We start from the raw sequence: 57,671 nt of genomic DNA, 5'->3' as shown, positions 1-57,671 counted from the left end.
AAGGGCTACTTCCACCATACCATAAAAACCCAGTCTTTTCAGGGCTGCCCGCATTTTGCCGGGGGTTACCGCAGGGCCAAACTGGCCGATGAAAGCAGGCGCTATAATGGCAAAAACCGGCACCTTGCGGTCTTTCAAAAGTTTTATCAGCGGCACAAATTCCTTCTTATCCACCAGCGAGTAATGTTTGCATACCTCCACACACCTGCCGCACCCAGTGCAGTTGTTGGGGGTGATAACCACATTTCCCTCCATATCGCGCACAATGGCACCAAAAAGACATGCTGCTTCACAGTTATCATCGCCCGCATCACAATGACCACTGCAATCCCGAATTTTAAACACCACTGTATTGGGGTCGCCACCCCCCGCAGCATAAAGCAGATACTGGTCTGTAATACTGTCGCCGTCTCGAATTTTGGCCATTTCGTTATCCATATCACCGCGGTAGGCTGATTTAACCAGTTTTTTAAAAATTTCCTCGTACTTTGATTCAGGCATTCGGCTCACCTTTTATAATATTGGTCAATATATGTAATATTGCCGTTTTCTGATTAATTATGAGTCGAAACCTGTAAAAATAATGCAGTTTTTCCATCTAATAACGAGTTATACCGGCATTGCAAGACAATAGATGGCTTATAAATATAAAAGAGACAAAGTTAAAATATTTACCACCGGCGGCAAAAAAATAAACTACCCCAGCACGGGTAGTTTTGGCCTGACTTCGCTAATTCAATAAAAGCGGTATAACTTTTATATCGGTTTTACACTCCGGACAGGTAACCCGGCAATGTTTCGGTAATTTATCAAAGGTCACTTCTTTACCGCAAAAGGTACATTTTACTGCCGGTTTCCCGTCACTGTTTCTATATTCCCGGGCTTTATCATCCAAACTGCAAGACGAACAACTTCCGCAACCTGACATACATTCTCTCCCCCCGATATTTTTTTATAGTGTGACCGCACTCTCACCGGCTACATAACCTGAGGGCCAGGCCCACTGCAGGTTGTAACCACCGTAGTCCCCATCGATATCGAGCACCTCCCCGGCGAAAAAAAGCCCGGGCACCAGCTTTGAAGCCATATTTTCTGGTCCACGTCCCGGACAGCTACTCCTTCGGTGGTTACCTGTGCCTGCTGCCAGGTATTGGTGCCGGTAACTACAAAGCGCCAATCCTTTAATATATCTATTATAGCATTTCTCTCCGCCGTGGTAACCTGTCCCGCCGGTTTGTGAATATCTGCAATCCCGGCCTCTTTAACAGCGGTACAGCGCTGAGGGCAAGTATGGGAGGACCGGAAATACCGTAATCAGTAAACAGTATCTCCACTTTGATTTTTTCCCGCCATTATTAACCTTCATAAATTAAGACCCCTATCACCTTTTGTCAAACAGTACCCGCAGCTTACCATAATTTATTAAACTAAATCCAGTCAAATCCTTCTAACAAAATATTGACCGGCCCGTCCGAATTTTATGGCAGCATGCAGACAAAACTATGGTTATGTACCTATTGCAAATAAATTTTTACAACGTTATTATTATATAAATGAGTAAAATATAACTCTTCGAGTCGGGATATCCTGCAGACTTTATGTTATGGATGCCTGACCGGTAGGGTGGACCGGGAAACCGGACCGCCTCCCATTGCGGAAAGAAGAGAACCGCTAGGTTATAACCCTGCATGCTCCTTCTTGGCAATGCAGGGCTTTTTATTTTTTCCAGGATCATAAGACAAGGAAGGGGGGAAAATAAAGCTTAGCGGTTTTATTCCCAGTAGTTATATTGAAAAAAATAAACAAGGAAAAGGGAGGAATAATTAATGCAAAGAAAAAGCCCGCTTATTGTGATGATCTTAGTGCTGGCGCTGTTGACGGCGCTGGTGGGCTGCGCTCAGAATGCAAATGACAACCAGCAGCAGGAGCAACAATCGGCCCAACCGGATAATAAAAATATTATCCTGGCCACCACCACCAGCACCCAGGATAGCGGTTTGCTGGATGTGTTGGTACCCCAATTCCAGGAACAAACCGGCTACACTGTTAAAACAGTGCCCGTAGGGACCGGGCAGGCATTGGAAATGGGCAAAATGGGCAACGCCGATGTGCTGTTGGTACATGCTCCTGACGCCGAAAAGCCGCTGGTGGAAGACCAGACGGTCATTAACTACCAGCTGGTTATGCATAATGATTTCGTGCTGCTGGGCCCCCCCGGGGACCCGGCCCAGGTGAAAGGTACCACCGATATTCTGGAGGCATTCAGAAAGATAGCGGATAATGGCGCATTGTTTATTTCCCGGGGCGATGACTCGGGTACTGATAAAATGGAAAAAAGCCTGTGGAAAGACGCCGGAATTGACCCTGCAGGACAAGCATGGTATCAGGAAACCGGTCAGGGCATGGGTGCCAGCATAACCGTAGCCAACGAAAAACAGGCCTACATACTCAGTGACCGCGGTACCTTCCTGGCCCAATCAAAAAACATCGATCTGGAGATTGTTTCCGAAGGTGACGAAGCGTTGAAAAACATTTACCACGTCATGCAGGTGAACCCGGAAAAATTCGACCGGATTAATGCCGAAGGGGCCAAAGCCTTTGTGGAGTTTATGATCGATAAAGATACCCAGGAAACAATCAAGGAATTCGGTGTGGATAAATACGGCAGTCCGCTGTTCTTCCCTGACAGGCTGGACGGTTAAAAAAATTGTACCGCTCAAGGATAAACAACAGACCCTCTATCGCCTGACCAAAAAGGTGCAAGCCAGTCAATTCAGCTGACTGCACCTTTTCATTTTTCAATTTTATCTCGTCATAGCAACACTTAATAAAAAAGCCGTTACTTACCGCTTAACATATTTTTGGCAATAACCACCCGCTGAATCTGGTTGGTACCTTCATAAATTTGGGTGATTTTGGCGTCGCGCATCATCCGCTCCAAGGGGTACTCCTTCATATAGCCATAACCGCCCAGCACCTGCAGCGCGTCAACCGTAACCTGCATGGCTGTATCCGAGGCAAACAGCTTGCACATGGAGGAAAACAGGCTGATATCGGTGGTCGAAGTATTATTCTCCGCAGCATGTTCAATTAAGAAAGCAGCTTTATAAACCAGCTGCCGGGCCGCTTCCACCCGGGTGGCCATATCCGCCAGCATAAATTGCAGCCCCTGGAAAGTAGCTATGGGCTTGCCGAATTGAACCCGCTCTTTGGCGTAATTAACGGCATAATCCAGAGCTCCCTGGGCAATACCAACAGCCTGGGCACCGATAACGGGACGGGTACGGTCAAGGGTCATCATGGCAATTTTAAACCCGTCACCCTCTTTACCCATCAAATTTTCCACCGGAACAGGACAATTATCAAAAATAACCTCCGTGGTTTCAGAGCCCCTAATGCCCATTTTATGTTCCTTTTTGCCAATAATTATACCAGGGTAATTTTTCTCCACAATAAACGCGCTTAAACCTTTTAATCCAGCCTTGGGATCTACGGTGGCGAAAACAGTGAATACATCGGCAATACTACCGTTGGTGATAAAGCACTTTTGCCCCGAAAGCAAATACTTATCCCCTTCCCGCACAGCCCTTGTCTTCACAGCGCCCGCGTCAGAGCCCGCGTTAGGTTCGGTAAGGGCAAAGGCACAGATTTGGTCACCGTCGGCAATGCCCGGCAGGTATTTTTCCTTTTGAGCCTCGGAACCACCCACCAGTATGGGCATCATGCCCAATTCCTGGGCTGCCACTATCAGTGACACAGCGGCCGACGCTTTGGCGATCTCCTCCACAATCAAGCATACCGAAGGCAGTCCGGCCCCGGTGCCGCCATATTCCTCGGGTATCCCGGCCCCCAGCAACCCCTGTTCTGCGATCAGCTCCTTTAAATCCCACGGGTATTCGTCCTTTTCATCAATTTCCGCCGCCCGGGGGGCCACCTTGTCTTCAGCCAACCGTTTCACTATTTGGCGTAGCATTTCCTGTTCTTCCGTCAGTTGATACGACATACTAAACCTCCTCTTTTTACATAATTTCACATGCTGTAGGTAAAGACAGATAAGATTGGTTCTGGTAAGCAGTTGCCGCACATATACATTTTATCTCCTCTTGGTTTATTAATATTGGACACCCGGTGATCAATTCCTTTATACATGTTAGAAATTTATTATATTTTTGAATATTATAAATAAGGGTTGCTAAATTGCAATTATTGACTATAATTGTGCAGCACAGGAAATACTACAGGGAAATGAAATGAATGAGATAGCCCACCATCAACAAAAGGAGTGGTAAAATTTATGGATCCGGATAAAGCATATGTCAACAAATTAGAGGGCGAAATAAAGGAACGCCGGGCTGAAATCGATGAATTAAAGGCCAATATCCAGCAGGCGCAAGCCGAAGCACAGTTACAGTATGATGATGGAATTGAACAGGCCCGGGAAAACATCTCCGAATTTAAAGAAGCTTCGGGGGATGCCTGGAGCGATATTAAAAACGGCGTAATGGACGCTTGGAGCGAATTAGCCAATGCTGCCAACAAAGCAGCTTCAAAATTCAAACAAAAGTAATTAACAAGCCTCCTTCTTAAAGCAGCGTCAAAAGAGCGCTGCTTTACTCTTTAAACTATTCATGCCTGTTCTCCGGAGGGCAGCACAGTAGCAGCAACGGGATTATTCCCGCGCGTTGCGCAGCCGCCTGACATACAGCCTGCCCTCCCGGGATATCCGGTAATAGGTGTGGTTCATATGCTTCGTCCAACTCTTTTCACGGTGATAGTTTTCCAACATCTTCCCTTCAACCCTTTCCAACAGGCCCTTTTCCAGCAGCTTTTCCAAACGGCGGCGGGACTCTGCAACATCCAGTCCTATATTTATGCCCAATCTCCAAGCATACTCCGCCCCTGCATAATCAATAAACTTCAGTATGGCCAGGTCAGTCTCGTCTTCCTGTTCAACCTCCAAATAACCATTATCCATCAACCAGCGGTAAAGCTGTCCTGCTTTATCGTTAAGCATACTATTGTACTCATCATATAACAACCACAGCTCTTGCTCCTCTGCGGACAAGTTTTTACCGGACCATGTTTGACCTGTTTGATCCTTCCCGAGACCCAGCATAACCTCAAGATCAGCAACATCCCGTACAATTTTTTTTAATTCACTTGCCGTAAGGCATATGCTATTCAGCTCATGCAGCCTCTTGGCCAACCCGGGCAGTTTTTCAGGGTCGGTGCTGACTTCGGGCTGGGCCAGCAGAACCGCCAAGTTTTCATACTCTTCCTCAACTTGCCCGAGCAGCTTCCAGATATCCTCATCACTTAAATATTTAGCGTTAAAAACCGACACTTTTGACATCACCACCGGCATTTAAGTTATCACACCGCAAGCAAGCATTAAAAATTACCTGCTTGTGAGAATGTGTTCAACTTAAGGCTCAGGTATGATTACCAGCTGTTTTCTATCTCGTCCAGTATATCACATACATTTTTATCCCTATTCAATATATCCAGGACAGCCTGCCAGAAATATTCCTCACAATCATCCCGCCGCCATTCATAGTCGGCCCCCCCGGATAAACCGCATTCAACCAACGCATCCTCACCGGGTATAAAAACGATATCTGGCAACCCTTGACCGGGTTTTTCCGGTTGGATAGCCATAATAATAAATATGGCACCGTCAATATACAACTCAACCCAATACTGCCCTGCACCCTGCTTCATAAAAACATCATAATCATCAAGCACCAACAACCCCCAAATAACCGTAGCGGCCCGCAGGCTGTAAGCCGCCATATCAAAAGGGTGGTCCCATTTTTTTCGCAGCGCATCATTAACTGCAGAGGTAATATCCAATACTTGCTTAACCTGGTCTAATTGACAAAACACATTCAACTCTCCCTTTGCTTAATTTTAGTTAGTTAACCTTGGAAATTAATTCAATAAAAGCTGTTACCAGATTGGGGTCAAATTGTATACCGGCACAGCTGTTCAGTTCCGCCAGTGCCTCTTCTCTGCTAAAGGTCCGGCGATAAGGTCGGTCGCTGGTCATGGCATCATAAGCATCCGCTATGGCCAGAATACGACAGGCCAGCGGGATTTCTTCACCTTTGAGCCCCCGGGGATAGCCCCCGCCATTCCACCACTCATGGTGCTTTAAAATCAATTCGGCAATGGGCTCCAAATCCGGTACCGATAAAGCAATGCGATGGCCGATTTCACAATGCCGCTGCATTTGGGCAACCTCCTCGCCGGTTAAAGGGCCGGGCTTAAATAATATACCATCCGGAACCCCTACTTTACCTATGTCATGAAACCTGGCCAGCAAGCATAATTTCTCAACGTCATCTTCCGGCAGACCAATGTGCTCAGCCATATCCACCACCAAATCCCGCAATCGATCAATATGCCCCTCATTTATATGATCTCTAGCCTCCAGCGCTTTCATCATTGTGCGCACAATGGCATTGCGAGCACTTTGTTTGTTATTCAGTTTTTCCCTGTACATGTTATCATCCGCTTCTTTGTATATGTCCCGCAAACCGGTATTCTTATCATTTACCGCAAAGCCAACGGACAAACTCAAGGGCAAATCGGGGTCAACCGCATTATGATTGTTTATAGCCTTGTGAATTCTACGGCAGATATCTTTCACAACCCTTTTATCACTGTTGGTCAGCAGAACTGCAAACTCATCGCCTCCCACCCTGGCAACAATATCACCCTGGCGCAACGAACCCTTAAGTATTTTGGCGGTCAGCTGCAGCAATCTATCGCCGGTATCGTGCCCCAGGGTATCGTTAATCAATTTGAGCCCGTCCACATCGCAGATTATTAACCCCAGCGATTCCCGACCGCTTTCCAACCGGCGCATTTCCATATCAAAATAAGCCCTGTTATACAGACCGGTCAGGGAGTCGTGCCAGCTGCAGTATTTTAATTGTTCCTCCAGCTCCTTACGAACGGTAACATCCCGGGCAATTCCCTCTATGGCCACAAGATTGTTATGCTCATCATAAATAGGCACGGTGCTTTGTTCAACCCAGATTAACCGGCCATCCCTGTGTAACCATCGCATGGTCAATGGTTTTTTTAAGTCAAATTCAAGGGGTTTACCCGAAACCAGGTTATCTAAAATATAATGTTCCTGTGGGTGTATCAGTTTATATATTTCACCGGGATGGGCATAAAACTCCTCGGGAGCATAGCCGGCTAAAGAATAAAGCGCCGGGCTGATATAATCAAAGGCAAATTCAGGTACTAACCGCAGCCTGAACACGATATCCCTGGCGTTTTCGGCCAGCAGCCTGAAGCGTTCCTCGCTATCCTGCAGGTCTTTTTGGGATTGTTCCAGTGCTGCCAGCATACCATTAATATCATCAGCCAGGGTTTTACATTCATCATTGCCCCCCATGACTATGCGGGATGAAAAGTCCCCGCTGGCACCGATGGCGGATACGCTGCCACTGAGGTACGCCAACCTGCTTAATAACATCTTTTCCAGTATAATCAATACCGCAACGCCAAAGGTGAAGCCGGCAATCAAAAAGATTGACAGTATATATACCATGGCGGTTTGCCCCTGCATGTAAACCATCCTGGCCGCTTCCGCTTGCAAAATAACCCCGGGTTCACCATATATATCCCTAATCATCACATAGCCCGTTATGGTATGGTCGTTTAACGGCTTAACATAACAGGTCTCTTCAGAGGATGCATATTGCAATTTGTCGGCTACATCATCCTGGATTCGTTTGCTGTTAAAGCTATAAATGTCAATAGGCAGGTTAGTTACCCTGGATAGCTGCCCAATAACCCTCTGCTCAAGGAAACGCCCCATAATTATATACCCGCGGGCATCCCCTTGATTGTCAACGTGAAATACAGGGCATGAAGCAATCAACACAGGGCCTTCGGACAACACAAGAATTCCCGACTTGCATTCCTTATCTGTTTGTCGCTCCAGAATACCCCCGGCTAGAATATGACGGCGCATCTCCCCGGAAAGAGGAGTGGCCTTACTATTTGTGCGATTATAACCCCGTCCCATGATAATCTGCCCGGAATCGTCCACAAAGGCCATAAAGTCGATTCCCAGGGTTTGCAAAGTTTCATCAATTAAACCCGGTTCAAAATATTTTTCTCCCGAATTTCCTGTTAAAGTAGACGTGTACTCGTAACTGGCCCAATCATGGTTCATCCGCTCCAGATTGTCTATCTCAACATGCAGCGCCTTCAAAGCGCGCTCAACATTCTGTCGCATAAGCAACTCTTCCAACTGGGCAAAACCGCCCAGCAATATTTCTTTATTAACAAGATAAAGCAGTAATAACATACATAAAATGACCAGGCCAATAATTAGTGTAACTTTTGTACGGACTTTCATTAGATATATCCTCCGGCAACGTCGTTTATCTCAAATATAAAACACTACTAAACAACGGCAATTGTGAAAAGAAAATAACAATTTGTCTTAAATTGTCCAGGGAAACATGCAAACAAAATAAGCTGCCCACCCTTCACCGGACAGCTTAGTTTTTAAAATACGACACTGGTCTATTTAATTCCTTTGTAACCAGCAAATTTACTAACATAGCTGCTGGAATAATCCGCGCTAGATATCTAGATGTACTTATAATCTTTACATTAGCTGGCTTGCGGTGTTCACACAGGTGCCGGGTGCTCCCAAGTCCGGAAGATTAAAACATTTAACCTTTTATGCATGCCTTTCCAGGACACAAAGGCCAGGCAAGAATTACTTCAGACTTTCAACACCCGGCTCCATAGCATACTTTTCAAATAAACTCTAAAACTCAGCATTTTTCGGCGTTCTGGGAAAGGATATTACATCCCGAATATTACTCATCCCCGTCAAATACATAATCAGCCTCTCAAAGCCCAGCCCGTAACCGGCGTGCTTGGTACCGCCATATTTTCTAATATCCAGGTACCACCAGTAATCCCTGGTGTTAAGCCCCAATTCCGCCATCCTTCGTTCCAAATAGTCAAGTCTTTCCTCACGCTGGCTGCCGCCAATGATTTCCCCCACCCCGGGCACCAGCAAATCCATCGCCGCCACTGTCTTTTGATCATTATTCATGCGCATGTAAAAGGCCTTGATTTGTTTGGGATAATCCGTAACAAAAACCGGCTTTTGAAAATGTTTTTCCGCCAAGTAGCGCTCATGCTCGGTTTGCAGGTCATAGCCCCACTCCACGGGGTATTCAAATTTTTCCTGGGCGTTTTTTAAAATATCAATGGCCTCGGTATAGGTAACATGCCCAAAATCAGATTTCAAAACGTTTTCCAAACGGGCCAACAGCGATTTATCTATGAATTTATTAAAAAAGTTCATTTCTTCGAGGGCGTTTTGCAACACATAATCTATCACATATTTCATCATGGCCTCGGCCAGGTTCATATTATCCTTTAAATCCGCAAAGGCGATTTCAGGCTCAATCATCCAAAATTCCGCGGCATGCCTGGGGGTGTTGGAGTTTTCCGCCCGAAAAGTGGGCCCGAAGGTGTATACTTTGCTGAAGGCCAGGCAATATGTTTCCACTTCCAGTTGACCGCTTACCGTCAAGTTGGTTTCCCGGCCAAAGAAATCGCTGGTAAAATCCACCCGGCCGGCTTCATTCCGGGGGGGTTGGTTAAAATCCAGTGTGGTAACTCTGAACATTTCCCCGGCCCCTTCGGCATCACTGCCTGTAATGATAGGGGTATGTACATAAACGAAACCCCGCTCCTGAAAGAATTTATGTATAGCGTAGGCAGCCAGCGACCTGACCCTGAATACAGCGGAAAATGTGTTGGTTCGGGGCCGCAGGTGGGCTATGGTGCGCAGGAACTCGAAGCTGTGCCTTTTCTTCTGCAGCGGGTAGTCCGGTGCACAAGCACCCACTATTTCTATATTCTCTGCCTTTAACTCAAAGGGTTGCTTGGCCCCGGGGGATTCCACCAACTCGCCTTCCACAGTGATGGCCGAGCCCGTGACCAGTTTGGCCACTTCCTTGAAATTGCCCAGGCTTTCCTCAAACACCACCTGGAGATTGGCAAAAAAACTACCGTCATTAAGTTCAATAAAGCCGAAGGCCTTGGAGACCCGTACCGTCCTGACCCAGCCGTTTACCCTTACCCGTTTGGTCAAATATTTATCAGTCCTTTGGTAAAGGTCCTTTATCGAAACTGTTTGCATTTATTAACCCTCCCAGCAATTGGTTTATTATATATGCTGACATAGTTATGCAATTTTATTATTCCCCTGTCACTAAGTTACTACAATATTAATACATTAAACTTCAACAAAAAAGAAACCGTTCATACAACATTACATGAACGGTTCGGGGTTATGCCACCCTGCCTTTAATGGTTGTCCCGGCCCGTTTTTTGCCGGTTACCCATATCCGTTAATCCTTCGGCAAACTCGTAAAAGGAAATAAACCCGGGATCGGCATTATCTCTGCGTATGGGTACGGTCAAATTGTTCAAGCCCTTATCCTTGTTTTTGATTCTTTTCAAAGAGCTCACCTCCCATAATAGCAATGCCGTAAAACAGAATAATTTACCCCAGGCGAGTGTTGACATAATGGGCGATAAATTACATTTTAACCTTCGGCTATAATACCTTTGCCCCGGTATACAACATGTTCCAAAAACATAACTGCCAAAACGCCCATCGCAAAGCCATTACCGATAACCGGCCTGAGGGAACCGGGCATTGTCTTGAGCACCTCCGCCGGGAAAAAGGCCACCACAACCCCCAGCAGCACCGGCAATCCGATAATAAGCCCGCTTTCAAAATCAAAATGACCTGCACCAAAGGCCATCAGCAAGCCGGCCGATATTTGCGAGCACATGACATACATTAGTGCCGTGCCAATGATTACGGTAGGTATGCTCTCCATAAACCCAATGACCAGGGGCATAAAGGACAGCAATAATAATCCCAGCGCGGCGGGTATTAAAGTAAACCTGGAAGCACATCCCGTAGAGGCAATCACCCCGGGGCTTAAAGAAAAGTTAACCGGACCGATAACGCCCAGTGCCCCCGAAAGCACATTGGCCAGACCGGTGAAGGTAATCCCCCTGGTGATGCGCTTGGACATATTACCGGGCTTTAACATCTCACCCACCGATTGTATGGAACCCAAATCATTAATGGATAAGGCTAGAAAACAAACCAGGAAAGAAAATAATAAACCGGGTTCCAGTGAAAATTTAAAGGCCATGCCTTCAAAAAAGGTGGCCAGGGGTTTATAGTTGCCCGGGTGGTCAAGAGCAGGCGTGGGGCTCATAACCAGGTAGGCCAGTGTTCCCAATAACATGGCCCAGATGATCAAAGTTGATTTCCAAATACCGGTTAATAATTTATTCGCGGCAAACATCAAAAGAATCAGGCCGAAGGCAAATAATATGTTAAATAAAGCAGATGATTGTTCACCGGAGGGAGATACTATTAAATTCATAATCGTTGGCGTAAGGGTGAAGGCAATTAACAAAAGAATTGTGGCTACCACCCGGGTGGTAAAAAATTTTGTCACTTTGGAAAAAAGACCGGTGATGCTTAATAATGTAAGTATTATACCCCCAATCAAGATGGAGGAATATATCGCATGCATACTGCTGCCCTGGCCGGCCAGCACACCAATGAGCAGTACCGCCGCCGGACCGGTTACCAGCGGCAGGCGGTGCCCCCATAGCAACTGGCAAAACATAACCAGACCGGTAATGAAGAATAGTTTTTGTACATATATTACCTGGTCCCCGGGATGATCAAAGTGCAGCACCGCCACCACCGGGCCGATAATAATAATGGTGGGAACGGAAATAGCCAGCCACTGCAAGCTGAAAAGAATCAGCTCAGCCCAGGGAGGAACTTCGTCCAAACCATATTTTAATTTCAATTTACTCAAAAAGGAACACCTGTCTTTCCAGAAATTTTATTGCCAATAGCATTAGCTTAATAGTATACCCTTTTACCAAAAGTGCAAAGCATTAGAGCAAAAAAGCCCGGCCTCTTAAACAAGAAAAGGGTGGGCTTTCGAATAGAGGAAGCGGAAAGAAGCGCAAAAGCTTAAATAATCCCATTTGGTGCCTTAGGCAATAATATTGTAATGATAGCCAGAATAATTATCAAAAAATAAAAACCTCTCATATCACAACTACCCTTTCCCCAAAATTAATTATGCCTTGCCTAAAAAACGGCAGGCCCCTCTGCCAATCATTGTAAACTATAATTATTAAATTATTGTTAGCAAAAAATAAAAATTTTTTTAAAAACCGCCGGTAGCGCCGGACGAGGCATTAAAATAACCAGTATGCAAAGGGCAATTATGAAATATACGGGCTTCTCAAGGACACTGGACATGAAAAAGAGCCCTGTTTATAATTGGCATAACAAACTATGGAAGGATGATTTATATGCCCAATACCGGCTCTTTCCAGTTACCCCAGGAATTTTTAATTGTCGGCGCGGCTGTTCAAACAGGACTATTTGAAGAGTTAAAAAACACCCCCTGTACCCTGGAGGAATTAGCCACCAAAACTCAAACTGACCAAAGGGCTTTGTGGGTTGTTGTGGAAGCTTTAATAGCTCTAAAGTATTTGGAATACGAGGGTGAACGGGTCAAGCTCTCCCAGGAAGCGGATAACATTTTTTATAATCCTGACCATGAGCAGTATACCGGTTTTTCATTTATGCACGCCTATAATTTAATCAAATCCTGGATACAGCTACCCGCAGTTATCAAAACCGGTAAGCCCGCTGCCAGGGGTGACAACCCCGAACACACCAAGCACTTTATTAAAGCCATGAGCCATGTGGCCCAAAAATCGTCCGGGCCAATTGTTGATTATTGCTTAAAAGGGCTACCCGAAAAGCCCAAAATTCTGGATGTTGGCGGGGGACCGCTAACTTATGCCAAAGCTTTTGCCGCCAAAGGAGCCCGGGTAACTGTCCTGGATCTGCCCGACGTTATCGAAATGATGCGACCGGAACTGGATAAAAACCTGCCCATAGATATGGTGGAAGGCGATTTTACCCGGGGCTTGCCACCCGGTCCCTATGATCTTGTTTACCTGGGCAATGTATGCCATATTTACGGTGAACAGGAAAACCGGAAATTATTTTTGGATGCGGCGCGTGAATTAAAAACGGCGGGGCATATCATCATTAATGACATGATCCGGGGCACGGGGGTTATGCCGGCGGTATTTGGGGTAAATATGCTGATTAATACGGTTAACGGCGGCACGTGGACCTATGAACAGTATAAAACCTGGCTGGCGGATGCCGGTTGCACCACCGCCCCCTGGGAAGAAGTCGGGGGAAGGCAGCTTATCAAGGCAACCAAACAATAGAAAGCATGGAAGCACAGGGAAGCACTGGGACAGTTCCCGTGCTTCCCTTAATGTTAAATCTCCCGCTTATCAACGACCCGCTTGGCCTTACCCTCACTGCGGGGGATGGTCCGGGGCTCCACCAGTTTGATGCGCGATGAAATACCCAGCACGCTGTTAATGCGGGAACGCAGTCTGCGTTCTAGATCCTCCAGCAAACGCACCTTATCATTGAACATCTCGGAGGACAACTCCACCCAAATCTCCAGGTCATCCATGGTGCCTTTGCGATCCACCACCAGCAGGTAATGGGGCTGGGTTTCCCCGAACTCCAGCAGTATACTCTCAATTTGGGATGGGAATACATTAACCCCCCTGACGATCAACATGTCATCGCTGCGACCGGTGACCCGTTGCATCCGCACGTGGGTACGCCCGCAAGAGCAAGGTTCCGGGTTCAGGACAGTTATATCCCTGGTTCTGTAACGTATCACCGGGAAGGCTTCCTTGGTCAAAGATGTGATCACCAGCTCACCCGGTTCACCGTAAGGAACCGGTTCCCCCGTATCGGGGTCAATCACTTCAGCGATGAAGTGATCCTCAAAGATGTGCATGCCCTGTTTGGCCTGGCATTCCATGGCCACCCCGGGGCCCATCACCTCACTCAGCCCGTAAATATCCAGCGCTACAATATCCAACTTCTCTTCCAGCTGCTGTCTCATGCGCTCCGACCAGGGCTCGGCCCCAAAAACCCCCGCCCTTAAAGGCAGTTTGGTGAAATCAATCCCCTGGTTTGCGCCTTCTTCAGCAAGGTATAAGGCATAGGAAGGGGTACAGGCCAAAATGGTGGTGCCGAAATCCTGCATCAACATGAGCTGCCTGCTGGTGTTCCCGCCCGAAGCAGGCACCACCGTGGCCCCCAATCGTTCGGCACCATAATGGGCGCCCAACCCCCCGGTGAAAAGGCCGTACCCGTAGCCGACCTGTACAACGTCATTTTTGCCGCCCCCGGCCATAGCCAGCGCCCTGGCCATTAGATTGGCCCAGGTATCGATGTCGTTTTGGGTGTAACCCACTACGATTGGTTTGCCCGTTGTGCCGGATGATGCGTGCAACCGCACCACTTTATCCTGCGGTACGGCAAACAAGCCAAAGGGGTAGTTGTCCCGCAAATCGGTCTTCACGGTGAAAGGCAGCCTGCGCAAGTCATCCAGGGTACGCAAATCACCGGGAGTCACGTTATTTTTTTTAAAGGTCTGGCGGTAGAACGGAACGCTATGATAGGTTCTCTCCACCGAAGCCTGCAGCCTTTTCAGTTGCAACCGGGCCAATTCATCACGGGACATGGTTTCGTATTCGGGATTCCAGTACATGTTCACCTATCTCCTCTTTTAAGATTTGTTTTTGCCAGTCAACCAAATATTTTTAACTCCCCAACTTGCCTAAGCCATGGCGGGTTCCACCCTGTTCCGGCCAAGGTAAGCTTGCTGTACCCGGAAGTCGGACATTATTTCCCGGGAACTACCGCTTAAGGTAACCCGCCCCCGCTCCATAACCAGCACGTGATCAGCTATTCTCAATGCGTGCTGCGTATTCTGTTCCACCAGAACAATGGTAACGCCGGCATTTTTAAGCTTTTTCAGGGACGACATTATTTCACGCACCACCAGGGGTGCCAGGCCGGTGGAGGGTTCATCCAACAGCAGCAGCTTGGGGCGGGCCATCAGCCCTCTGCCGATGGCCAGCATTTGTTGTAATCCCCCGCTCAATCCCCCGGCCAAATCCCGCTCCCTGCCCTTGAGGGCGGGGAAAAGCTCCAGAACATCTTCCATGTCGGCAATAATTTCTTTCCTGTCACTGCGGTAACGGTGGTATGCGCCCAGCAGCAAATTATCCTGCACACTGAGGGAATGGAAAATTTCCCTCCGTTCGGGCACCAGGCTGATACCCTGCTTGACAATATATTCAGGTGGTTTTCCAGCAATGGATTTTCCTTTGAGTATTATATCTCCCCCGGCAGGCCTGTGCAAACCCGCCAGCGTTTCCAGCAGGGTGCTCTTGCCGGCTCCGTTGGCACCTACAATGGCCAGCAGCACCCCTTTTTGCACCTTCAGGGACAGGCCCCGAAGTGCTTGCACGTAACCATAATATACATCCAGCCTGTTAATTTCAAGCAATTCGCTCAACCTCCCCGAGATAAGCTTTGATCACTTCCGGGTTGGTTTGGATTTCCCGGGGCGTCCCTTCCGCAATTACCTCGCCGAAATTCAGTACTAAAACACCATCGGCCACATCCATAACAGTATCCATGTCGTGCTCGATAAGCATCATGGTTAAACCTTTGTTTCTCAGCTTCTTTAAATAACCGGCCAGCACTTTGGTTTCCGCGCTGTTCAGCCCGGCTGCGGGTTCATCCAGCAGTACCAGGCGGGGACCGGAGGCCAGCGCCCTGGCTATCTCCAAAAGCCTTTGCTGTCCGAAGGGCAGCGCTGCCGCCGGCAAATCGGCAGCATCCGCCAGCCCCACTTCATCCAGCAGTTCCATGGCTTCATTTTTTATTCTGCGCTCTTCGCTGCTTTTGCCGGGCCGGCAAAAAATAGACTTGGCAAAGCCCGTTCTGCCCTTTAAATAAGCACCGGTAACCACATTTTCCAGCACGGTCATGGCACCGAACAACTGTAAATTTTGAAATGTACGTGTAATGCCCGCGGCCGCTATTTGGTGAGGTTTTAGTCCAACCAGTTGTTTGCCCTCCAGGCTGATGACACCCTGATCAGGTTGCAGCGTACCGGTGATCAAATTGAAGATGGTGGTTTTACCTGCACCGTTGGGGCCAATCAAGGCAAAGATACTCCCGCTGCTTATACTAAACCCCACATTCCTGGCCGCGGTAATGCCGCCAAATGATTTGGTCAGCCCGCTTACCTCTAAAAACACCGTACTTACCCCCCCTGGCTTTCTAATAACCTTGTATCTGCACCCTTACCGGGTAGTCTTTTTGCGGGTGTCCCAAGCAGTTTACCCAGGGCACCAAGCCCGCCGGGCTGAAGAACCATCAATATAACCAGTATCAACCCGAAAAATATAATCTGGTATTCACCACCCGCCCCGGGTATCACCAGCGGCACCGCCCAGCGCAGTACCTCACCCAGTGCGACCACCAGGGCGGCTCCCAGCAGAGGCCCCGTGAGGGTGCCCAGGCCACCCACCACAGCCATCAGCACAAACTGCACCGAAGCATGGAAGCTAAAGGGGGACGGGCTGATAAAAGTGATATAAAATGCGTATAATCCACCGGCCAGGCCGGCCAGCAGGGCACTGAAAACAAAGGATTGCAATTTGAGCCCCACCGTATCTATACCGGCGTTTTCCGCGGCATATTCACTTTCACTGATGGCCCGCAGCGCCCTGCCCACCCGGGAGCGAACCAAATTATTCATGCCCGCCAAAAGCAGAAACAACAAGATCCAGACCAGATAGAAGAACTTGACATCACTGTCAAAGACTAAACCGCCGACGGACAGGTAGGGAATCCCGGAAAGCCCTGAAGGGCCCCCGGTCATTTCCCCGCCTTCGGTAAAGGCAATGTGCACCAGTATGCCAAAGCCCAGGGTGGCCAGGGCAAGGTAAAGCTCCTGTAACTTTAGCGTGGGCCTGCCAATTACGGCGGCAACCATGCCGGGCAGCAGCACCGCAGCTCCCAGCGCCGGAATTGTGGGCCAGCTATAATGTGTCGTCAGTATGGCCACCGCATAAGCCCCCAGTCCGAAAAAAGCGGCGTGGCCGAAGGATACCTGACCGGCATAACCCATTAAAATACCCAACCCCTGCACTAAAATAGCGTAAAGACCAATAACGATAAGGGTGCTAATGATATAATTACTCTTGACAATAAGGGGTATGGCTAAAAAACCCAGTGCCGCGGCCAACCAGAAATATTTTTTATTTTTTCCCCACATAATCAATTCACCTCTTTGGCCTTAGCAGCCAGTGGCTATCAAACCCGCCAGTGCTATTCTTTGATATAAAACTCTACATTTTACGCATAAATTTTTAACTTTATACCTTGCGCTGCCCGATAGCACCAATGAGCCCCCCGGGTCTCATCAAAAGGACGGCCAGCAAAATAATTATGGCAATGGCATCCTTGGACCCCGAGGAAATCAACCCGGCGCTATAGGACTCTAAAATACCCAGCAGCAGCCCCCCCAACACAGCGCCACCGACATTGCCCAAACCGCCGATAACCGCGGCCACAAAGCCTTTCACCCCGAGCATAAAACCCATATCATAGGTGGTCATGGTGATGGGGGCAATGAAAATCCCCGCTGCCGCCCCCAGCGCCCCGCTGGTGATGAAGGCCAGAAGAGATACGGTGTTGGGGTTTATACCCACCAACCTGGCCGCTGTCCGGTTGACCATGGATGCTTTTACTGCTTTCCCCCAATAAGTATGCTCGAAAAAGAAGTACAAAACCGCCAGAGTCACCGCAACCAGCCCAAAAACCCATAAACTCTGGGGAGTTACGGCGGCCCCCCTGATAAACAGGGGGCCGCCCCCGGAAAAGGCGGGCAGTGAATATGTTTCAGTGCCCCAAACCAGCAACGCCAGACCCCGCAGGGATATTGCCAGGCCAATGGTGATAATGATCAGGGTAAGCCCCGAGGCCTGGCGGGCAGTGTGAATGGCCGTTCTTTCCAGCAACCCTCCCAGCATTGCCACCAAAAAAACCGCTAGGATAAAGGCCGCTGCCATAGGCAACCCGGCTGCATATATACTGATGGCCAGTAAGGCCCCGATGGCCACAAATTCACCCTGGGCCAGGTTTAAAACGCCGGTAAGGTTAAAGGTGGTTACCAGTGCCAGAGCAATTAGAGCATAGATACTACCCAGCGTGAGCCCGGCAAACAAAAGCTGCAGGAGTTGATCTGACATGTGCATGTTAACACCTCGTTAAATTAGTTGGTTAATCCAGGAGCTTCCACTTGCCATTCTCAATGCGCACCATGACCATTGATTCTTTATCCAGGCCGTTGTGGTCCCGGGGCGACATGTTAAATACACCGGATACTCCCACAAATTCCCGGGTGTTTTCAAGCTCATCCCGGATGGCGCCGCGATCGGGTCCGGCCTTTTCAATGGCCTTTACCACCAGGTGAAAGGCGTCCCAGGCGTATCCCCCGAAGGAATCCGGCAGCATATTGTACTTTTTGGTATAGTCATCGATATAACTTTGCAGCACCTTTTTCTGGGGATCGTCGTCCGGGATTTGTTCCACCACCGTCAACTTGCCGATGGGTAAAATTACGCCGTCCGCAGCACCCTGGGCCAGGTCAATAAACTTTTGGTTGCCCACACCGTGGCTGTGGATAAGCAGGGCTGCAATGCCCAAATCCCGGTAGTTTTTAGTTAATATAGAAGCTGAGGGCGGGATGGCCCAAACCACCGTAGCCTGTGCCGGGCTCGATTTCACCCTGGTTAACTGCGCGGTCATATCTTTATCACTGGCCTCAAATTTTTCCTCAACCACTACTTCGACGTTATTTTCCCGGGCTGCGGTCAGGAACGCTTTTTTACCACCATCGCCATAAGCGTTATTCATATACAGAAAGGCTACTTTGGTTAAACCGTTTTCCTTCAAGTAACTAATTATATTACTGACCGTTACTATATCGCTCTGGGCGGTTTTAAACACCCAGTGCCTCTCTTCCACCGGTTCCACTATACTGCTGGCCGCCGCCATTGATATCATAGGCACCTTTTCCTTTTGGAGGGTGTTGATCATGGCCATGGACGGCCCGCTGGAAGCACAGCCCAGCACGGCTAAAACGTCCTGCTCAATTAAAGTTTTTGCGGCCAGAACAGCCTCGGTTTCATCACTTTTATTATCCAAAATGGTCAACTCCACAGGGTGACCGTTAATACCACCGCCGGCGTTTAAATTTTCAACCAGCATTTGTAAAGTATCCCGTTCGGGTACTCCCAGGGACGAAGAATTGCCGCTAATGTCTATAACTGCCCCTATTTTGTATGACTCTTCACCACTGACATTTTGCTTATCTTTTTCACCACCGGCTGCACACCCACTGACCAATATAATCAAAGCTAAAACAGCAACCAACATAATGTTTGAGCTTTTGAATTTTAATAAGTTTTTCAATCTGGTTCCCTCCTTGAAAGTTTAAACGGGCGGGTATTCCCCCCGCTAAAAGTCTCCAATCCTTTGCACCTCATTCAGGGCTCAAGGATATCACCCCCGGGTTTAATTGTTTTTATATGATTCGAATATAAAAAGGCCACAGCTTCCGTAGGGACGAAAGCTGTGGCCTTCCGCGGTACCACCCCGATTGGTTATTAAAAATAACCCGCTCCAAGAGTACGGGAATAACCCTCCCTGCCTGCTGCGGGGGTGTATAAAATAAAAAAACTTTTCATCCTCATAAGGGACGAAAAGTAGTTTCGCGGTACCACCCTTGTTGGTCCATAAAGACCCACTCGTTTGCAGGGTACGGGAAATATTCCTTATACCCCCTTCCTTTTAACGGTGGAAGTTTCCGTCCGGACCTACTTGCAAGTGGTTTCAGCCCGGCAGTTCGGGGGAGAACTTCAACGAATCATACTTTAGAAGCGCTCGCAGTCCATGACGCTTCCTCCCTGAAAAGCTGTGTTCCGCCTACTTTTCCCCTTCATTACCTTTAACATCAGTAATTTGTAATGATTTTACCACATCCCTGCACAATGTCAACAGTTTTTTTCAAATCATTAAATTGAAATTTCATTCTCTACTGGTGCCGCACTGGCAATTAGATAGCAAATAAAATATGGGAAGCAAGAGATCCGTCCCCTTGCTCCCTTTGCAATGTTATTACTTAGTCTCCAGTTTTTTCTTTTCCTCATCGACAAGTATACGCCTCAAGAGTTTACCCACGGCGGACTTGGGCAATTCTTGCTTGAACTCAACCATCTTGGGCACTTTATAAGGGGCCAGTCTTTCCTTACAAAAGGCAATCATCTCTTCTTCGGTGGCAGTTTGTCCTTCTTTTAGGACGATAAAAGCTTTCACCGTTTCACCCCGGTATTCATGGGGAACACCGGCCACGATCGCTTCCAGGACTTTCGGATGCTGGAAGAGTACCTCTTCCACTTCCCGCGGGTAAATGTTATAGCCACCGGCAATAATCAAATCCTTTTTCCTGTCCACAATATAAATGTACCCGTCCTCATCCATCCTGGCCATGTCACCGGTATACAGCCATCCGTTCCTCAGTGTCTTTTCAGTTTCTTCAGGCCGGTTCCAGTATCCCTTCATTACCTGCGGGCCTTTGATGATCAGTTCACCCACCTCGCCTATGGGCATTGGTTTGGTACCTGTTTCAATGTCCACTATCACCGCCTGGGTGCCGGGGTAAGGAATACCGATGCTGCCCGGTTTATCCTCGCCAAAAATGGGACTACTTACTGCAACCGGTGAAGCTTCGGAAAGCCCGTATCCCTCATTTATAATTGACTTTGTCCCTTTTAATATGTTCTTCATGCGTTTTAATATTTCCAAAGGAAGCGGGCCTGCCCCGGTTTTGTAAATCCAAACCTTGTCGTAGTCTTTAAAATCCTTGAGGTCGGGACTGTTTAGCAAAGCAACTATCATGGTGGGCACCGCCGGGAAGAATGACGGTTCATACTCGCTGATGGCTTGGGCTACCTCGGTGGGCACAAACCTGGGCAGTAGAATCATAGTGGTACCCGCCTCAATAGCAAGGTTCATACAGGAGGTCATACCAAAAACATGGAAAAACGGCAATACGCTTAAAATGCGGTCTTTTACACCTTCACCGACAAAAAATTGATCTACCTGACGGGGGTTTGCATAAAGGTTAAAATGGGTTAACATGGCTGCTTTGGGCACACCGGTGGTCCCGCCTGTATATTGGAGTACAGCCACATCTTCAACCGGATCTATTTCCACTTCGGGAGGGGCCGGGCGATCCTGGGCATAAAGATCCGGGAACCAAATTGCATCACCCGGCAATGTTTCCGGCTTACCAGTAAAGCCGGTTAAGAAAATTTTATCCAAGCCGGTGTTTTCTTTGACACTCTTGACCCGCAGATACAGGTCAGCCAGAGTAATAATCATAGTTGAACCCGAATCGTTTACCTGGTGCTCAATTTCCCTTTCCACGTACATGGGGTTGGTGTTCACCACTATGCCGCCCAGGCTCAGGATAGCGTAATAAGCAATAACAAAATCCGGACAGTTGGGCAGCATCAGCGCCACTCTGTCTCCTTTACGCAAACCGGTTTCATATAAAAAAGAAGCTGCCCTTTTTACACAACCGGCTAATTGTCTATAGGTAATCTTGCGCCCGTAAAAAATTACAGCAACATTATCAGGGTATTTTTTAGCCGAATCAAAAAGCAAGCTGTGCAGCGTTCTGGGTTCTATACTTATCTCCCAGGGCACTCCTCCGTTCTTATAAACATTTAAGTATGGTTCCGGGAAATTCATCCTAACGCCCCCTCTAATATTTTTAAATTTAAATACATTGATACTTTTTAAAATTTTGCAAATTTAGTGCCATTGATAAATACTGTCATTATCTATGATATTGTTTTAATTTGTTTCATATATAAACAAGCAACGTTTCAGTTATAAACGCATATCTGACACTACAAAGCAAACGAAAAGCACGAGTACAGTCTCCGGAGGAAATCCCCCAAATCCTTTATAAAGAAAAGAGAAGCAAGGAAACCATCCCCTTGCTTCCCTAAAAGGGTATACCGTGCTTCAGATACCGCCACAGCAGTACCAGAACCAGAGTGGCGGCCCGCCTGGCCACTTCATCACGCCCGCCGCTCCATATTACTTTTCTTTGCATCAGCCGGCCATTACAATCTGCGGCTAGATATAAACTGTATTCACGGGCTGCACAATCTTCCCCCACGGGTCTATGCACCGCTACGGCAGCCCCAATATCAGTACCGAACTGTTTTCTTACAGCTTGGGCCATGTACCCGGCCCTTTCCTTGGCAGCGGCAGGTATATCCCCCGGTCGCAGGCAGGATATTTCCTGTAGCAAGCGGTATTCCCTGGCCACCAGCCCGGCAGCGAAGGTATGCTCAGCACCGCTGGCGGAGGATAATTGATAAGCTAACTGCCCGCCGGTAAAGTTTTCCGCCACCGCAATGGTTTTGCCCTGCTCGTGCAATAACCGGGTGACCGCTCCGGGCAAGGTATCATCATCAATACCGAATATATAGGAACCTAACCGTTCCCTGACCCTGTATTCCATGGCATCAATCATTTGCTCCGCCAGAGCTGCTTGCCGCGCCTTGGCAGTGATACGCAAATGTATTTCGGAAAATTTGGCAGTGGGCGCTACAGTGGGGTTGCTACTCTTTAATAAATCGCCCAACTTTTCATCCAGCAATGACTCTCCTATGCCGCAAAACTTAAGCACCCTTGATTTAATCACCCCCACCTGGCCCGCAAGCCGGGTTTTCAGATAAGGCATAACTTGTTCCCTGACCATCATGTTAAATTCCGGGGGAGGACCCGGAACCAGTATATAAGTCTTACCGGCGTGTTCCAATATGACGCCCGGAGCAGTGCCGATGGGGTTATCAACGGGCCGCGCCCCTGCGGGCACCAGTGCCTGTTTAAGATTATTTGAACCAATAGGCAGGCCACGCCGGTCAAAGAAACGCCTGACCACCTCCAAAGCCCGCTCGTCCTGCACAAGTTCAAGCTGCAGCGCCTCGGCCAGGGCCTCGCGGCTGATATCATCTTCAGTGGGACCCAGCCCACCGCCTACGATTATTAAATCCGCCCGCCCGGCCGCCTGCTTAATGGCCGCGGCACAGCGCTGCAGGTTATCACCCACGGTAACCTGGTAATACAAATCTATACCCAGCGCGGACAATTCCTGTTCAATCACCTGCGCGTTTGTGTTAAGGATCTGACCCAGCAGCAATTCCGTACCGGTAAAAATAATTTCACAGATCATCTTGCCCGCCCCCCGTATAACTATCCTATTAAACTTTAATTATATTACACCGGCAAGAGAATGTAACGCTTTTATCCCAGAAGCACAGGGAAGCACTGTGGCGGTTCTCCCGCTTTACCAGCGCTTTCAGTGCATCGAAAGCCCTTTCCGCCACCAGGGCGGCGGATTTCACCGCTAAAGCCGCCGGTTCGGGTAGCCCCGTGCCGCACCACCAGCCGCCCGGTTTTTTCACCGGCTCCAAAACAGCAGCTTCATTTATTGTTTAGCCCTGGCTTTTTGCGGTTGGTTATAACCGCGCTCGCCAAAGGGCTGCAGCTTTTCTATCCATTTTTCTTCCAGCTTTTCCAACTCCTCCGCTTTGTCGAAATAACCGTCCTCTTTTTCCTCCAATACCTCCAGCACCTCAAATACAAAGGCATCTTCACCATACCGGTTCCATTCCTCTTGCAACTGCCGGTTATTATGGCTGCCCTCCCTCAACATAAAACGCCTTCCGTTAATGGTTTTTAAATTGGGGGTCGCAGTCACAAACACTTTTTGATTCCTGGTGTTTCTAATCTGGTAAACCCCGCCCTCGGTTTTCATTTCCTTATATTGCAGTTTCAATTCTTTTTTGCGGTCCATATCTTTTTCCCCCATTTCACTAGCCTCCCCTTTCAGCCAGTACCGGCTGCCGTCGGGCTCTCGATCCATGAATCCATACTCAATTAAGTACCTTCGCAAAGTAACAAAATCATCATGGACAGTTTCCAGTATTTCATTAACATCCTTTTCCGTATATATTTTTCCAGCTTCAAACCTTTTGGCAATTTCCCTCAATACCACAAGTCTACTTTTCTCTTTCATTTTTAAAGTTTTTAACGGGCCGTCCACACCCGCAGGGAAATACTTATTAAGTATTTGCTCCCTGTCATCCAGGGGGATATTATAACGGCCAGCCATTTTTGAACCCGTGCTATGTGGCGGTAAAAAACCAGGCGCGCGCTTGGTTTTTTCCTTCAGGAGTTCCATCAGCACCAGAAATATTTTTGCCTGGCGTTCCTTCTCCTTTAACGCGAAACGGTGATTCCGGATGGTGGAAGCACTGCCAATGCCCAGTTCCCTTTGTACCTCCCCATCACTTTTGCCCCGGTAGAAAAGCTGCAGAAGATTTTTCTGATGTTCCGTAAGACCTGTAAACCGTTTATCCAGCTGAACCAAATACTCAAATACCGACCGGTGTTCATTTTCAATGTGCACATACATAAACCGTTCGGCTTCATAAAGAACACCTTCCCAGGGATAGATGACCCCCTTTTCAATTTTTTGACCACAAAGCAGGCATGCATAGTCATCCCTTAATTCAATGTATCCTTTTTTCAACTCTTCAATAGAAGCACTCCAGCACAAATCTGAAACATTCACTTATAAACACATCCTCAATGAGATTGCTATTATACAAACATATTATATTATTGTCTATATTTAGTCAAGACGGAGCCCGGTCAACACCGGCCGCAAGCAAAAAAGCCAGCACTTCCGGCTGCCGAAGTGCTGGCTTAATCGATCTTGGTTTCCTTTGTGAATTTAAAACTTTAACTCTAATGCACTATTGGCTCCCCGTAATCATCATCCATAATATCGATAAGGTTTTTTTCCTTGCGATCCATTTCCGACAAACGGGCATCCAAACCCTTGCGCTTTTTGGGCGCCGGCCGGCCCGGTGCTATCTCCCCCGGGCGACCATATTTTCTTTGTAGTTCCTCCAATTCACGGGGCGAAAGGTGGTAGCTGATGGTATCAAATTGTTTTTGTTTGCCGGGCTTTGCATAAACCATCTTTTATTCACCTCGCATAAAATTTATTGAGTCTATTAAAGGGCAAAACATATTAAAAACCCGCCTTGTTAGTTTTGCGTAAATTTAAAGCTATAACCGCGTCAATTAATGGCATAAAATTAACTACTCCATCTTCTTTAAAAAGATTTTTTTTAATAGTATGATTAAGCTATAAATAAGTAAGGAGGGTAATTATGCAGAGCAAAATCGCCAAAGCAATAGAATTGAAGTACTACCCGATAGCCGTACTGCATACCAACGAAAAACCGGAAGGGGCGCTTCAGTTCAAGGAAAAGGGATGGGGTTGCGTTGCAGCCATGCTTAACGGCGCAGCGAAGGGCAAAACAGTGGTGTTTGACCGGAAAACCTTCGGCTGCTTGGGAGGCGGAGTCGGACTGGGATTTGGCAACCAGTACGAACACTTCCCCGGAGGTATTGAAAGTTTTCTTTCCACCGGCAACAAGGAGTTCTGCAATACCGAAATGGGCAAGAATATCGTCAGAAATATACCCGCCCTTGAACATGGTGAAGGATATATCAAGTCACCGGAACTGGCCCGCAAATTCATTGATTCCCTGCCCATGCGGGACATTCCGGAGAAATATGTTGTTTTTAAACCACTGGACCAGGTAACCGAAGAGGAAGAGCCCAAAAACATTATTTTTTTGGTTAACCCGGACCAGCTTTCGGCACTGGTTGTGCTGGCCAATTATGCCCGGGAAACCAACGACAATGTAACCGTACAGTTTGGGGCGGGCTGCCACCAGACATGCCTCATTCCCTACCACGAGGGCGAGTCGGACAACCCCCGGGCCGTCATCGGATTAACCGATATATCTGTGCGCAAACAATTTGAGAAAGACATACTGTCATTTACCGTACCTTACAAAATGTTCCTGGAAATGGAATCCAATGTGGAGGGCAGCTTCCTGGACAGGGACGTGTGGCAGAAGGTTTTACAACGGAACAGGCCCAAATAAAACCGTCCAAGGGAGAAGCAAGGGAAGTAATTAAAAGAACCGTCCCCGCGCTCTCAAGGTCCAAAGGGAAGCAAGGGAACCGTCCCCTGGCTTCCCTTTGTTTTCTACAAGTAAACGACCCAGATTAGAGCGGCCAGAAATATGCGGTAAACCGCAAAGGGGACTAATTTAATGCGGTTAATTAATTTTAAAAAGAACCGGATGCAGAGCAGGGCAAATACGAAGGCGCTTACAAAGCCAACAATAAAAAAGGGCAGGGCGTCCATGGTAAAATATTGCCAGTTTTTAATGAGGGATAATCCGCTTGCCCCCAGCATTACCGGCACAGCCATGATAAAGGTAAAATCAGCTGCGGCACGGTGACTCAAACCCAAAAGGACCCCCCCCGATATGGTGGAACCGGAGCGGGAAAAACCCGGCCATAATCCTATGCATTGAAATAATCCCATGCCCAGGGCTTGCGCATAGCTCATCTGGTCCACGGATTCGATCCTCGGTCCTCTGGCGCGATACCAGTCCGCCATCATCATGAGAAATGCCCCTAATACCAGTCCGATAATAACCGTTTGCACAGTAAACAAGTGTTCATCAATATAATCCTCAAACAAGAACCCCAGCACGGCAGCGGGAATCAGACCGATAATAATATGCGTCAAACTCAGTCTTTTAGTGTATCCTCTATTTACAGGGAGGTTTTTCCTAATACCCAACAAATCCAAAAACCGGGCTTTAAATACAACAACCACCGCCAAAATGGAACCCAGCTGGATAACCACTTTAAAGCTATTGGCGGTTGGGGCTGAAAATAGTTCCTTTGAGTGGAGCAATACATCATCTACGATAATCATGTGACCGGTTGACGAAATCGGCGCAAACTCGGTCAAGCCTTCAACCATTCCTAGAATTAGTGCCACAAATAAAGCCCATAAATCCATTTAATCCTTTACCTCCCATTAAAGCAAGTTCTTAATTCAGATGGAAATTATTTTACTCCATCTGAATTTTAGAACTGCAAATGCATGACTTGGTTGGCGTAATTCTCCCGCCTATAAAGGCGGGAGAATTACGCCAGTAGTTCTTAGATTACGTCTTTTGTAATGTTAGAAATACCAGTCCTTTAGGGCGCCAAGTTAGTCAGGTGCAACAGGGAAGCAAGGGAACCGCCCCTTGCCGCCCAATACCCTATTGCCCCTGCCACAGGGGCATTTCCACAATTACCTTAAACAAATCACCGTCAATTTCTATATTAAACCTGCCCCCCTGTATACTGGTCAAGCCTTGGGCAATGGAAAGACCCAGACCTGAACCTTCCGTTGTTCTGGATTCATCCCCCCGCACAAAACGTTCGGTTAGTTGCTCAGGCGGGATATCCAGGGGAGCGGCAGATATGTTTTTTATTATCAATACGCCACAGCCATCATTTTTTGCAACATTAATGTAGACTCTGGTGCGGGGCAATGAATACTTTACTACATTGGACAACAGGTTTTCAACTATTCGCCACATATGTTTTCCGTCCGCCGCTATTAATACCTTGTCATCTGCGCTGATATGCACATCCAGTTCCGCCTTATTTAACTTTTCCTCATATTCACCACACCCCTGCATAACCAGTTCATGCAAATCGACCTTTTCCGTGCATACGGCAATATTACCGCTGGAGGCCTTGCTGGCCTCAATTAAATCTTCAATCAACTGTTTTAACCGGGCGGACTTTTCTTCCAAAACACTAATATACTGATTGGCCTTTTCGTTGTTCAAATCCTCCTGTTTTAGTAAATCTACATAATTAATAATCGAGGTAAGAGGCGTTTTTAAATCATGGGATACGTTGGCAATCAGGTCGGTTTTCATCCGTTCCCCTTTAACAGCCTCGGCAACGGCTTTTTTCAACCCTCCCTGGATGCTCTGAATATCCCGGGCAAAGCTGGAGAAGATAGCCGAAATTTTAGAGTTATCCAATGTATATTCCAAATTGCCCGCCGATATTTCTTTGGCGGCATCCATGATCTGTGACAGGGATGAAAGGCTTCTGGCTGCAAAATAAACAGCGGCAATGTTAAAGGGAATGACAAAAAAGACAAAGATAAAAAATCCTCCCGCGGAACCGGCTGTCATGGCAAATAAAACACCGTTTACCACTCCGTACCCCAGGAGCAAAAGCAATGCCGATGTTTTAAAGGGCTTGCCGTTAAAGCACTGTTCATATATTTTATAAACCAGCGTATTGGTCAGCAGCTGCCCCTTCTTCAACTGCCTCACCATAGATAACACATAGGATAGGCCGATTATGACATCTATACCAAAAACCAGGGCGATGATAAATATTGCCACCGGGTTGTTAATGGAGAGGGACAACGTACCCGCTATGGCCACCGAGATTACCGCGGCAATAAACACCAGCATGGAATGAACATCGGTGTAAATCTTGTCTATCGAAGAAAGGACTATTTCCCCTGTCCCTTCCCGTCGCCCGGTAACGACAAGCAGGTAAGCTAAGGCTGCCACCGCCAGTATTACCGACGCTGCCAGCAATGCCATTACATAACTGGTTCGTGTTTTTATTTTAATGAATTCATTAAAACCATCATAAAACACGTCACCAGGTTTCAGCGGTGTATCCACCGCCGCGTAAACCTCATAGGCCGTACCGGTGAGCAGTTCCTTTATATCGCCATACACGGGGTTATCATGGTCGGAGGACCACTGGTTATAATATGCCACGGCGGACTGTTTTTTGATAAAGACCACCGGGTCCTCCGACTCTACATTGGTAAACGTTTCCCCGGTCTGGTTGTTGTGTAAATAATAAACAAAATTAATCTTTTCAGGCAGTGTCTTTTTAATGCCGTAATAGCGGCTCAAATTGTTCCTGATTATATCCTCGGCTTCTCCGGAGGACCTAATATTGGCCTCGCTTTTTAATTTAACATAAAACTCAACCACATCATAAATTTGTTTACCGAACTCGCTTTTAAATTCATAGGTGTCATAATAACTTTTATTTTCCACAATGTCTTGGTGATACAGTAAAAATACAGCGCTGCCCACAGCGCTCATTACACAAAGCCACACCACAACAAAGGCGGCCACTTTGGCCCCTGTGGAATATTTAATACTTTTCAATTTTGTATCCAATTCCCCATACCACCTTTAAATATTTCGGTTCCCTGGGATTAATTTCAATCTTTTCCCTGATACGCCTGATATGTACCGGAACGGTGTTTTCCGCCGAATATGCAGGCTCATTCCAAACATGCTCGTATATTTGCTCCGTGGAAAATACCCGGCCCATGTTCCGCATCAGAAACAACATTATACCGAATTCGGTGGCAGTAAGCTTGATTTCCTCGCCATCTACCCGCAATTCCCTGGCCTCAGGGTCAAGTTCCAAACCGCCGGTTTTTAAAACACCGCTATCGGTGGCCAGGCTGCCCAGCATAGTATAGCGGCGCATCTGTGACTTGACCCTAGCCATCAGCTCCAGCGGGTTAAAGGGTTTAGTCACGTAATCATCGGCACCGAAATTCAGCCCGGTAATCTTATCCGTGTCTTCTGATTTGGCGGATAATATGATAATGGGAACGTTTAACTCCTCGCGTATTTTTATGGTTGTTAAAAGGCCATCCAATTCCGGCATCATAATATCCAGCAGCACCAGGTGTATTTTCTGTTCCGACAAAACCTTTAAAGCCTGGGTTCCGGTATACGCTTTTACCACCTCGTAGTTTTCTTGCCTCAGGTATATTTCCAGGGCATCAACTATGGCGGTATCGTCATCACACACTAATACTGTTAATTTCTCCACATCTATCACCCCGTTATATTGATTTATTCTCTTACACAAAATCACCTGCCTTTAAGATAATTCTGGCAGGCTAACTTTACAAAACACCGGATAAAAATATTAAGACTTTCTTAAGATTTGCATCAGCACGGGTACGGGGATAGTTACCCTGCTTCCCTTTGGTAGCCGGAGAACCCCCCGGGCTCTCACCCCCATGAAACTTTTTGCTGTGGAAAAACGTCTAATAAAAGATAAATAATAAAAATCATGGAAGATACGTAAAACGGAGGCAAACATGAGACTGAAAAAACTTTGTACCGCTTTATCCCTGGCAGCTTTACTGGCGACCCCCTCCCTGGGCCTGGCCAATACCACAGCGGGTGACGGGGAAACATTAACCCCCCCCGGGGAAAAGGCCATCACCCAAAGGGTGGTATTGACTTTGGGCAGCAATGAAGCACTGCTGAATGACTTGCCATACCAGCTGGAGGTTCCGCCCGAAGTGGTGGATGGAACGACATTTTTACCTGTCCGCTTCGTTGCCGAAAAAGTCCTTGGTGTAGCGGTACAATGGGATTCCACCACTAAAGAGATTGAACTGGCCAGGGACGACGTAAAGGTTAAACTGGCCCTGGAAACGGGACAGGCTTTGGTTAATGATCAAGAGGTGGAATTGACCAGCCCCCCCTTTGTCAAGGAGGGGCGTACCCTGGTGCCTCTGCGCTTTTTAGCGGAAAACCTGGATATGCAAATCCACTACAACTCCGAGGAAAAAACCATTACCATTATTAAAACCGAGGAAATGCCGGAACCCGTTAATCTACCGCCGGTGATAACCTCCCTTGGGCTTCAGAAAGGCGTGCTCAAAATCGGGGAAATTCCCAGCTACCAGTACACCTATGAAAATGAACCGGGAGAGAACATTGTCGCCGAAGAATGGAGCTGTCAATTTACAGGCGACGGCCGCACCATGACGGGCAAACCGAGGGCTTTCTTTCAGCCCGGCCAGTACATTTTATCTTTAAGAATACAAGATGCTGCGGGAAAGTGGAGCGAAACCTCCACCACAAGGTTTACTGTATCGGATGAAATCCTGGTCAGCGAAATGGAATTTAAATTTTCACACCCCGTTTATGGTGAATTATACGAAAATATAGAGGATATTAATTTCAATCATCTAAGAGCCAATAATGATACAACATTTGAACGCACCGGGCCGGTTTTGCATATGAGCAACAGCCCGGAGGTGGTAACCAGGCCCGGGATCCTGTATCAAAGTGAAGCCTCCGGTGACTTCAGGTTTTTTTACCACCACCTGAACGGCTCCACCGAAAGGCAATACCTGTATGTTATAGCAGAGAACAACGGTACCGAGCCGGTGACCTTGAAAACACTGAAATCCGGGGTGGGCGGCCCCACCACTGATTATATGAACCTGGGTCAAACAGTGGCCATGCGGTATATGTCGTCTAGTTCATCCTCCAGTGTCACGATAAAGCCGGGAGAAAAGATCATCCTCAACCAGGGCCTGCGTCACCTGAATAAAGGTGAAGCAGTCACGGGGATGCAGGATTACAAAGCCGACGGTACCATTATCATCAGCGTTGTCATGGGACCGGAAAAAGCGCCGGAACCTGAGCCCGAGCCGGCCCAGGAACATGAAACGGAACAACCGCCTGCCCATACCGGAACACAGGATGATTCAACAACCACAACTGGCGACAATCAAAAGAAAACACCGGCGGTAAAAGAGGATAATGCCGTTGTAACCATCCAGGTCAACAATTCAAATAATAGCACTGAGACCTCCGCAGAGCCCGCTCCGGATGCCGTTGCAAAACCTGGTGGCAATTCCGCCTTGGAAACCGGGCCCGGCACCGGCAGTGAACCAGACCCGGCACCGGATGCGGGTGACACGGATGAGCCCGCCGAAAAGCCTGTCCCGGTTAAAACTCCGGAGCAAATACTCAGGGAAAAAATTGATTACCTGTTATCCCTGCCCGCCCTGCCCAGGCACCCGCAGCAAATCAGGGGGGTTTTCCCCGATGCGGACTGCCTGGTTAACATCCGGGCGAATAAGGGAAACATGGAAAAAATCACCCTGGGCAAGGAGGACCCGGGCTTTGACAGTTGGGTGGAAGGATTAGATCCCCTGACCGGGGAGACGGTTAAGAGTTTCGGCAATTACGGTGTGGTTTACCGGGTTGCAATATCTTCCCCGGGTAAAACCGGCGTTCTGCTAAACCCGCGGGGCAGTGTATTCAAGGGAGCCTTTCAGGGTTTCGACGGCAATGTTTATAAAGCCCCGGCAACCAATCATTTCACCGGGCTGAAAAAGGCTGCGGTACTGGGTGTACTGCAAGCAGGCCAAAAAGCGGAGTTTTTATACACCCCTCCCAGCGGTTCCGATACACCGCTGGTGATTGCCCTGATACCGGAGGAATTCTGGGCCAACCCCGCTGATTAAATCAAATCAAAGAAAGCGCGCAGGATAAATGAAGCCCGCGCGCTTTTTTTCCCAAATTGTTTCCATATCCCAACAGCCGCTTCCCGGCGCATTGCCCGGCTGGACTATATAAGAGATAAGAGGCTGTTCAAAATGCAAACTTTGGTGCCGGGGAAGATAGTTTTATATACTTTAGGTTAGATTTATTTAATTATTTAGTGAAATGCGAAAATTGAGTTTGACACCAGGAATAGAAAAATCTATAATTAATTAACATACCGACCGGTCGGTAACTTGCTTGCAAGGAGAATATTGAATATTATGAACACTCGCAATCAAATATTGAATTCCGCAGTACAGCTATTTGGAACAAAGGGTTACCACGCTACTTCCATACAAGACATCTGCCGGCTTGCGGGAGTGAGTAAAGGGGCGATATTTCATTATTTTAGCAATAAAATTGAACTGTTGTTTGAAATCCATGAGGTGATAATAGACATCTTACTGGATAAATATAACAATGTTTTGGATCACTTTGAAAGCAGCCCAACCTTGAAATTAAAGCAACTGGTTAATATATCGGTTGAGCTGGTGGTTGAATATAAACCTTACATAGCAGTCCTGTTCCGGGAATATAAAAATTTGCAAAACGACGATCATTATTTCCTTATTACCAAGGCCAAACGCGACCAGTGTGAGAGTGTCGTTCAGGAAGTTATCCGGCAGGGGGTGACAAGCGGGGAGTTCAGGCAGGATATTGAACTTTCCATAATGGCCAAGTTATTTTTTGGGGTATGCAACTGGACGTATATCTGGCTGGATCCCAAAGGCCCCTTGACCCCCCAACAAATATCCGATAGTATTTGGCAGTTATTTATTGGAGGCCTGGCTGCCGGTCCACAAAATTGCACAAACCATAATCTCACGTAAACAAAAACGAAGGGAGAATGAATAAAATGAGAACAAGAGCCCAGTACATTGAAAGGTTGGGCAAAATGAACCGCAATTTATACTGCAACGGGGAAAAAATTGACCGGTTGGATGAGCGTCAACAAGGCGCTATAAACGTCATGGGCTTCACCTTTGACGCAGCCTGGGATCCTGAAAGCAAAGACCTTTGCACGGCCACCTCGCACCTCACCGGAGAGACCATCAACCGTTTTAATCATATTCACCAGACCCCCGAGGATTTGCACAAAAAACAAGATATGACCCGTTACCTTTGCAACAAAGTGGGGCATTGCATTCAGCGTTGCATGGGCGTCGATGCCGCCAACGCCATTCACGCGGTTTCCTATGAAGCCCAAAAATCCCCCCGGGCTAAAACCGCCTACCACGACAACTGGCTCAAGTGGTTGGAACGTTTCCAAAGGGAGGATCTGGTGGCCAGCTGCGCCCAGACCGATGTTAAAGGCGAACGTCTGAAGCGGCCATCCGAGCAGACCGACCCCGACATGTATGTGCACGTGGTGGAAGAGCGCAGCGATGGCATCGTTGTGCGCGGCTCCAAAGTTCACATTTCGGAAGCCTCTATTTCCGACGAAATACTGGTGGTCCCCAACCGGGCCTTAAAGAAAGGTGAAGAAGCCTATGCCGTTTGCTTTGCCGTCCCTTCGGACTACGAAGGAGTAAAGCAGGTAGTCCACTTCCACAATTACCGTAAACGAGACTATTACCAGAGGGGGATTGAAACAGGCTACACAGACTCCTATGTAATATTTGACGACTGTTTTATCCCCTGGAAGCGGGTATTTTTATGCGGGGAAACTCTCCATGGCGGCATAGCGGCACTACTGTTTGCCCTGTTCCACCGCCATTCCTATTCCGGGTGCAAGCCCGCCATGCTGGACTGTGTAATTGGTCTGGCCGCCCTGGCTGCGGAAATAAACGGCATTGAAAAAACTCCGAACGTGCGCAGAATGTTGTCCGAACTAATCATGACCGGTGAGCTGGGTTACGCGGCCGGATACACGGCCTCCGCCCTGGGTAAACCCGAGGTGTACATGCCCGGCGTGGGTAATGTGCCCTACGGGCCGGGTAACTGCATACCCCACTCCATCTATGCCAACGTGGGCAGGTGTTTGACCGGTGAGGCAGTTTTCCATGAGCAAGAAATTCTTTGCACCATTGCCGGTGGTATGCCTGCAACCTTCCCCTTTGAAAAGGATTTGATTAATCCTGAAACCAGGCCACTGCTGGAGAAATACCTCAACCGGAATCCCAAAATGCCCATTGAGGACCAGATCAAGTTTTGGCTCACTTTCATTGATTATAATCTGTCCAGCTCTGCGGGCACATCAACTTACGGGGCATACCACGGCGGCGGTTCCCCCATCATGGAGCAAATTGCCATCACCAGCCAGTACGACATAGAGTCCAAAAAGGACATCATCAGAGCCCTGGCCGGTATGAGCCCGCGGAAAAAATAAAGCACCGGGAACAACTACCCTTTATCTACGAAAAGCATAAAGAGCCTGCAACTGCAATGCGATAGTAGTTGCAGGCTTTCTTATATCATTAATGAAACTTAAAAAACATCAGTTCAATTCTTTTATTTTTTTGGCCAGCTCTTTTTCCAAAGCATTGATTAAATTATTCAAGTCTTCTTTAATAACCTGGTTGTTCTCTGTTTTCACATGTTCCTTTAGAATGTCTATCAATTTTGTCAATGACTCTATGTTCATTTTAGAAAATATACTTAGAGTATCTAAATTAGCGGCTATCGCATCTATTTCAATCTGCATCAAATCAAAGTAACCATCCGTAAAGCCGTACTTTTTATCCATCTCCCGTAAAGCTTCTTTGATACGCTGGACGATTAATTGTATATGTTCTTTTGATGTTCGATACATTTAAATCTCCCTATTCTCTGTTCTTAATACTAATAGCTTGTCCACAATCTTCTTAACCATCAACAAATCCCTGGTCACTTCCTCACTGTTATTATCCAATTCATTATTTAACAAGTTGCTGATTATTTCCAAAGTAGGCGGGCTGAGCTGTAATAAGGCATTTATCAGATTGCCCAGGGCGTTGGTTTCCTCGCCGAGTTCCGCCAGCAGTTTATACACTTTATTTACATCATCTTCTTTAACAATATCGGGGTACTTGCATTCTAAATGGTTTAATCTGGACTCCACATTATGAATTGAATTATAGATGTTTATTAATATGTTGTACACATGCTACACATCCCAACTCTTATTAAATTCTATTAGCAGCATAACACACAAACACTCGTTTGTACAGGTAATTTTGGAAAATTATTTACTTTTTTCAAATTAGTTTTGCTTTTTCAAATTTTAATAAACTACGCAAAAAACACGCGCAGAAACCACTTTCTTAATGATACCGGGTTGGCCGGCTTTTGGGATGCTCGCGTGGGTGCAGGTGTTGAAAGGTTTCAATCTTTCAACACCCGGCACCAAGGCCTGTTTTTCAAACAAATACTTTAAATGGCTTTGCACTTTGGCAGAAAGTAATTTTACTCTTCCAACGAAACAACAACTCAAAATTTTATTTTTTTGATATAATAATACATTGACCAACGTTAATATACCATCTTGCCAACAGGAACAAGAATCAATTAGATATTCTACAGCAGGAGGACAAATATGCCAAAAAGAACCGACATCAACAAAATATTAATTATTGGTTCCGGGCCCATCGTAATTGGACAAGCCTGTGAATTTGATTATTCCGGCACCCAAGCCTGTAAAGCTCTGCGAAAACTGGGTTACGAGATAGTTTTGGTCAATTCAAATCCGGCCACCATCATGACTGACCCGGAAATCGCGGATGTAATTTATATTGAACCGCTAAATGTGAAAAGCCTGTCCAACATAATAGCCAAGGAACGTCCCGATGCACTGCTGCCCAATTTGGGCGGCCAATCGGCCTTAAACCTTTGCTCCGAACTGGACAAAGCCGGTGTTTTGGAACAATACAACGTTAAAGTAATCGGTGTACAAATCGATGCCATTGAACGCGGCGAGGACCGCATTGCCTTTAAAGAAACTATGAACCGGCTGGGTATCGAAATGCCCCGCAGCAAACCGGCTTATAGTGTTGAGGAAGCCGAAAAAATTGCCCAGGAACTTGGCTATCCGGTGGTTATTCGACCTGCTTACACCATGGGGGGCACCGGTGGCGGGCTGGTCTATAATGTGGAAGAGCTAAGAACCGTGGCCAACCGGGGAATTTCCGCCAGTATGGTCGGCCAGGTACTGGTGGAGGAATCGGTACTTGGCTGGGAAGAGCTGGAGCTGGAAGTTGTCCGGGATGCCAAAAATCAAATGCTCACCGTTTGTTTCATTGAAAATATTGACCCCATGGGGGTGCATACCGGTGATTCCTTCTGCACTGCCCCCATGCTCACCATTAGCCCCGAACTCCAGCAGCGATTGCAAAAATACGCCTATGCCATTGTTGAAGCCATAGAGGTCATCGGCGGTACCAATGTACAGTTTGCCCATGACCCTAAAACCGGCCGGGTGGTAATTATCGAAATCAATCCCCGCACCTCCCGTTCATCTGCCCTGGCCTCCAAGGCCACCGGTTTCCCCATTGCCCTGATTTCGGCCATGCTGGCCGCCGGCCTCACCCTGGACGAAATTCCCTACTGGCGGGAAGGTACCCTGGATAAATACACTCCTTCCGGCGATTACGTGGTGGTCAAGTTTGCCCGCTGGGCCTTTGAAAAATTTCCCGGCTCCCAGGATAAACTGGGTACTCAGATGCGCGCAGTGGGTGAAGTGATGAGCATCGGCAAAAATTATAAAGAAGCTCTGCAAAAAGCCATCCGCTCCCTGGAAATAGGCCGTTATGGATTGGGCTTTGCCAGGGACTTCCACCAGCGCCCCCTGGAAGAACTGTTGCAAATGCTGGCTGAACCAACCAGCGAGCGCCAGTTTATCATGTATGAGGCATTGCGCAAAGGCGCGAGCATTGACCAACTGCACCGTTTAACACATATCAAGCCCTGGTTTATCCGGCAAATGCAGGAACTTGTGCTGCTGGAGGAAGAAATCCTAAAGTACAAACAGGGACAACTGCCGGATGAACTACTGATCCGGGCCAAAAAAGACGGGTTTGCCGATCGTTATTTAGCCATGTTGCTGGACCTGCCGGAAAAGGAAATCCGCCGGAGGAGAACAGCACTGGGAGTGGTGGAGGGCTGGGAAGCCATTCCGGTCAGCGGCGTGGAAAACGCGGCTTATTACTTCTCCACCTACAATGCCCCGGATCAAACCACCGCCAGTGACCGGCCCAAGGTGATGATCCTGGGGGGAGGCCCCAACCGCATTGGCCAGGGTATTGAATTTGACTACTGCTGTGTACACGCTGCCTTTGCCCTGCGGGATATGGGCTTTGAAACGGTGATTGTCAATTGCAACCCCGAAACAGTATCCACCGACTATGACACATCGGACAAGCTGTATTTTGAACCGCTGACCGTGGAAGATGTGTTGAGTATATATGAAAAGGAACAGCCCCTGGGGGTAATCGTACAATTCGGAGGTCAAACCCCCTTAAATATTGCCAATGAACTGGCTGAAGCCGGGGTCAGGATCTTCGGCACCTCCCCCGATACCATAGACCTGGCCGAGGACCGCGACCGGTTCCGCCAGATCATGGAGAAACTCGATATACCCATGCCCGAGTCCGGCATGGCGGTAAACCTGGAAGAAGCGCTGGCCATCGCGGACCGGATCGGCTATCCTTTGATGGTACGCCCGTCATATGTTTTGGGCGGCCGCGGAATGGAAGTTGTTTACGATGAAAATATGCTCCGCCAGTACCTGGCCGCGGCTGTGGGGGTTACCCCGGAAAGACCGATACTCATTGACAGGTTTTTAAATGATGCCATTGAAGCAGAGGCGGACGCCATTGCCGACGGTACCCAAGCCTTTGTACCAACGGTAATGCAGCATATAGAGCTGGCCGGCATCCACTCCGGAGACTCGGCCTGCGTAATCCCCCCGGTCAGTATCCCGGCCAAACATGTGGCCACCATTGTGGAATATACCCAAAGGATTGCCCGGGAACTGCAGGTGGTGGGCCTGATGAATATGCAGTACGCCATTGCCGGTGATAAGGTTTATGTTTTGGAAGCCAACCCCAGGGCCTCACGAACCGTGCCCCTGGTATCCAAGGTTTGCAACATCCGGATGGCCCGTATAGCCACGGAAATTATGCTGGCTGAACAAACGGGTAAAGAATCCCCGGTAAAGGCACTGAAAGCCAAAAAAATTCCCCACTTCGGTGTCAAGGAAGCGGTCTTCCCCTTTAACATGTTCCAGGAAGTTGACCCGCTGCTGGGACCGGAAATGCGCTCTACCGGAGAAGTGCTGGGCATTGCGGACTCCTTCGAACTGGCCTACTATAAAGCCCAGGAGGCCACCCAGTCTCCCCTGCCCGTATCCGGCACGGTGCTCATCAGCGTCACCGATCAGGATAAACCGGCCGCCCTGGAAACAGCCAGGGTGTTCACCCGGATGGGCTTTCGTATTAAGGCCACGGAAGGAACCCATAATTTCCTCAGGGAAAATGGAATTCCATCCGAAGAGATTAAGAAATTGTTCCAGGGGCGTCCCAATATAGTGGACGGCATTAAAAATAAAGAGATCCACCTGGTTATCAACACCCCGTCCGGAAAACGCAGCCAGCATGACGACTCATACATCCGTAAGACGGCCATTAAATATAAAGTACCCTATATCACCACCATGGCTGCGGCCCTGGCCAGTGCCAGGGGTATCGAGGCATACAAAGAAAACAATGCCCGGGTTAATTTGAAATCTTTGCAAGAGTATCACCGGGATATTAGCGAGATCCTGTAGCTATGGCCACCACCGGGCATAATAAGAATAAGAGAAGCACGTTGAGGTTAATCAACGTGCTCCTTTTATTAAAGGCAGTTTTACAGTGAACTTTTTAAACCAAAATTCATACCCGTATACGATGTATGGCGGCATAATTACCTTTATACTTTAATGTAACAAGCTTTTTAAAAGTAAGCATTGTTTTTGTTTTGGTATGGCCGGGACAACGGAAAAAGACGGAAGCGGTATTTTTTAAATGTAATATACAGGTGATTTTTTTTGGGGGGGTGTTCCTTTGTATAAAAAGGTTTGCACTTTCTGCCGCGGGGAATCTTACTCTTCTTATCATGGTCACTGGATATGCCCGTACTGCGGAGCTGACCTGAGCGCTGTAAAACCGCAACCTGCCGGAAGGATTAATAATAACTTGGAAGTTTGTCCAGAGCCGAATACCATTTCCCACGGACACGGGAAAGCCCTTAATACCCGGCCGGGAAATCCGGTAGGCAATTCGACAAAGGTCAACGGCAGTCACCATAAAAGTGCACGGATATACTATTTGCAACCGAAAAAAACGTAAAACACCCCCGCATATGGTTGTATAAGGGGAGAGCGTTAAAGTGAAACAACTAAATGATCAGAAGCAAGAGAACCGTATCCATGCTTCCTTAATAAACCGACAGTACCGGTTCGGAGGTATATATATAATCATTATCTTGTTTAAGCAGGTTTCTAATTAAAAATTTGTTGTCACCAGCCGAGAATCTACCGGTAATTGCTATTTTATCCCCCGGAGCAACATAAGGCACCGCTTTGGTTTTATTGCCCACATACTTTTTAAAGCTGCACAAGACCGGCTGCCCCTGCTCATTTTCCACTTCCAATTCACCTGCAACGGCAAAAACCCCTGACTGGTTTTCCACTTCCCAGACCGCTTTTTTCACCACGCCGGTGAGGCTGTCCTCTTCGGGAATGCGGGATTCTTTGAGCATATTGTTTATTTTGCTGGTATTCATCATCAATAATGGTAAGAAAATAAAGACAATGGGGGTCAAACACAATATCATGATGGTAATCCAGCCGTACCACTGAATTAACTTTTCCTTTTCTTCCCGGGGGGTTGGGATTTTAAACTGCATTTTATTTTCCACGCCCTGTGCACCTCTTACTTCATCTAATCATCATTACAGTACAAGGATGTTCCCTGGCCAACCGTTCCTTTACCCGGCTGGAGGTATTGCCCGGCCCGGGTTCTTTGGTACCCAACACAACTAAATCATAATCGCCTTCCTTTATTTCGGCCATTATCTCATCAGCCGGTTTTCCTTCTCTCAATTTTAATTTAAACTTTACATTACCAAAACCGGCTTCCTTGCTAATCACGCCGGTAATCTTTTCCACCTGCTCCCGGGCAATTTCATTAACATAATCAATAAAACCATACTTTGCTGTAAAGGTTAATAAAGTATCCACTTCCCCGTAATGAATTAATCCGGTTTCCTTGACTTTAAGTAAAGTAACCCGTGCTTTTGCCTTTTCAGCCAGCAGAAGGGTTTGGTTAATCACACCGGCCAGATTCACTTCTTCACCGTGCAGTGCCACCAGTATGTTTTGATACAATTTTACCCCTCCAATAAGGTTGCCAAAACGGGCAGGTGGACTTTCGCCTCACCTGCCCGTTATAATTTCAGGCTACAACCTTCGCAATACCTACCAGAATCAAACCAAGGACAATTACGGCATAATCTTGCCTGCGGTGTTTCATATCGTCCTTTCTGGCTTCTTCCATGGAAACTCTTTTATCTTCAGCCATTTATGATAACCCTCCTCATCCCTATTAGATCGGCAATATCAGCATAACAACGGCCAGGGCCAGCAGTGCTTTGATCAGTGCCACAATAACACCTAAAATGATACCATCTTTACCGGCTGCCTTCATATCAGAGAACTTGGTGGTCAAGCCAATGCTGGCAAAACCAAGGGTAAAGGCGTAATCCATGAATAGTGCACCGGTCTTGAGCTCTTCCTTGGTAAATACACCGGCGGTATTCAGGGCCATCACAGCTATAAAGGCCAGCACAAACACCGGAAATTTATCCAGAACAAATTGGGTCTTGTTAATTTCGCCGGCTTCCTTTGACTTGTTACCCAGGACTTTCATAACAATGTAAAGTACCACAAAGGGAAGCAGCACCACTCTACCCATATTGTAAATACCGGCCACCAGACCGGCCTCTTCACCAAAGGCAAAGCCCGCGGCCAGCACCTGTGCCGAGTTGACTATGGATACACCGGCCCAGGCACCAAATTGCGCCTCGGTTAAACCAATGGCTTTACCGATGGGCGGCAGGATAAATAACATGGCTAAACCAAAAATTAAGATGGAGGCAATGGCATAAGCCATTTCTTGCCCTTTGGCCCGGATAGCCGGACCGGTGGCCACGGTGGCGGATACGCCGCAGATGGAAAAACCAGAGGCCAGGCAACCACCTAAACTGTCAGAGAGCTTAAACCTGCTTTTCAGTGAGAACATCAGCCATACCGTACCAAACAGGAAAACAGTGATAAAAGCCATACTGACAGCGCCAACCTCAATTAGACTGGCCCAGGTATACTTCATACCCATCACCACAATACCTGCCTTGGTGAATACCGTTGAGTATTTAAGGCCGGGTTCAAGGAGAGTTGGTACACCGATGGTATTTCGTATTAACATACCAAATATGATAGCGATAAATACATAATTCAAACTGAGCGCTTCCCGCGCACTGCTGTAATTGTCTTTCAGCCACCCATCAAAGGTAATGGACACATAGGTCAGTAATACAACCAGGATTAAACCGGGTATTGCCTCGGTTATTTTATTACCCAAACTTGGTTCTCTTACTGTTGCTGTTTGAGCCAATTTTTTGACACCCCCAAATTTTTGTCGATTCAGCTAAAGTAATGCTTGATAAACAATAAGGCTCTTTTAATAAACTTTTTAAATGACTAGGGATAGATTTACCGAGCTTAAGCCCTCCCAAAATTAAAGCGCCGCTTATAGTTAGTATAATATTTTCAAATAATCAACCAGTCAATTGCATTGGACCGCTATGATAATAAAAGCACGGTCCCTTGGACAGTGCCCTTCAAAACAGCGGCGAGTTCAGTTTAAAATAGTGACACTTTGTGTTCAAAAAACGGCAATATTATACAAAACACCCGCCTGTTTGCGAAAAACAAGGCGGGTGCAATGATACCAATGATTATATTATATGGATACATTACGATATTACTTTCAGTTAAAATTTCGGCAGCGTTTGCCAGTACTGCCAGTCGAAATGCATTACTGAACCCCAGAATCCCCAGGACACAATGGCGCATACTATCACCACGGCCAGACCGTAAACGGGCAGGCGCCATGTTGCCTTACCCTCCAGGGCAATGGGCAGGGCCATGGTACCGGTGGCACTGGGGACCATAAAGGCAAAGTTAACAGTATAGCCCATCATCAGCAACCAGGGGATCGGGTCTGACCAAAGTAAAAAGCTCCATAATAAAAAACCCCCACCCGGTTTGTTTACCGAAAACCAGGCGAGGGATTCATTATGTCAACATCTTTGTTCGAAATGACTTAACTGGCATTTCTTATTAAGGCTGCAGAAATCACAATGGGTCTTGTCTTGAAACCGGGGCAGGTTTTTACCGGCCCCCATCACCATAGCCATGGATTTGCGAGGCAGCATTAAATTAGATTCAGTTAGACTAAGCCCGATTTTTTCCGCCGGCAGAAGTTGAAATATGGATTGCATATCCGCCAGGGATGACCAGTAAGAATGGCCCGGACCCATGGGAAAACTAATTTTCAAACCCGTATCCCGGTAGTGCTCCTTTATTTTTGTCAGCGCCGTCAAACTGCTTTTAACGATAAGTGCCGTTCCAGCCGCATCCAGGGCATAGGCCTCCAGTGTCTTTCCAGATTGGCTGTAGAAATGCTCGCGTTGGTCCAGGGCGCTTCCCAATGTCATAGCGAAAATGATTAACCGCTCAGCCTTTCCCGCAACGGCCACCAAAAGGCTGCTGGTTAACTTCTGTCCTTGTTCCAAAAAGAGTTCCCGTTCCCCGGCTCCCAGTATACCCACCTCCCGCCAGATGATAACGGGACGTGCCAGCAAGGCTGCTTCCGCCAGCATCCGGCGATATAGAGAAACTGTGGCGGGACGGGGAGGACGTTTACGATAATCGGCCCCTTGGGCCTGAAAAAGGTCTTCCACCGTCACATCAGGCAAGCCTAACTCCCAAATAACTGATTCTGTCACTACTTTAGTGCCACCCTCTTCTTTCTTCACTTGATTTTACTACTGCTGTTATAATTTCTTGCTAAAAATAAGTGCCCCGGGCGAAAATACTGTTAAATCGCGGGTAACTGCCCAGTTCCACAAACTCAACGTATTCGGCTATACCAGCGGCCCTGCGATATTCACCGGACGAAAGCAACGCCAGCTTGGCCCCGGTGCCGGCAGCATTGCCGATCATGGTAATCTTGCTTTCCAGCTCAGGTGGAATCAGCCCGATTACACAAGCACTGTGGGGGTTTAAATAGTTCCCGAAGGCCCCGGCCAGCAGCACCTCCTTAATATCGCCCGGCTCTACGCCCAGTACTTCCATCAATACTCTGATACCGGCCGCTATGGCTCCTTTGGCCAGTTGCAGTTCCCGAATGTCACTCTGGGTAATCATAACCGCTCTGCCATGGCCGGTTTCACCGGCGCCCGCCAGCACAAAGGCGGGCTGGCCCCCATGCTCCACAAAACAATCTTTTAAACCTGCCGCTTCGCCGGTTAATTGCTCCGGGGGCAATAATTTGCCCCGTTTATTAATCATACCCAGCTCCAGCAGCCCGGCCACCGTATCCAGCAGGGCCGACCCGCATATACCCAGCGGTTTTCCCCCGCCAATCACTGAATAAGACAGTCCATCTTGAAATTTAACGTGGTCAATGGCCCCATCAGCCCCCCGCATACCACAGCTTATCTGAGCCCCTTCGAAGGCAGGCCCGGCCGCAGCGGAACAGGCCACCATCCTTTCCCCGGAACCCAGGGCAATCTCACCATTGGTGCCGATATCTATAACCAGTTTGATATCCGCGCTCCGGTCCACCTCGGCGGCCAGCAGCACCGCTGTGGTGTCTGCCCCCACAAAGCCCGCGATATTGGGCAGCACGAAGACTCTACCCGCCGGGTTAATATCAATACCCAGTTCACCGGCGCCGGCCACCACGGGTTCACTGACCGCTGCGACATAGGGCGCCGCCGCAATATTGCCGGGGTTGATACCCAGGAAAAGATGGTGCATGCAGGTATTGGCCGCAATGGAAACACCATAGACCTGCTCCCTGGTAACGCCCGCTTTTTTCACCGCTTCCCCGACCAGTTTATTGACGGCTTCCACCACAGCGGTATGCAATCTGTTAAGACCGCCCTTCTCCCGGTTGGCAAAGGTGATCCGGGATATTACATCAGCACCGAACCTGGTTTGCGGGTTTAAGGTGGATACCGCACAGAGATCCTCACCGGAATACAAATCCAGCAGGTAACCCACTATGGTGGTGGTACCGATGTCAAAGGCCATGCCCAGCATAACCGGTACGGTATCATGCTCCTCAAGACCCGCCACTGTGGAACCGTGCATTACAGCAGTAAGGCGATGTCCGGCCCGGCGGGCTGTATCCGGCAAACGACGCAGTAAAGCAACCGGTATCTCCAAACAGGCAGGGTTGTAGCCCCGGCCGGCCAGGCTGTCTTTAAGGCGGTGCCAATCAGAATGCTGGGCATCCAATGACGGCTCGGCCATCTCGACAAAAATTTTTTTCAAGTGTGGCTCAATCCGGTATGTCCTCTCCCCGGAAGTCATTAAAATATTGTGCTGCAGCTGCCTGGGTAATTCCACAGTCATATGGCCGTGCACTCTGGCCTCACAGGCCAGGCGGATACCTGCTTCCAGTTCCCGGGGCTGCAAAAGCTCACTTTCGGTGGCGGTGGGGTCACCGGTCCCCGCCGGCACATGCACCCGGCATTTACCGCACTTGCCCCGGCCGCCGCAGGGGAAGTCAAAGTCAATACCCGCCAGATCCATTGCTTCCCTGATGGTGCTGCCTGCCTGTACCTCCACGACCAGGTCCCCGGGCAGAAAAATCACTTGATAACTATTCAATTCTGATCACCCGCTCTTTACTTACTTGCTGGTTAAAAACTAAACTGCACCGTATTTGATGCAGCTTGGTAACAGTTATTGGCTTGCTCCTTGCAATTTAATATAGTCTCCCCGGTAGTAGGTGATCCCCATGCCAACGGGCTTGTTTTCACTGTTGTAAAGTTTCTGCTCCACCACCAGCAGAGCCAGCTCATGGTAAATATTCAAGTATTTTTTAATTTCTTCACCGGGCACCGCAGCATAAATGGTCAATTCTTTTCGCAGCGCCAACAAGGGGACACTACCGGACAGCATTTCAGGAAAAGTGGCGTGGGCAATCTCTTTTTCTACAATGGGCATCCCCTTTTGGTAAAGCAAATATTTAATATCATAAGCCACGGGAGTGCCGTCGGTATAAAAAAGCCTGCGAATCAAGATCACATTTCTGTTCCTGGTAATCTGCAGTTCCCCGGCCAGCTTATCATCGGGCATGATGATGCTTACTTCCAGCAGTTTGGTTTTATCCACACTATTAATGGAGTTGTTCATTTCATCATAGCAAATGCAATACTTGTTAAGCTCCGGCTTTTGGACAAAGTTACCCTTACCTGGAATGGAATAAATATACCCTTCGTTGGCTAAAATAGCCAGACCCTTTCTTACTGTCATCCGGCTGGCCCCGTACTCTTCACCCAAAGCCTTTTCCGAGGGAATGGCATCACCGGGTTTTAACACTGCGTTACTGATTTTTTCTCTAATATCCTCCACTATGCGCAAGTAAACCGGGCTAACCATCCATTGATTCCCCCATCCAGGCCTGGCAAATCTTTATCCCCTGCGAGGCATCGCTGGCAAAGCTATCCGCACCGATGTACAGGCACGTTTCCCGGTTTAAATGGTTGCCGCCCACAATGATCTTGACCCGGTCCCTGAGGCCGGCCTCTTCAAAATTAGCCACCACTTCTTTCATTGTTTCAACAGTTTCGGTTAACACACCGCTGAGCCCCAGGATATCCGGCTTGTATTCTTCGACTTTCTTGACAAAGGATTCCTTGGGGACATCCACCCCCAGGTCAATAACCTCAAAGCCATTGGCTTCCAGCATACCTCTGAAAATGTCCTTACCTATATCGTGGATATCGCCCTTGACAGTGCCCAAAACAACCTTACCCGTTTTGTTGAGATGGCGGGTGTGGAAATGCGCGGTCATTTGATCCAGTTCCAGTACCTGCTTGAAAATAAGTCCCGCCATGATTAAATCGGCAATAAAATATTCTTTGCTTTCGTAAAGTCTACCCACCCGGTTCATACCTTCGTTGACCAGGTCCAGCAAATATAACGGATCCATGCCCCCATTCAACAATTCTTCCGCCAGGGCAAGTACTCTTTCTTCATCCAGCTGTTCCACCAGTTTAATTAACAATTGTTCTTTGCCGCCGGAGCTTTCCATTTATCTCGCCCCTTTCGAACCCCCAACGTTATATTTAACCCCTGCATAACCGCTCCAAGTGCTATACACTGCCCTGGAGGGCCTGCCGGGCCGGCACATGCCGCGCCATACCGAAGTGGCTTATATCCACCGTACCCCCCCTGGGAACCACGCTAAACTCCTGCCCGTGCGGTCCCGTGAGCAGCTTTTTCAAAAACCAGAGACCGCCTTTGGACACCACCGTTTGCAATCCGGTGTTTTGGGCCAGTTCCCGTACCTTGTCTAAACATCCCTCCACAGGGTAAGCACCGGTATCTATAAGCATGAAATAACGGTAGTGTTTGAGCATTACATTAAATAGCCGGCGGGTCCTTGCTTCGCCATAACGTTTTATAGCGTGCTCGTATTCCACAAATATGCTTTTGGAGCCTTCCATCCATCCCCGGGTCAGAAAATATGTTGCTTTAGGACGTATAAAGTTTTCACCGGGCCGGGTTAGTACCATGGAGATACAATCTTCCGTCTTGGGAATAATTAAATTGGCACTTGTGGCCTTCAAACCCACCAACCCCGAACCGCAGCAGCCATAGGCAAATAATATGTTTCGTACCCCGGTTTGTCCGTCTATTTCCTGCTGCAGTTTAGCCCTTAGCTGGTTGGGATCGTTATGATAGTCAGATTCCACCCAGATCACCGGATACCAAAGTCCGGTTTGCCGCATGGCCAGATCCAATTCATCGCGTAGCGTTTGACAAGCAATAATTACATCGCTCATAAAACCATCCTCGCACGCAGATAGGAAGTATATACAGGCATATACTTAAGTGTATATTAGATTTAGCGGTTCCTTTTGTCAACTGAAATGTTCGATAGGGCTTTATTTACATAGCTTTGGCCAAATCGGTGCCAACCTTCACCCGTGAACCGGAACCCAACTCGGGTAACAGCAATACCACCACACTCACCAGTAACAAGCATAAACTGCCCAGGGCAAAGAACAACGTGTAGTTTTGACCTGCCAGCGGCGAAATGATAAAGGATGGTATGCAAACTCCGCCAACCACCTGGAGGGTACCAATAATCCCCCCGGCACTCCCGGCATAAACCGGGCCTATCTCGGGCAACAGCATAGGGAAAGACATCAGGATGGGCGCGCACATGCCCAGCATAACTCCGAGCGTGGCAAAGAGCACCGCCATAGCGGCCCCCTGGGGCACCAGCCACGCCGAAATTCCTGCACCTGCCCCTAAAATTGCCACCAGGGCCAGGAAGGGTCTTAATTTACCCGTCCGCTGGGAAATAACCGGCCCCAGAATACTGCCCACAACCGTGCCAAAGGTGACGATGGAAGCCACAAGCCCGGCCGTAGCCGGGTTCATGCCCTGCTCGCTGTGTAAAGCATTGGGCAAAAATCCGGTAAAGGCCATGGACGAGCCCATAAGGAACATTAACGCCACACCCACCAACCATACGTTTTTACTACCGGCAGCCACACCGATGTATTTAGTCACCGGCATAACGGGCAAATCGGGAGCACCTTCGGGTTTGGCCTTAATAAACAGAAGCCACAGTAACCATATAATTAGCATGGCTACCCCTGCGGTAATAAAGGCGCTTTTGGTACTGGGAAACAGGGCCGAGGTGGCCAGGGCTACCCCCATGCCCACACCGGTGGCGGAGAAATAGACACCCATGGCCATGCCCATCTGCTCTTTGGAGAACCATGCCCCCAGCAGTTTTGGCGCGTTGGCATTTAAAAAACCAGGACAAATACCGGCTAAAAACATAAGCATGAATAATTGAAGGAAATTTTCCGCCGAGAAGCGGAAAAAAGTCCCCACTATAGAGAACACAAACCCAACGGCAACTACTCTTTTGACGCCCCACCGGTCCGCCAGGGCGCCTGCCGCAAAGCTGAAGAATAAACCGGCCAGCATGGGAGCCGTCAGCACCATTCCATACTGCCCGGGGGTTAGATTAAAATCAGGTATAATTTGATAGGCCAGCGCTGAAATCTGGAATTGTGCAGTAAGCGCTATACACATGGTTGACCACATAATCAGTAAAATTACCCAGCGATATGGCGATAACAACTGCTTGGCGTGACCAGTCATAATTTATTCAACCCTATCCATTTATTGTTTATTTAATAGATAATAAAGAAAACTTGGTTCAGGTGGGGTTTTGACCCATACGTTGGGGACATACCTCCGACCCGGAGCCATGACTCCAAAAAGGAGGTATGGCCCCCGGCTGCCAAACCATAGTCGCACTTATTTCGAGTTTGTCACCGCCAAGGCTCCCGCCTGTAGAGGTGGAAGTCTTGGCGGCGGTTAACGAGATTATTTTATAAAACGCAGTTGTATGGTGGCCGGTAGTTGTGCCACCAGACGGAACTACAGCAGTAGAAAAATTACAAACTCAAACATCATATCTTCGTAGCTTTGCATTTTGGGCGCCATTGCCTCGGCTTGCTTGGCGTCTATTTCCGGGTGCTGGGCTTTGTATTCTTCCCAGGTTTTATAATACTTGGTATTCAGTTTAACACTCATTGCAATACCCCCTAATAATTAGCATTGTTAGCCACGTAATCCAGCACCGCCCGGGCGTTTTCCACGTTAATACTGTCCAGCGTAACCGGAGCTTTATCAAAATCGAAGAAATATTTACCGCCCGGTGCCAGTATATCAATAAGTTCCTTGGCTTTATCAATGCACTGCTGTTTGGTCCCGGTTTTTAACAATGAAAGGGGATAGAAACCCGATATGATATGTTTTTTACCGAGCTTTTCCTTAACCAGCTTGGGATCGCCGTATTCAAACCTCATGATGGTGTTCTCGGGTAGTTCATACAAGTAATCAAGATAACGCATCCAGTCCTGCTCGACAAAAAGGTTTGACGGGTAACCCGCTTCGGCCAGTGCATCAACCAATCTCTTAAAGGTTGGCCAGTAGAACCTTTCAAAATCCGACGTGCGCATGAAAGGTGCCATGTGCAGCGGTATAAAGACAGCGTTATATTTGGATGGCGGAATCGCCGGTATACCTTTTTTAATCATAATGGGGGTGGCGGCCTCAGCGGCTGCCTCCACTTTATCCGGCATCCTTCTGATATCAGTGGAGATTCCTTTGAAGCCCCTCAGCTGGTCAGCCACAAAATCCAGGGGAGCCTCGGTAAACCCGGCAAAAAAGTTCACTCTGCCGTAACCGTACTTTTCAATGAGCCTTCCGTAGGTCGCCTGGGCATTGCCCATTTCGTCAAAGAAAGCCTTAAAAGCCTTGGCCATGGTCATGGCCCGGGTGTTGGCATCAGTATTAAGCTCAGTATATATACGGGGCAGTATCTTCTCCACTATGCAATCATAGGGGTTGGCAATAAAATCATCGTAATCTTCCCGGGCCATACCTTCAATTTCCGGGTGTTGCAAAAAACCACTGGAGCCCATAACAAAGTTCCTTGCCCCCAACAGCTTATAGAAGGAAGGAAATCTGAAGGCGTTTACAGGAAGTAAATCCGAGTAGAAGTCCTGACACACTTTATCAAATGTTTCTTCCAGGTGAGAGGTATCCCACTGGGCTTCGGTCAAATCTTTGCCCGCATATTTAATGGCAAATTCAATGGGAAAACCCATTGCTATGGGCACCCTTTTGGGGATCTTACCGTCTATCAAATCGTGAAACAACTGAGTTCTTTCCTGGGCCAACGCATTGGCATCAGTCATATCAATTCACCCACCTTTATTTTTTTAATTTTTCCGTGTATACCCGCCAGGCCGCCTTTTATTTCTTTATATGTAAGCTTTGCCGCTTACTATAAGTACCGGGTTGTTGGAATTATCATAACCGGGGCTTTCCCGGGGCAGTGCTTTGTACCGGTCTTGTCAGCTCACCCACTGCTGGCACATCTTAACTCCTTCGGCAGCGTTGGTTGTAAACGCATCCGCGCCAATCATCCGGCAGGCTTCTTCCGTAACCGGGTTGCCGCCGATAATTACCTTCACTTCATCGCGCAATCCCGCTTCTTTAAGGGCATCCACAGTTTTTTTCATGGAATCCAGGGCCAGGGTGAGCACACCGCTCATGCCCAGTATCTCGGGCTTGATTTCTTTAACCTTTTCCACAAAGGTGCTGGCCGGCACGTCTATACCCAGGTCGTGAACCTCAAAACCGGCTGCCTCCGACATGCTCTTAAAAATGTTCTTGCCAATATCATGCAAGTCGCCCTCCACTGTTGCCAGAACGATTTTGCCCGATTTAACGTTACTTTCAACGCTCATAACCGGTTTTAAAATATCCAGTGCCGAGTTGAGTAATTCCCCGGCGAAAATTAAATCGCCCACGAAATACTCCTTGGCGTCAAACAAGTCGCCCACAATACCCATACCTTTCTGGCAAGCGCTTACCACCGCTTCGGTTTCTTCGCTGCTGGGATTGGTGGCCACAAATTCCTTGAGCATATCCAATACCTTGGGCTCGTCCAGGTCTCCCACCGCTTTGGTTAACGCTTGTAAGTCCAACATTAAAAATCTCCTCCTTATTATCATCATTGAAGCAATGGGGCGGTTCTTTTGCTTCTAAAAAGCTCGCTTTCGTTTGAAACAGGGGACGGTTCGATTATTTCCGAGAATCCACTGTCCCTTAATTTTCTTTGCCGCCAGAGATGATTTTTGCTTATTATCTCCTTAAGCATATTATTTTAAATATTTAGATTTAAAAATATGGGTCCCACAAATGATATATTTACATGTATATACATGTGCATTTAAAAGGGGCCGCTTTATTAATTTTCTGCGGTCTCACGCTTCATTACAAAACGATTGAACTTACTCAATTCCGTTAATCAGTTCTGTTTAGTCCTGTCCGGTCCAATTTTATTTTTCCTGTAAGCATTGGAAAAGTTACGGCAGTACCTGTCGCGACCCAGCAACGCTTCAGTGGCTAAAAGGGTGGTTAATATATCCCTGTTGCAAGGGTCCAGTATAGCCGAGTCCATACCGGCATAGATAGCAATGGTTAAAAAATGCGAGTTGATAATTTTTCTAAGGGGCATACCAAATGATATATTACTTAAACCTGAGGTTACCTTAATGGTGGGGTAAAGTTCTTTTACCGCTTTCAGTGTCTCAATAAAATTTAGTAGAGAGCTGTTATCAGCTGATATCGCCATGACCAGCGGGTCAATATGAATTCTATCTGGGGCAATATCGTACCTCCCGGCCTTTTGTACTATTCTTTCAGTTATCTCAACCCTGGTTTGCACATCGGAAGGGATACCCTTTTGGTCACAGGTCAACGCAATAACCTGCCACCGGGTGCCCTGAATCATGGGGAAAATTACTTCGCATTTATCACCCTCTTCAGATACCGAGTTAATAATGCCAGGCGCTTTAGCGGACTTGAAAACCTGTTCTATGGCCCTGGGATTGGGACTGTCAATACACAGGGGTGTATCAACAACATCCTGTACAATATCCATCAACCATTTTAAAGTTTCCACTTCAAACTCGGGTGCTGTGCCGGCGCAAACGTCAATATAATCAGCACCCGCATCAACCTGCTTGACAGCCAGGTCCCGAATGAACTGTTCATCCTTATTTTCGATGGCCTTTTTTACACTGGGGATGGTTCCATTGATCTTTTCACCAATGACAATCAACTTGAGAACTCCCTTCTACAGCTAACCTGTAAATTTTGGTCTGTACACGTATATACATGTGTATTTACATATATACTACCACCTGAGCTCATTTTGTCAACAGTTAACTATCAGATAAATGAAAAATTTCATTTATCGTCTTAAGGCCGGAAATTATAAATCCCCGCTTTGATCAAAGTGGGGATTTAATAAGACCGGGCTAGTATTCTTTTAAAAGATTAATATATTTTTCCCTGCATTCCCAACTGCAAAAATAATGCCTGGTTTCATCTCCAGCCAGTACATAGGCGTCTGATTTGGGTAAAGTACGTCCACAAATATTATCAGTTACCATTTCGATTTGTTCTTTTACTTGAAGCTTTAATTTGGCGTTCTCTTCTTCTATTTTTTGGGCTTGCTTCCTGGCCCGGGAAATGGCCATATAATTAAATATACCGTTTATTATCAAGAAAATTAATAAGAAGTTTAATATACTTTCTACAACACCCATATATACACCCCATTTCGCAAGTATATTTCGTTAACGCCTTTTTAATATCTTTTTGAATACTTCACAGGTTCTTTCTATTTCTTCCGCAGTTATATTATCAAACTGGCTTACTAATAATTTAAACCTTTTGGCCTCAATGTCGGATAGCAAAGTTTTTCCACTTTCGGTTACTTTAAGCCACACGATACGCCTATCCTTATCGGATCTGTCCCGTTCAACCCAACCGTTTTTACACAGCCGGTCCAAAATAGTGGTGGCGGCGGACGGAGAAATGTCCAGGATATGAGCAATATCGGCTGCTTTGCAGCTTTCCTTGGTGGCAATAAGTTTAAGCAAAAAAAATTGCGTTGGGGTGACAAGATCATGCAAAAGTTCTTTAAGCTGGCAGTTATTGCTCTTAAATAACTCCTGCAGCAATGTATCGAATTCAATTAATTTTTCCCTCTTGGCCACGGCATTTCTCCACCTTTTTGTGCTTATGTTAATTATAAACCGCACCAATAATTGTGTCAATTAATCATTAATAGTATTAATAATTTATCTACAATTAATACAATGTAAAAGTCATGGGATTAATAAGTTAAAATCTTATTAATCCCATGACTTTTAATCTAATTTCCCCTAATTCCTACTGCCCCATTGCTGCCGAAACCGGCTCAAAAATTCACGTGTTCTGGGATTCCTCGGGTTACCCAAAATAACTTTGGGAGGGCCTTGTTCCACAATTCGACCTTTATCAATAAAAATAATACGATCCGCAACATCCCGGGCAAAATCCATCTCATGGGTAATCAACAGCATGGTTGTTTCGCCTTCGGCTGCTATTTCCTTAAGCACTTCCAGCACTTCACCCACCAGTTCAGGGTCAAGGGCTGACGTAACTTCATCAAACAGCATAACCTTCGGCCGCATTACCAGTGCCCGTGCAATGGCCACACGCTGCTGCTGTCCCCCGGATAACTGTGAAGGGTATACATTGAGTTTATCCCCCAGTCCAACTTTATTGAGCATATCAACAGCCCTCTTTTCGGCTTCGGCCCGGGGAATTCCCAGCACATGCACAGGGGCTTCGGTTATATTTCTTAATATAGTCATGTGTGGGAAAAGGTTAAACTGTTGAAAAACCATACCTATTTTACTGCGAACCCGGCGTATATGTTTTTCATCAGCGGGAACAAGTTCTCCGTTTACTTCCTTATGCCAAAGGGGTTCACCATCCACAATTATTACTCCAGAAGTAGGTTGTTCAAGGGTCATTAGCATGCGCGCCAGGGTGGTTTTTCCGGAACCACTGGAGCCAATTACCGCAACAATTTCTCCGGCGGCAATATCCAGATCAATTTCGCGGAGTACTTTAAGATCACCAAAAGATTTACTAACCTTTTGATAACGGATAACCGGCTTATCTACCAGGGCTGAAATCTCCCCGTAATGTTTTAACTGTACAGCTTCGATAACTAACACTCCTTTCCCGTTCGTGTATGAAAACATTCCTTTGGAATTTAATCTAATCCGGCCTGTATATTCCCTACCACCGGTTTAGCCGGGCTTCCAAACGGCGAATCCCCACCGATGAAATATAACTCAACACCAGGAACATCGCTCCCACCATGGTAATAGGTTCTATATATTGGAATGAACGAGATCCAATTATTTTCGCAGCTTGCAGCACCTCAACCAGTGTAATGGCAGAAAGCAAAGGGGTATCCTTAAACATGCCGATTAAGTAATTCCCCATCACCGGAATCACCGGAGGAATGGCCTGCGGAAGAATAATACTCAGCCAAATGCGACTAAGCGAAAAATTCAAGGCTGTAGCCGCTTCCCATTGCCCACGAGGAACGGCATCGATCCCGGCACGATATACCTCAGAGAGATAAGTACTATAGTGGAGACCGAGCCCAATCACCCCGGCGGCCAGGGGTGAAAGCATAATTCCGCATTGGGGTAAAACATAAAAAATAAAATATAGCTGTGCAAGTAAAGGTGTACTTCTTATGAATTCAACAATCCCCCCCGTTATCAGGGAAATAGGTTTGAAAGTTGAACGCCGGGCGAAGGCCAGTAGCAGGCCTAAAACGCAAGCAAGCAAAAAGCCCAAAAATGTGGCCACAATGGTTATCTGAAGTGCTTTTAATAGTTGAGGCATAATGGAAAAAGCATATTCCCAATCCCACATTTGCTAAGCCCTCCCCTTGGAAAATTTACTCTCCAACGTCCGAACACCCAATATAAGAGGGTAGGCGATGATAAAATAAATGATTAGTACCAGGCTGAATACCTCTGTAGTGCGAAGAGTGGTTACGCGTAACTGTGCCCCCATAAACATTAAATCACCAAGTGTTATAAGAGACACCAACGCCGTTCCTTTAAGCAATTCAATGAGAAGGTTCCCAAAAGGAGGTAGCATAGTCAAAAATGCTTGTGGTAAAATTATCCGGTGCATTATCTGAGTAGGAGTCATGTTCAAGGCGATTCCCGCCTCGGTTTGCGACTTGGGTACAGCTAGAATAGAACTGCGTACAACTTCAGAACCATAGGCACCGTAATTCAAACCCAAAACAAGAACTCCAGCGTGCATTGCCGCTAACTCCAGGCCAAAGTGGGGTAACACAAAGTAAGCCCAGAATAACTGTACCAGAAGCGATGTCCCGCGAAAAAATTCAACATAAGCAGAAGATACGACACGAACCGGTCCGTATTTGGAAAGCCGACCAAAACCCACAACAAATGCTATAATTAATGCCAAAATTGATGAAAACACAGTTAATTGCAATGTTACAACAACCCCGGGCAATAATGCCGGGAGGAGGTCCAAAGGTGGGCTAATGGGAATCACTCTCCTTTATGCAAGTCCACATTTCTAGTTTATCGCCCTCCAACTCCCGCCTATAGTGGCGGGACTTAGAGCGACGGTTAACAAGATAACCCGAAGGTCATAAAGAAGCACCTCCGGGTTGAAATTTTTTTACCACATTTCCAGGGCTTCTTCAGCCGTTACTTCACCGGGCAGTTCATGTTCCGTAAATCCGAAGGACTGGTAAATTTCCAGTAATTCACCTGATTCCTTTAGCTTGTCAAGTTCAGCGTTATAGGCTTCACGGAAATCATTGTCCTCCGGGCGAAAAGCAGCGGATCCAAAGGCTTGTTGACTTTTCCCATCCACAACCGCTATAGTGAAATCTTCTACTCTCTCTATGTTGGGGTCGTCAATGGTATCCATCAAAGATTGCAGAGCAGCACTGGTCATCGTAATAGCATCCACCCGGCCAGCTTGTAACGCCGCCAGAGCTGATGGTTGATCGGGAACGGTGGTTATTTGTTCCTCGGAAACTCCCACGGCTGTTAAGTGATCGAATTCAGCGGCGCCGGCCATAACGGCAATTTTTACTTCCGGATTGGCGGCTATATCTTTATAGCTGTGCAAGTCATAAGGGTTACCCGCCTTAACCGCTAACCCACCACCAATGGTATACTCGGGATTGGCAAACGCGACTTGTTCAGCACGATCCGGGGTAATATACATACCGGCGGTAATAACGTCGAAACGACCTGCCTTTAGACCGGGTATAAGGGAACCGAATTCCGTTAAAACACCTTGCATTTCCTCAATGCCCATCCTTTGCAGCACCAGGCGAGCTATCTCCACATTTAAACCGGTAAGTTTACCGTCAGGAGTAGCATAAGCGAAAGGTGATTCATTCGCAAAACCCACAGAGATATAGCCTTCCCTTTGAGCCCGCTCAAAAGTAGTTTCAGTAGCTTCCGCATTCCCATCTGCTCCGGCGCTGGAGGAATTGGAATTACACCCGGCTAAAACCAGGGCCAAAACCAATAATAAAGAACAAAGAATAGCTGTTTTCTTCACGTTATTTCTCTCCTTTCATGATATCAAGCTTATGTTCCCGGCGACCAACTTTGTCGATTCAACCAAGTTGTCTGGTTGAATAAAAAAATTTGCCAATATTTTTTAGGATATCAATAAAACTTTTAGCTTGTCAAATGACCAATATCTTATATTGTCAAGCATAAGATTGAATATAAGAGCTGATTGGTTTAAATAAACGATCATCAAAAATTCCCCCAAGCTAAAGAGACCGTGCGCAACGGTCTCTTTAGCTATTCTTAAATTTCTTTAACCAGTATGGATGTCAAATTCCGGTTTATATCACTGTGGCTGCGCATTAGGGCTATTTCTTCTTCTGTTAACGGAAATATCATTAGTATCAATATATCAGGCCACCAATGCGAAGTAAGGAAGATTATATCGAACAGTTTCAATCTGGTACTTAAGTCACCCAATCGGGTGACTTAAGTTTTTTGGGGATTATGATATCTTTATACTATAACTCTAATCGAGGGAAGGGAATCTTATCTATATAGCCCCTTAAAAGGATTTGAGTCTTATCCCTAAATGATATAAACTTTAATCAACAGAAGGGGGATAAGAATGCAGCGCAAAAGATACCCTAAAGAATTTAAAGAACAATTAATTCAGGAAGCAGCGGAAACCGGCAATGTTGGACAAGTAGCTAAACGCCATGAAATAAGCCCCAAAACCCTTTACCGCTGGATTAGTGATTCAAAACACAAAGCGTGGGAGTATACAAGCAGCGGTGCAAAGAAAACAGCAGTTTACGTACCCTCACCTCAAGAGTTTAAGCAATTGGAAAAAGAAAACAACCAGCTCAAAAAAATCCTGGGCGAAAAGGATCTTGAAATCGCCATAT

The 57,671-nt window shown here is 47.4% G+C and carries 54 protein-coding genes, 1 pseudogene, 1 riboswitch and 1 other annotated feature (1 of these 57 running past the window's edge); of the genes and pseudogenes, 9 read left to right on the top strand and 46 right to left on the bottom strand.

Annotated features, from left to right (window positions below):
* Positions 1 to 501 carry the 5' end (the start) of a [Fe-Fe] hydrogenase large subunit C-terminal domain-containing protein gene (locus tag LX24_RS12450; protein ID WP_166512481.1) on the bottom strand. Its footprint begins 789 nt before the window's first position, so only the first 501 of its 1,290 coding nucleotides appear in the window; it begins with the start codon at positions 499 to 501; the stop codon falls past the left edge of the window.
* Positions 502 to 952: 451 nt separating this feature from the next.
* A pseudogene (locus tag LX24_RS12445) lies at positions 953 to 1,266 on the bottom strand (NAD(P)/FAD-dependent oxidoreductase); the annotation flags it as partial.
* Positions 1,267 to 1,558: 292 nt separating this feature from the next.
* Positions 1,559 to 1,680: riboswitch (molybdenum cofactor riboswitch) on the top strand.
* Positions 1,681 to 1,826: 146 nt separating this feature from the next.
* Here LX24_RS12445 and LX24_RS12440 point away from each other — a divergent pair.
* Positions 1,827 to 2,702 carry an ABC transporter substrate-binding protein gene (locus LX24_RS12440; protein WP_166512480.1) on the top strand — a complete coding sequence of 292 codons (876 nt, stop codon included), beginning with the start codon at positions 1,827 to 1,829 and terminating at the stop codon, positions 2,700 to 2,702.
* 137 nt (positions 2,703 to 2,839) lie between these two features.
* Here the strand turns inward: LX24_RS12440 and LX24_RS12435 are convergent, their stop codons facing one another.
* Positions 2,840 to 4,003 carry an acyl-CoA dehydrogenase family protein gene (locus LX24_RS12435; RefSeq protein ID WP_166512479.1) on the bottom strand — a complete coding sequence of 388 codons (1,164 nt, stop codon included), beginning with the start codon at positions 4,001 to 4,003 and terminating at the stop codon, positions 2,840 to 2,842.
* 291 nt (positions 4,004 to 4,294) lie between these two features.
* On the opposite strand from LX24_RS12435, the gene LX24_RS12430 reads away from it, so the two are divergent.
* A complete protein-coding gene (locus tag LX24_RS12430; protein WP_166512478.1) occupies positions 4,295 to 4,567 on the top strand; it encodes a sll1863 family stress response protein in 273 nt (90 codons plus the stop codon).
* A gap of 102 nt (positions 4,568 to 4,669) precedes the next feature.
* Here LX24_RS12430 and LX24_RS12425 read toward each other — a convergent pair whose 3' ends face one another.
* The 6 genes from LX24_RS12425 to LX24_RS12400 form a co-directional block, all read right to left on the bottom strand.
* A complete protein-coding gene (locus LX24_RS12425) occupies positions 4,670 to 5,344 on the bottom strand; it encodes a DUF2250 domain-containing protein (protein ID WP_166512477.1) in 675 nt (224 codons plus the stop codon).
* A gap of 98 nt (positions 5,345 to 5,442) precedes the next feature.
* A complete protein-coding gene (locus LX24_RS12420) occupies positions 5,443 to 5,886 on the bottom strand; it encodes a hypothetical protein (protein ID WP_166512476.1) in 444 nt (147 codons plus the stop codon).
* Between the two features lie 28 nt (positions 5,887 to 5,914).
* Entirely contained in the window at positions 5,915 to 8,383 is a 2,469-nt protein-coding gene (locus tag LX24_RS12415) for a diguanylate cyclase domain-containing protein (protein WP_166512475.1), read from the bottom strand.
* Between the two features lie 420 nt (positions 8,384 to 8,803).
* Positions 8,804 to 10,195, bottom strand: a complete 1,392-nt coding sequence (asnS, locus tag LX24_RS12410) for an asparagine--tRNA ligase (protein ID WP_166512474.1) — start codon at positions 10,193 to 10,195, stop codon at positions 8,804 to 8,806.
* Positions 10,196 to 10,362: 167 nt separating this feature from the next.
* Complete coding sequence (locus LX24_RS12405) at positions 10,363 to 10,518, bottom strand: hypothetical protein (protein ID WP_166512473.1); 156 nt, start codon at positions 10,516 to 10,518, stop codon at positions 10,363 to 10,365.
* A gap of 86 nt (positions 10,519 to 10,604) precedes the next feature.
* Complete coding sequence (locus LX24_RS12400) at positions 10,605 to 11,912, bottom strand: uracil-xanthine permease family protein (RefSeq protein ID WP_166512472.1); 1,308 nt, start codon at positions 11,910 to 11,912, stop codon at positions 10,605 to 10,607.
* Between the two features lie 508 nt (positions 11,913 to 12,420).
* Between LX24_RS12400 and LX24_RS12395 the strand changes: the two genes are divergently transcribed.
* A complete protein-coding gene (locus LX24_RS12395) occupies positions 12,421 to 13,359 on the top strand; it encodes a class I SAM-dependent methyltransferase (RefSeq protein WP_166512471.1) in 939 nt (312 codons plus the stop codon).
* A gap of 53 nt (positions 13,360 to 13,412) precedes the next feature.
* Here LX24_RS12395 and LX24_RS12390 read toward each other — a convergent pair whose 3' ends face one another.
* The 11 genes from LX24_RS12390 to LX24_RS12340 form a co-directional block, all read right to left on the bottom strand.
* Positions 13,413 to 14,711 (bottom strand): phenylacetate--CoA ligase family protein, encoded by a 1,299-nt coding sequence (locus tag LX24_RS12390; RefSeq protein WP_207706608.1) that lies wholly within the window; start codon positions 14,709 to 14,711, stop codon positions 13,413 to 13,415.
* Positions 14,712 to 14,780: 69 nt separating this feature from the next.
* The gene (locus LX24_RS12385) at positions 14,781 to 15,515 is read right to left on the bottom strand and encodes an ABC transporter ATP-binding protein (protein ID WP_166512469.1); all 735 of its coding nucleotides are present in this window, start codon (positions 15,513 to 15,515) and stop codon (positions 14,781 to 14,783) included.
* Entirely contained in the window at positions 15,508 to 16,275 is a 768-nt protein-coding gene (locus tag LX24_RS12380) for an ABC transporter ATP-binding protein (RefSeq protein ID WP_166512468.1), read from the bottom strand. The genes LX24_RS12385 and LX24_RS12380 overlap by 8 nt, the downstream gene beginning before the upstream one ends.
* Positions 16,276 to 16,280: 5 nt before the next feature.
* Positions 16,281 to 17,297 (bottom strand): branched-chain amino acid ABC transporter permease, encoded by a 1,017-nt coding sequence (locus LX24_RS12375; RefSeq protein WP_166512467.1) that lies wholly within the window; start codon positions 17,295 to 17,297, stop codon positions 16,281 to 16,283.
* Between the two features lie 100 nt (positions 17,298 to 17,397).
* Positions 17,398 to 18,273, bottom strand: a complete 876-nt coding sequence (locus LX24_RS12370) for a branched-chain amino acid ABC transporter permease (RefSeq protein ID WP_166512466.1) — start codon at positions 18,271 to 18,273, stop codon at positions 17,398 to 17,400.
* A 31-nt stretch (positions 18,274 to 18,304) separates the two neighbouring features.
* Positions 18,305 to 19,498, bottom strand: a complete 1,194-nt coding sequence (locus LX24_RS12365) for an ABC transporter substrate-binding protein (protein ID WP_423244341.1) — start codon at positions 19,496 to 19,498, stop codon at positions 18,305 to 18,307.
* Between the two features lie 279 nt (positions 19,499 to 19,777).
* Positions 19,778 to 20,037, bottom strand: a binding site (T-box leader).
* Positions 20,038 to 20,203: 166 nt separating this feature from the next.
* Positions 20,204 to 21,841, bottom strand: coding sequence for a long-chain-fatty-acid--CoA ligase (locus LX24_RS12360; protein WP_166512465.1), 1,638 nt, complete (start codon positions 21,839 to 21,841; stop codon positions 20,204 to 20,206).
* Between the two features lie 259 nt (positions 21,842 to 22,100).
* The gene (locus tag LX24_RS12355) at positions 22,101 to 23,339 is read right to left on the bottom strand and encodes a CinA family nicotinamide mononucleotide deamidase-related protein (protein ID WP_166512464.1); all 1,239 of its coding nucleotides are present in this window, start codon (positions 23,337 to 23,339) and stop codon (positions 22,101 to 22,103) included.
* A gap of 28 nt (positions 23,340 to 23,367) precedes the next feature.
* The gene (locus tag LX24_RS12350; protein ID WP_166512463.1) at positions 23,368 to 23,580 is read right to left on the bottom strand and encodes a hypothetical protein; all 213 of its coding nucleotides are present in this window, start codon (positions 23,578 to 23,580) and stop codon (positions 23,368 to 23,370) included.
* A gap of 14 nt (positions 23,581 to 23,594) precedes the next feature.
* Positions 23,595 to 24,743 carry a DUF2087 domain-containing protein gene (locus LX24_RS12345; RefSeq protein ID WP_166512462.1) on the bottom strand — a complete coding sequence of 383 codons (1,149 nt, stop codon included), beginning with the start codon at positions 24,741 to 24,743 and terminating at the stop codon, positions 23,595 to 23,597.
* A 176-nt stretch (positions 24,744 to 24,919) separates the two neighbouring features.
* Positions 24,920 to 25,156, bottom strand: a complete 237-nt coding sequence (locus tag LX24_RS12340) for a hypothetical protein (protein WP_166512433.1) — start codon at positions 25,154 to 25,156, stop codon at positions 24,920 to 24,922.
* Positions 25,157 to 25,350: 194 nt separating this feature from the next.
* Here LX24_RS12340 and LX24_RS12335 point away from each other — a divergent pair, with 194 nt between their 5' ends.
* The gene (locus LX24_RS12335; RefSeq protein ID WP_166512461.1) at positions 25,351 to 26,136 is read left to right on the top strand and encodes a DUF169 domain-containing protein; all 786 of its coding nucleotides are present in this window, start codon (positions 25,351 to 25,353) and stop codon (positions 26,134 to 26,136) included.
* Between the two features lie 104 nt (positions 26,137 to 26,240).
* Here LX24_RS12335 and LX24_RS12330 read toward each other — a convergent pair whose 3' ends face one another.
* From LX24_RS12330 to LX24_RS12320, 3 genes are all read right to left on the bottom strand, one after another.
* Positions 26,241 to 27,071, bottom strand: a complete 831-nt coding sequence (locus tag LX24_RS12330; protein WP_166512460.1) for an undecaprenyl-diphosphate phosphatase — start codon at positions 27,069 to 27,071, stop codon at positions 26,241 to 26,243.
* Between the two features lie 247 nt (positions 27,072 to 27,318).
* A complete protein-coding gene (locus tag LX24_RS12325) occupies positions 27,319 to 29,274 on the bottom strand; it encodes a sensor histidine kinase (RefSeq protein WP_166512459.1) in 1,956 nt (651 codons plus the stop codon).
* The gene (locus LX24_RS12320) at positions 29,249 to 29,944 is read right to left on the bottom strand and encodes a response regulator transcription factor (protein WP_166512488.1); all 696 of its coding nucleotides are present in this window, start codon (positions 29,942 to 29,944) and stop codon (positions 29,249 to 29,251) included. Before LX24_RS12320 ends, LX24_RS12325 begins: the two co-directional genes overlap by 26 nt.
* A gap of 274 nt (positions 29,945 to 30,218) precedes the next feature.
* Here LX24_RS12320 and LX24_RS12315 point away from each other — a divergent pair, with 274 nt between their 5' ends.
* The 3 genes from LX24_RS12315 to LX24_RS12305 all read left to right on the top strand — a co-directional run bounded on the left by LX24_RS12315 (position 30,219) and on the right by LX24_RS12305 (position 34,798).
* The gene (locus tag LX24_RS12315) at positions 30,219 to 32,390 is read left to right on the top strand and encodes a copper amine oxidase N-terminal domain-containing protein (protein ID WP_166512458.1); all 2,172 of its coding nucleotides are present in this window, start codon (positions 30,219 to 30,221) and stop codon (positions 32,388 to 32,390) included.
* 300 nt (positions 32,391 to 32,690) lie between these two features.
* The gene (locus LX24_RS12310) at positions 32,691 to 33,299 is read left to right on the top strand and encodes a TetR/AcrR family transcriptional regulator (RefSeq protein ID WP_166512457.1); all 609 of its coding nucleotides are present in this window, start codon (positions 32,691 to 32,693) and stop codon (positions 33,297 to 33,299) included.
* Between the two features lie 26 nt (positions 33,300 to 33,325).
* On the top strand, positions 33,326 to 34,798 hold the full coding sequence (locus tag LX24_RS12305; RefSeq protein ID WP_166512456.1) for a 4-hydroxyphenylacetate 3-hydroxylase family protein: 1,473 nt from the start codon (positions 33,326 to 33,328) through the stop codon (positions 34,796 to 34,798).
* Between the two features lie 108 nt (positions 34,799 to 34,906).
* Here LX24_RS12305 and LX24_RS12300 read toward each other — a convergent pair whose 3' ends face one another.
* Together LX24_RS12300 and LX24_RS12295 are read right to left on the bottom strand one after the other, a co-directional pair.
* Positions 34,907 to 35,221 carry a hypothetical protein gene (locus tag LX24_RS12300; protein ID WP_166512455.1) on the bottom strand — a complete coding sequence of 105 codons (315 nt, stop codon included), beginning with the start codon at positions 35,219 to 35,221 and terminating at the stop codon, positions 34,907 to 34,909.
* On the bottom strand, positions 35,222 to 35,551 hold the full coding sequence (locus LX24_RS12295; protein WP_166512454.1) for a hypothetical protein: 330 nt from the start codon (positions 35,549 to 35,551) through the stop codon (positions 35,222 to 35,224).
* A 432-nt stretch (positions 35,552 to 35,983) separates the two neighbouring features.
* Here LX24_RS12295 and carB point away from each other — a divergent pair, with 432 nt between their 5' ends.
* Complete coding sequence (gene carB, locus LX24_RS12290; protein ID WP_166512453.1) at positions 35,984 to 39,211, top strand: carbamoyl-phosphate synthase large subunit; 3,228 nt, start codon at positions 35,984 to 35,986, stop codon at positions 39,209 to 39,211.
* Positions 39,212 to 39,861: 650 nt separating this feature from the next.
* Here the strand turns inward: carB and LX24_RS12285 are convergent.
* From LX24_RS12285 to ehuB, 21 genes are all read right to left on the bottom strand, one after another.
* Entirely contained in the window at positions 39,862 to 40,332 is a 471-nt protein-coding gene (locus LX24_RS12285; RefSeq protein ID WP_166512452.1) for a hypothetical protein, read from the bottom strand.
* A gap of 31 nt (positions 40,333 to 40,363) precedes the next feature.
* Complete coding sequence (locus tag LX24_RS12280) at positions 40,364 to 40,813, bottom strand: universal stress protein (protein ID WP_166512451.1); 450 nt, start codon at positions 40,811 to 40,813, stop codon at positions 40,364 to 40,366.
* 67 nt (positions 40,814 to 40,880) lie between these two features.
* A complete protein-coding gene (locus tag LX24_RS15195) occupies positions 40,881 to 41,006 on the bottom strand; it encodes a hypothetical protein (RefSeq protein ID WP_279233221.1) in 126 nt (41 codons plus the stop codon).
* Between the two features lie 24 nt (positions 41,007 to 41,030).
* Positions 41,031 to 42,098 carry a YeiH family protein gene (locus LX24_RS12275; protein WP_166512450.1) on the bottom strand — a complete coding sequence of 356 codons (1,068 nt, stop codon included), beginning with the start codon at positions 42,096 to 42,098 and terminating at the stop codon, positions 41,031 to 41,033.
* A 379-nt stretch (positions 42,099 to 42,477) separates the two neighbouring features.
* Positions 42,478 to 42,687: a hypothetical protein gene (locus LX24_RS12270; protein ID WP_207706607.1), complete on the bottom strand. Its 210-nt coding sequence runs from the start codon at positions 42,685 to 42,687 to the stop codon at positions 42,478 to 42,480.
* 99 nt (positions 42,688 to 42,786) lie between these two features.
* Positions 42,787 to 43,494 (bottom strand): vitamin B12 dependent-methionine synthase activation domain-containing protein, encoded by a 708-nt coding sequence (locus tag LX24_RS12265; RefSeq protein WP_166512448.1) that lies wholly within the window; start codon positions 43,492 to 43,494, stop codon positions 42,787 to 42,789.
* A 61-nt stretch (positions 43,495 to 43,555) separates the two neighbouring features.
* On the bottom strand, positions 43,556 to 45,388 hold the full coding sequence (locus LX24_RS12260; protein ID WP_166512447.1) for an ASKHA domain-containing protein: 1,833 nt from the start codon (positions 45,386 to 45,388) through the stop codon (positions 43,556 to 43,558).
* Between the two features lie 75 nt (positions 45,389 to 45,463).
* A complete protein-coding gene (locus LX24_RS12255; protein ID WP_166512446.1) occupies positions 45,464 to 46,162 on the bottom strand; it encodes a GntR family transcriptional regulator in 699 nt (232 codons plus the stop codon).
* Complete coding sequence (locus tag LX24_RS12250) at positions 46,155 to 46,817, bottom strand: cobalamin B12-binding domain-containing protein (RefSeq protein WP_166512445.1); 663 nt, start codon at positions 46,815 to 46,817, stop codon at positions 46,155 to 46,157. Before LX24_RS12250 ends, LX24_RS12255 begins: the two co-directional genes overlap by 8 nt.
* A gap of 61 nt (positions 46,818 to 46,878) precedes the next feature.
* Positions 46,879 to 47,571 carry a DUF1638 domain-containing protein gene (locus LX24_RS12245; protein WP_166512444.1) on the bottom strand — a complete coding sequence of 231 codons (693 nt, stop codon included), beginning with the start codon at positions 47,569 to 47,571 and terminating at the stop codon, positions 46,879 to 46,881.
* A gap of 106 nt (positions 47,572 to 47,677) precedes the next feature.
* The gene (locus LX24_RS12240) at positions 47,678 to 48,910 is read right to left on the bottom strand and encodes an MFS transporter (RefSeq protein WP_166512443.1); all 1,233 of its coding nucleotides are present in this window, start codon (positions 48,908 to 48,910) and stop codon (positions 47,678 to 47,680) included.
* A gap of 282 nt (positions 48,911 to 49,192) precedes the next feature.
* Positions 49,193 to 49,348, bottom strand: coding sequence for a hypothetical protein (locus tag LX24_RS12235; protein WP_166512432.1), 156 nt, complete (start codon positions 49,346 to 49,348; stop codon positions 49,193 to 49,195).
* Positions 49,349 to 49,359: 11 nt separating this feature from the next.
* Positions 49,360 to 50,517 (bottom strand): uroporphyrinogen decarboxylase family protein, encoded by a 1,158-nt coding sequence (locus LX24_RS12230; RefSeq protein ID WP_166512442.1) that lies wholly within the window; start codon positions 50,515 to 50,517, stop codon positions 49,360 to 49,362.
* Between the two features lie 159 nt (positions 50,518 to 50,676).
* A complete protein-coding gene (locus LX24_RS12225; protein WP_166512441.1) occupies positions 50,677 to 51,315 on the bottom strand; it encodes a cobalamin B12-binding domain-containing protein in 639 nt (212 codons plus the stop codon).
* A 320-nt stretch (positions 51,316 to 51,635) separates the two neighbouring features.
* On the bottom strand, positions 51,636 to 52,451 hold the full coding sequence (locus tag LX24_RS12220) for a methyltetrahydrofolate cobalamin methyltransferase (protein WP_166512440.1): 816 nt from the start codon (positions 52,449 to 52,451) through the stop codon (positions 51,636 to 51,638).
* A gap of 199 nt (positions 52,452 to 52,650) precedes the next feature.
* Complete coding sequence (locus tag LX24_RS12215) at positions 52,651 to 52,941, bottom strand: transcriptional regulator (protein WP_166512439.1); 291 nt, start codon at positions 52,939 to 52,941, stop codon at positions 52,651 to 52,653.
* A gap of 30 nt (positions 52,942 to 52,971) precedes the next feature.
* The gene (locus LX24_RS12210; RefSeq protein WP_166512438.1) at positions 52,972 to 53,394 is read right to left on the bottom strand and encodes a MarR family winged helix-turn-helix transcriptional regulator; all 423 of its coding nucleotides are present in this window, start codon (positions 53,392 to 53,394) and stop codon (positions 52,972 to 52,974) included.
* A gap of 168 nt (positions 53,395 to 53,562) precedes the next feature.
* Complete coding sequence (gene ehuA, locus LX24_RS12205) at positions 53,563 to 54,405, bottom strand: ectoine/hydroxyectoine ABC transporter ATP-binding protein EhuA (RefSeq protein ID WP_279233220.1); 843 nt, start codon at positions 54,403 to 54,405, stop codon at positions 53,563 to 53,565.
* A gap of 64 nt (positions 54,406 to 54,469) precedes the next feature.
* Positions 54,470 to 55,120, bottom strand: a complete 651-nt coding sequence (ehuD, locus tag LX24_RS12200) for an ectoine/hydroxyectoine ABC transporter permease subunit EhuD (protein WP_166512436.1) — start codon at positions 55,118 to 55,120, stop codon at positions 54,470 to 54,472.
* A 3-nt stretch (positions 55,121 to 55,123) separates the two neighbouring features.
* On the bottom strand, positions 55,124 to 55,771 hold the full coding sequence (gene ehuC / locus LX24_RS12195) for an ectoine/hydroxyectoine ABC transporter permease subunit EhuC (RefSeq protein WP_166512487.1): 648 nt from the start codon (positions 55,769 to 55,771) through the stop codon (positions 55,124 to 55,126).
* Positions 55,772 to 55,909: 138 nt separating this feature from the next.
* Positions 55,910 to 56,809 carry an ectoine/hydroxyectoine ABC transporter substrate-binding protein EhuB gene (gene ehuB / locus LX24_RS12190; RefSeq protein WP_166512435.1) on the bottom strand — a complete coding sequence of 300 codons (900 nt, stop codon included), beginning with the start codon at positions 56,807 to 56,809 and terminating at the stop codon, positions 55,910 to 55,912.
* Positions 56,810 to 57,391: 582 nt separating this feature from the next.
* Here ehuB and LX24_RS12185 point away from each other — a divergent pair.
* The coding region (locus LX24_RS12185; RefSeq protein WP_166512434.1) for a transposase at positions 57,392 to 57,671 on the top strand (280 nt) is incomplete at its 3' end.

This window comes from Desulfallas thermosapovorans DSM 6562 (genome assembly GCF_008124625.1).
Lineage (GTDB): Bacteria > Bacillota > Desulfotomaculia > Desulfotomaculales > Desulfallaceae > Sporotomaculum > Sporotomaculum thermosapovorans.
Note: the sequence above shows the minus strand (reverse complement) of the source record. Positions and strands in the feature narration are given on the sequence as shown.

Excerpts from the sequence above, each read along its gene's own strand:
- LX24_RS12310 (WP_166512457.1), top strand. The coding sequence starts at position 32,691 with ATGAACACTCGCAATCAAATATTGAATTCCGCAGTACAGCTATTTGGA.
- LX24_RS12240 (WP_166512443.1), bottom strand. The coding sequence starts at position 48,910 with ATGACTGGTCACGCCAAGCAGTTGTTATCGCCATATCGCTGGGTAATT.
- LX24_RS12430 (WP_166512478.1), top strand. The coding sequence starts at position 4,295 with ATGGATCCGGATAAAGCATATGTCAACAAATTAGAGGGCGAAATAAAG.
- LX24_RS12375 (WP_166512467.1), bottom strand. The coding sequence starts at position 17,297 with ATGTGGGGAAAAAATAAAAAATATTTCTGGTTGGCCGCGGCACTGGGT.
- LX24_RS12370 (WP_166512466.1), bottom strand. The coding sequence starts at position 18,273 with ATGTCAGATCAACTCCTGCAGCTTTTGTTTGCCGGGCTCACGCTGGGT.
- LX24_RS12215 (WP_166512439.1), bottom strand. The coding sequence starts at position 52,941 with ATGGGTGTTGTAGAAAGTATATTAAACTTCTTATTAATTTTCTTGATA.
- LX24_RS12355 (WP_166512464.1), bottom strand. The coding sequence starts at position 23,339 with ATGATCTGTGAAATTATTTTTACCGGTACGGAATTGCTGCTGGGTCAG.
- ehuD (WP_166512436.1), bottom strand. The coding sequence starts at position 55,120 with ATGTGGGATTGGGAATATGCTTTTTCCATTATGCCTCAACTATTAAAA.
- LX24_RS12255 (WP_166512446.1), bottom strand. The coding sequence starts at position 46,162 with ATGGTTAGCCCGGTTTACTTGCGCATAGTGGAGGATATTAGAGAAAAA.
- LX24_RS12335 (WP_166512461.1), top strand. The coding sequence starts at position 25,351 with ATGCAGAGCAAAATCGCCAAAGCAATAGAATTGAAGTACTACCCGATA.
- LX24_RS12415 (WP_166512475.1), bottom strand. The coding sequence starts at position 8,383 with ATGAAAGTCCGTACAAAAGTTACACTAATTATTGGCCTGGTCATTTTA.
- LX24_RS12285 (WP_166512452.1), bottom strand. The coding sequence starts at position 40,332 with ATGCAGTTTAAAATCCCAACCCCCCGGGAAGAAAAGGAAAAGTTAATT.
- LX24_RS12245 (WP_166512444.1), bottom strand. The coding sequence starts at position 47,571 with ATGAGCGATGTAATTATTGCTTGTCAAACGCTACGCGATGAATTGGAT.
- LX24_RS12305 (WP_166512456.1), top strand. The coding sequence starts at position 33,326 with ATGAGAACAAGAGCCCAGTACATTGAAAGGTTGGGCAAAATGAACCGC.
- LX24_RS12230 (WP_166512442.1), bottom strand. The coding sequence starts at position 50,517 with ATGACTGATGCCAATGCGTTGGCCCAGGAAAGAACTCAGTTGTTTCAC.
- LX24_RS12340 (WP_166512433.1), bottom strand. The coding sequence starts at position 25,156 with ATGGTTTATGCAAAGCCCGGCAAACAAAAACAATTTGATACCATCAGC.
- LX24_RS15195 (WP_279233221.1), bottom strand. The coding sequence starts at position 41,006 with ATGGCTGAAGATAAAAGAGTTTCCATGGAAGAAGCCAGAAAGGACGAT.
- LX24_RS12235 (WP_166512432.1), bottom strand. The coding sequence starts at position 49,348 with ATGAGTGTTAAACTGAATACCAAGTATTATAAAACCTGGGAAGAATAC.
- LX24_RS12270 (WP_207706607.1), bottom strand. The coding sequence starts at position 42,687 with ATGATGGGCTATACTGTTAACTTTGCCTTTATGGTCCCCAGTGCCACC.
- asnS (WP_166512474.1), bottom strand. The coding sequence starts at position 10,195 with ATGCAAACAGTTTCGATAAAGGACCTTTACCAAAGGACTGATAAATAT.
- LX24_RS12390 (WP_207706608.1), bottom strand. The coding sequence starts at position 14,711 with ATGTACTGGAATCCCGAATACGAAACCATGTCCCGTGATGAATTGGCC.
- LX24_RS12250 (WP_166512445.1), bottom strand. The coding sequence starts at position 46,817 with ATGGAAAGCTCCGGCGGCAAAGAACAATTGTTAATTAAACTGGTGGAA.
- LX24_RS12395 (WP_166512471.1), top strand. The coding sequence starts at position 12,421 with ATGCCCAATACCGGCTCTTTCCAGTTACCCCAGGAATTTTTAATTGTC.
- LX24_RS12225 (WP_166512441.1), bottom strand. The coding sequence starts at position 51,315 with ATGTTGGACTTACAAGCGTTAACCAAAGCGGTGGGAGACCTGGACGAG.
- LX24_RS12300 (WP_166512455.1), bottom strand. The coding sequence starts at position 35,221 with ATGTATCGAACATCAAAAGAACATATACAATTAATCGTCCAGCGTATC.
- LX24_RS12330 (WP_166512460.1), bottom strand. The coding sequence starts at position 27,071 with ATGGATTTATGGGCTTTATTTGTGGCACTAATTCTAGGAATGGTTGAA.
- LX24_RS12440 (WP_166512480.1), top strand. The coding sequence starts at position 1,827 with ATGCAAAGAAAAAGCCCGCTTATTGTGATGATCTTAGTGCTGGCGCTG.
- LX24_RS12360 (WP_166512465.1), bottom strand. The coding sequence starts at position 21,841 with ATGAATTTCCCGGAACCATACTTAAATGTTTATAAGAACGGAGGAGTG.
- carB (WP_166512453.1), top strand. The coding sequence starts at position 35,984 with ATGCCAAAAAGAACCGACATCAACAAAATATTAATTATTGGTTCCGGG.
- LX24_RS12315 (WP_166512458.1), top strand. The coding sequence starts at position 30,219 with ATGAGACTGAAAAAACTTTGTACCGCTTTATCCCTGGCAGCTTTACTG.
- LX24_RS12435 (WP_166512479.1), bottom strand. The coding sequence starts at position 4,003 with ATGTCGTATCAACTGACGGAAGAACAGGAAATGCTACGCCAAATAGTG.